The organism is Lapidilactobacillus bayanensis (assembly GCF_003946695.1).
In the GTDB taxonomy this organism is placed as follows: Bacteria; Bacillota; Bacilli; order Lactobacillales; family Lactobacillaceae; genus Lapidilactobacillus; species Lapidilactobacillus bayanensis.
On record NZ_RHOX01000003.1, the window covers coordinates 1 to 57671 of the forward strand.

Here is a 57671-nt window from a genome sequence, read left to right on the forward strand (position 1 = left end):
GACCGCGATTTTCCTCCGGCACTGACAAAAGAGATGTGAGGGTGTGATTTAACTTTAAATTTGTACTTTTCAAAATTTGGGGGTAATTCAACCACTCGTCAATTCAGCGCTTGTGCAAAGGTTGCTCTCTTATCAGATTAGTGGCGGCGAAAGAATACCGCTCAGTAGTGACATTATTGTTGGTGATTTATCACCTACAATAAGGTTCGTATTTGAGACGATTTGTACTTTAATCGGCTCAAATCGACGCCCACTACGTTCCAGCGCAAAGTATTATTTTGCCGCCACAGGCCCCCACTATTTCCATTTCCAACCTTTGCGTAAGCGCGAGGAAGCACAACATAACAGTTTTAGTTTCCACTGTTTTGATTAGTTCCAGCGAAAGTATTTATTTTCCCTCACGGAACGCGCAACATCCCATATGCAATCGTTGCGCAAGCGCGAAGAAGCGCAACACAGCAGCTTGAATCGTTAACGCATTTGTTACGACTACATCAAAAAAAGAACCGGGATTTTTGTCCCGGTTCTTAGTTGTTTTAAAGGTCATTATCTGACTTTTTTTACGCCAATGTTTGCGGCGAATGTAGTTAAACACTTCGCATGCAGTTTTTAACTATATTCCGCTCAAATTGTTGTTGAGATAAGATTTTGTGGCCGCTTATTCAACGAAATAGGCCATGGCATAATCATCAACCCATTGTCCGTTGAGATAAAATTCATCGTGACGCTGGCCCTCTTGAACGAAGCCGTTTTTTAGATAAAACTGGTATGCCTCCGGATTACTACTTAAAACGTTTAACGAGATTTTGTGGATACCGGCGGTTTGAGCTTCCTTTTTTAAAGCGGACATGAGCTGACTGCCAATTCCTTGATGCTGGTGATTCTGAGCAATACTAATCCCAATATCCCAAGTGAAACGCATCGACTCAAAAGGCGGCCGGGGATTAAACGAAATAATGCCCACGGGTTGTTCGTCCAATAAGGCAATGAATTGACTACCGGGTTTGAAATGCTTTTGATAGTCAGCAATGCTGATGTAGTGAACGGGACCGGGATTATTACGATCGTTCCAAACGGAATTTTCAATGGTGATTAAGCTGGGATAATCGCTTAATTGGGACCAGCGATAAGTGAGTTTTGTCATAAAATTCAGACCTTATTTCAAAATAGATTTGGTTAACTCAACGACTTTTTACCAGTATAAAGTTGGTAATATTCGCCTTGTTTAGCGATTAGTTGTTCGTGATTACCTTGCTCGATGATGCGGCCATGATCGATGACAAGAATTAAATCTGAGTTAGCAATTGTGGACAAACGGTGGGCGATGACAAAGGTTGTCCGCCCCTTCATTAAGTTATCCATCCCAGCTTGAACCATACGTTCAGTCCGCGTATCAATGCTTGATGTTGCTTCGTCTAAGATCATTAATGGTGTGTCAGCGACATTTGCCCGGGCAATGGCCAATAATTGGCGTTGTCCTTGAGATAAGTCAGAACCATCGCCATCGATTTTAGTATCATAGCCTTGACTTAATTCCTCAATGAATTCGTCAGCATGGGCTAACTTAGCCGCTTGCTCAACTTCATCATCGGTTGCAGATAAACGACCATAACGGATGTTCTCGCGCACTGTTGTCGAGAATAGATTCGTTGCTTGTAAAACGATTGCCATTGACCGCCGTAAATCATCTTTTTTAATGTTTTGAATGTTGATACCATCGTAAGTAATCGTGCCTGAGTTAATTTCGTAGAAACGATTTAACATGCTACTAATCGTCGTTTTGCCGGCACCGGTTGCACCAACCAGCGCGACTTTCTCCCCAGGTTCAACCGTAACGTTAATATCATGAAGAATTGTTTGCCCAGGTAAGTAGCCGAAGTTAACATGGTCAAAAATAATTCGACCGCGAACGGGTACTAATTGATCCGAACCGCCAGCTTGAGGAACACGCCAATTCCAATTGTTCTTGGTACCGTCTTGCGCCGTTTCGAGCGTGACGTGTCCAGCATCAACTTCGACAGGACTATCTTCCAATTGAAAAATCCGTTCAGCACCAGCTAACGCTAAGACAATCGAATTCAACTGCATTGAAATTTGTGAAATTGGTTGGCTAAACGACCGACTTAATTGTAAAAAGGCTGCAATAGCACCAAGCGTTAACGTTGACCAACCATTAATAGCGATAATGCCACCGAAAATAGCAATTAAAACATACAGAACGTTACCGATATTACCCATAATTGGGAATAGCATGGTGGCGTAAGCATTGGCCTTAGCGGAATCAGCCTGATATTCTTGATTAAAAACATCAAAGTCTGCCTTAGCTTCTGTTTCGTGAGAGAAGACCTTAATAACTTTTAAACCATTAAGCATTTCTTCAACGAAGCCGTTGACTTTACCTAATTGCTTCTGCTGTTCTTTAAAGTAGTGACTACTGCGTGTGGTCAAGACCCGGACAACGCCAATACTTAATAAGAAGATGAAGAGTGTGACTAAAGTTAGCAGTGGACTTAAGGCAATCATGCCGATCATCACAAAAGCTAACATGAAGACCGAGTTCAAAAATTGGGGGATACTTTGCGAGATCATTTGCATTAGTGTATCAACATCGTTTGTATAACGGCTCATAATGTCGCCATAATCGTTTTGATCGAAGTAAATAATCGGCAAACTCTGCATGTGGACAAACATGTCGTCCCGGATTTTTTTCTGCAACCGTTGGCCTAATACTGCCATGATTTGAGTGTAAAGTAAGGTGCCAATTACACCAACTAGATAGATACCGGCCATGATCAAAATTGCCCGGAATAACGGTGCAAAGTTAGGCGCGCTTTGCTTGAGCATTGGTGTGATGTAATCATCAATTAAGTTTTGTAGGAAAAGTGAACCACGCACGGCTGCCGCTGCACTGACAATAATACTCACGACACCGATAATAAAAGGAACAGGATAAGTGCCGACGACGAATTTTAATAGACGAATTAGCGTCGTACTGCGTTTAACCTTGGTTTGGTTTTGCATTTTAGCATCCATTAGTTTTCGTCACCTGCCTTTTGTTGGAACTCGTAAATTTCACGGTACATTTGATTGCGTTGCACTAATTCCTCATGGGTCCCGACATCTTGAATTTGACCATGATCCATGACAATAATCTGATCAGCATCCTGAATAGAGACAATTCGCTGTGAAATGATAATCTTAGTTGTTTCAGGTAGGTCTTCCCGCAATCCTTGGCGAATCTTCTGCTCAGTATGGGTATCAACGGCAGAAGTAGAATCGTCAAGAATTAGAATCTTAGGGTTCTTCAATAAAGCTCGGGCAATCGTCAAGCGTTGTTGTTGACCACCTGAAACGTTGTTACCACCTTGTTCAATATATGTGTGATAACCATCATCAAATTCGTTGATGAAATCGTCGGCCTGAGCAATTTTGGCTGCCCGAATTACTTGTTCATCCGTTGCGTTTTCATTACCCCAACGTAAGTTTTCGGCAATCGTCCCAGAGAATAGAATACTGGTTTGCAAAACCATCGCCACATTATCCCGTAATGCCTTGAGATCGTAATTACGAACGTTGTGACCACCAACGACAACCTTACCGTGAGTCGTGTCATAAAGTCGCGGAATTAATTGTACCAGCGTACTTTTACCAGAGCCGGTTTCACCAATAATACCGATGACTTGACCAGATTTAATTTGTAAGTTGATGTCTTTTAGAATTGACCGCTTGGCGTCCGCATAGTTGAAGTTAACGTTTTGGAAGTCAATGCTACCATCTTCAACGTCAGTCAGAGCGCCCTTTTGATCAGTGATGGTGGGTTGGTCGCGTAGGACCTCGACAATTCGATCACCGCTGGCTTGTGAGAGTGATAATTGTGTAAAAATCATTGCCAAGAAACTCATACTGAACAAAATCTGATTAGAATAAGAATACATACTGACTAATTGACCAGTTTGAAAAGTACCGCCGACAATCATCTTGGCACCAAACCAAGAAAGCAATAGCAATGAGGTGTTAACAACTAATTGCATTGCCGGACCATTCATGGACATGATCCGTTGTGCTTTCGTGAAGACTGTTGCGATGCCTTTAGAAGCAGACTTGAATTTCTCTTCCTCTTCATTTTTACGGACATAAGTTTTAACGACGCGAATACCACGCACGTTCTCACGAACAACGCGATTCAAGGTATCGTAACGCCGGAAGACAATGCGGAATAATGGCCGGCCAAAATGGAGAATCGTAACCAAAATAATGGCTAGAATAGGGACCAGAATAACAAAAATCAAAGCTAACTGGCTGTTAACGTTAAAAGCCATCACAATTGAGAAAATCAACATCAATGGTGCCCGCACTGCTTGACGAATTAACATTTGATAAGCGTTTTGCACATTGGTAATATCTGTGGTTAAACGTGTTACCAAACTTGAGCCGGAGAAGCGATCGATATTCGTAAAAGAAAAACCTTGGATATGATAAAACAAGTCGTGCCGCAGGTTAGTCGCAAAACCGGCGCCGGCGTGGGCAGAAGTCCAACTAGCACTAGCACCACAAACAAGAGAAACGATCGACATGGCTAGCAGAATTAAACCATAGTGGATCACATAGCTTTGATTACTCTTCATTAAACCGTTATCAATAATATTTCCCATTAAATAGGGAATAAAGATTTCGATACCAACTTCCGCCGTGACAAACAAGGGCGAAAGTAAGGATAACTTACGGTATTGACGAACAGAATGCAATAGGGTTCGGAACAAATGTAAAACCTCCAATACAAAAAAGTGTAACGCGATTTGCACTTAAGCGGAGTCCTTGCCGTGTTAAGAAGGACCCAGGATAAAATATCCCAGATCCTCCTGAATTATAAATTGAAAATATATGCACGGAAAAGTTATCGTTAAAAAACACGCTTATAAATAGCTTACTCTTTTTGTGCGTAAATGTGCTGTACCAAACTTATTAAAAAACACTTAAAAACAATCATTGTATTGGTCTAAACCAATTAATGACATTCAGTCCCATACTGTCATTAATTGATCACCTCAGCGCTGAATTGCCTTATTGACTGTATGATTATGCATTTTTAAGTTCTTCTAAAGCGGTACTGTCTTTAATCGTGATGGTATGCCGTTCTTGATTAATTAGCGCACGGTCACTGAAAATGTGCAACTTTCGGGAAATGGTTTCAGGTGTTGTGCCCAGAAAACTTGCGAGTTCTTTTAATTTCATCGGTAGGACAATTTGGTCATTATTCTTAATTTTGGCCAAATCTAATAAGTACGTGGCTAAACGCTGCTCAACAGAATCATGATTCAACAATTGATTTTGTTTTTCTAAGGCCGCAATTTTTTCGGCATTACTTTTTAGCAATTTCAAGGCGATACTCGGATAATTTTCCAATAGTTGTTGGAATTCACTGGTGGCAATCGTGCAGACAGCCGAGTTCTTGAGTGTTTCGACGTACAGTTCTTGATTCTGCACACCGAAAAGATTCTTTTCACCTTCGAAATCGCCGGCATCAAGTACGCTGAGCAGCTGTTCCTTACCGCTAGCTGACAATTGATAAGACTTGGCAGCACCTGCCGCGACAATCACGAGTTGACTTGGTGTGTTGGGACTAAGAATAACTTCACCCTTCTGGAAGTGATGATGGACAACCAGGCTTGATATCTTTAAGAGTTCGTCATGATCCAATTGTTCAAAGATTGGGACGATTTCTGCGCAAATATGTTCAGACATTGGATGGCTCCTTTACTATGCGACGTTAATTTAATGTTCCGTGGTACTAGAAATAATTTTATGACCGAGATCAGTAATCAATTGCTTCAACTCAGCTGCCGAAGTTTGGAATAGATTGAATTGAATGACTAACTTATTTGTTTTGAAGAAAGCAGCCACTTCACCAACACCATTATGGGCCTCAATTGTATCTTGAAGTTTTTCAAATTCAGTAATTGTAGCAATCGGTTCAAGTACAATTGTTAATTTCTCCATGAAAAACATCCTTTCCTTTTATAATTCTAGTCCAAAATTGTGATTATGAGAAATGATTAGTTTACCCACAAAAAAAGCCAAGGTGAAAGCCTTGGCTTGAGAAGGGTACTAAAACTGTTATGTCGTGGTTCTTCGCACTTGCGCAAAGGTTGCATATGAAACATGCGAGTGCCGTGGTGGAAAATAGATACTTGTCGCTGGAACGTGGTGGACACTGCTTGATTAAGATAGTGGAAACTAAAACTGTTATCTATCCCTTCTTCGCACTTGCGCAAAGGTTGCATACGAAACGTGCGAGGTGCCGTGGTGGAAAATAAATACTTGTCGCTGGAACGTAGTGGGCGTCGATTTGAGCCGATTGAAGGACAAATCGTCTCAAATGCGAGCCTTATTGTAGTCGATAAATCGTCAACAATAATGTCACTACTGAGCGGTATTTATTTTCCACCACTAAACAAGCGAGCGGGCAACCTTTGCGCAAGCGCTGAGTTGACGAGTGGTTGAAGTACCCCCCCTAAAATTTTGAGAAGTACAAACTTGATGTTAAATCATACCATCACATCTCTTTCATCAGTGCCGGAGGGAAATCGCGGTCAGCCGCGGAATTGTTGTTAGTGGTTTACCACTTACAACAAAGCTTGAGTTTGAGACGAATTGATTTTGATTCGGCTCAAACCAAGCTCGCAGCGTTCCACCAGCGTATTTTCCGTAGGCACGAAGAAGCTCAACATGACAGTTCTAGGACTAAATACTTATAACTAAGTTTGGATTTTATTTGGCTTAAAGTCGAGATCGCAGCGTTCCACCAGCGCATTTCCCGCAGGCACGGAGAACTGCGACGTGACAGTTATCGACTTAAATATTTCGAATTCGAAAGCAGTAACAATTTTAGAACCAGCTCTGAATTTGTTTGAAGAGACTGGTGAAGAAATTGCCAATAGCGGCACCGATCTTTTGGAGTAGATTACGATTTTCTTCAGTGTTGAGCTTGCTAAAAATATCTTTAGCGCCATTTTGAATATTATTGGCCACTTTTGCAGCCTGATTCTTAAAACTAGCAGAATCTAACGCACCAGAATCACGAATTTTAATCAACATATTGATGATTTCTGTTTTTTGATTATTAGTGATGACATTCGTTAAATTGTTATTTTCAATCTGATTGTTAACGATGGTGGTAATTTGGTTGTTGGTTACGTCACTGCCTTTGGCGGCCATTTCTTTTTTGGCCTCGGCAACGGCATTATTTAGTTGTGCGTCAGAATAACCACTTTTATCTTTATTGGCTTCAGTAATGTCACTTAAGGTGGACATTTCATTTTGCGCAGCAGTTACTTGACTTTGGTTCAAGGTACTGCCGTTCTCTGCAAAAGCAGCATAAACGCCGGCTAACGCGCCAGAGCCGTCGATTGGTGTGGCAGAAGTGACGTAAATGTTAGCGTCGGTTACGCCAGCAGTAACGGCGGCATTTTTGTATTGATCGGCAGTGATAGTGGTGACGTTATTTTGGCCATTGTAGTTGAGAATTTTGACATTAATTCCTGAACCAGAACTTGTCTTTTGGACCATGGCACTGGACCAAACGCCGGAATTCGTAGTGAAAGTTGTGCCAGAAGGATTTAAGTATTTAACGAGTGTCGAGCCGTCAACCGTGATGGTGCTGTAATCAGAGCCGTTCAAACTTGCTGTTAGCGTGTTGAGCGTACCTTGCTTTTGACTTGCTGTTAGTGATGTTCCTAGAGTAACGACCGGCTCTGACCAATCATCAGTTGCGGCGTGGGTTGTTTGTGAGTGACTCATGGAGAAGCTAACGACACCAATTGTTATCGCTGCTAATATTAAAAAAATTTTCTTCAAGCGCATCTTTTTACCTCATATTTCTATATTTATGGTCGCTTAATTAGGCTGAACGCCGCATAATCGGCCATGACTTTAACGCCATTATAACAAAGCTACGAAAATAGCGCGGCTGCTATGCACTATCTTTAAGCTCTGCTTAATAAAAATCAGTCTTAAGATTGAGAATGGGTCCAACTTTGGCACAACAAAACAAGTTGGTTAAAACTAGGGTGTGAAGTGAACCCAAATATTGGCCAAATTTTTAAGCAAACAAACTGAGCGTTAAAATATTTTCAATCTGATTTACTTAAATGACAACAAAAAACTCATTCAGCGGGCAACTGAATGAGTTTTTTTAGGAAGAATAGAATATAAGTTGGCTTAGAAATAAACGGGCATTTATTTCTAAATTTTTAATTGAATTGGGCAAATTCAATTAAGGGTTGAATCAACTTAGCACGCAGCTAGAGTTGATCTTGGTTAGTCTTAATTGCGGGCAACAATTAAGATTAATGGGTTTCATTTTAAGGGGAGGAATAAAATGAAGAAAATTAGCAATTATTTTTGGGGTGTTAGGCTACAAACCTAGCAAGAAACGTTGGCAATTGCCAACTTGGAATTATGATTCACTTGTAACAATCACCTCTGCTTTCTATGTTGTTAACTATACTCAGCAGGTGTGAAAGAATCATAATGAAAAAAAGTTCGTTCTAGGTTGAAACTGTGATGAAATTGTGAATGCGTTATTTGTTAGTAGCACCGTGCTATTTTGGCAGTGACGGTTTGATAAAACTATTATGCTACACTTCTTCGTACCTACGGGAAATGCGCTGGTGGAACGCTGCTTTTTTGACGTGCACAGTTGAGAATAGTAGACGTCTTTTTTTATCCGAACGTGACGCCGAAATTTGAAAGGGGTAATTGTAATGGCAGTTTATATTGAAAAAATAAAAGCACGGGAGATTTTTGATTCACGAGGGAACCCTACTGTTGAAGCAGATGTTATTCTTTCTGATGGTGCATTGGGACGCGCAGAGGTTCCTTCGGGTGCCTCAACTGGTGAGAACGAGGCCGTTGAATTGCGTGATGGTGGTACTCGTCTTCAAGGTAAAGGCGTTTCAAAAGCAGTCGCCAATGTCAATACAGAAATCAGTGACAAATTGCACGGTGAAGATCCCTTTAACCAAGCACATATTGATCAATTGATGATTGACTTAGATGGGACTGCTAACAAGGGACGTTTAGGTGCTAATGCGATTCTAGGCGTCTCTATGGCCGTTGCTCGAGCTGCAGCTAATGAATCGCACCAGCCACTTTATCGTTATTTGGGTGGTACAGATTTGGAGTTGCCACAAACATTCCATAATGTGATTAATGGCGGTGAACACGCTGATAATGGTATTGATATTCAGGAATTTATGATTACGCCAGTTGAGCGGACAAGTTTCCGTGATGGTTTTGAAAAGATTGTTAACACCTACCATACTTTGAAACAAGTTATTGACGATGCTGGCTATTCAACTGGTTTAGGTGACGAAGGTGGTTTCGCACCTGATTTGAAGTCTTCAGAAGAAGCCTTACAAATGTTACATGATGCCATTATTAAGGCTGGTTACACACCTGGTAAGGAAATTGCCATCGCTTTTGACGCTGCTTCATCATATTTCTTCAATCGTGAAACAAAGAATTACGATTTTGAAGGTAAGACTTACACGCCTGAAGAATTAGGTGCTTATTACATTAGTCTATTAGACAAATTCCCAGAGATCATTTCAATTGAAGATCCATTTAGCGAAGATGATTGGGGCAACTTTGTTAAGTTCACTCAACAGTATGGCAAGCGCGTGCAAATCGTTGCCGATGATCCTGTTTGCACGAATCCGGCTTTAATTCGTGATGCGGTTGAAAAAGGTATGGCCAACTCAATTTTAATTAAATTAAATCAAATTGGGACAGTCACCGAAACACTTGAAGCAATTCGAATGGCGCGTAAGAATGGTTATACAACGATGATTTCACATCGTTCTGGTGAAACTGGCGATACTTTTGTTGCCGATTTTACAGTTGCAACGAATTCTGCACAATTGAAATCCGGCGCACCTGCTCGTTCTGAGCGTGTTGAGAAATACAATCAATTATTGCGAATCGAAGAAGAATTAGGTGCAGATGGTACTCGCTTGGCCCATTTCCCAGATAACGTTAAATTCGACTAGTAATTAAGTTGAATCGTATTATTCGCCGCTGTTTTGTTGATGTCGGTAAATTAGAACTGCTGTGATTGCGGTTCTTCGTGCCTACGGAAAATACGCTGGTGGAACGCTGCGAGTTTGATTTGAGCCAAATCAAAAACCAATTTGTCTCAAATACAAACTTTCTTGTAAATGGTAAACCATTAACAAGAATACCGCGGCTGACCGCGATTTCCCTCCGGCACTGACGAAAGAGATGATATGGTGTGATTTAACCGCAAATTTGTGCTCCTGAAAATTAGAAGTACTTCAACCACACGTCAATTCAGCGCTTGCGCAAAGGTTGCCATCTTGCTGGCTTAGTGGCGGCGAAAGAATACCGCTCAGTAGTGACATTATTGTTGCAGACTTGGCTGTTACAATAAGGCTTGTCTTGGAGACAATTTTGCAAAAATTGGCTTCAAGCAACGCCCACTACGTTCCAGCGCTAAGTATTCTTTCGCCGCCACGACAACGCGCCACGTTCCGTATGCAACTTTTGCGTAAGCGCGAAGAATGTCAACAAAACAGTTTTAGTTTCTACTATGTTTGGTTTGCAATGCCCACGACATTCTAGCGCTTTGCCGTAACGACAACGTACCACGCTTCATGAGCAACCTTCGCACAAGTGTGAAGAACCGCAAAATTAAAACAAGTCCCGTTCAATTAATTTTGAACGGGACTTGTTTTATCATTAAGTTTAATTATAGTAGGCGTAAATGATCATGGTTTTTTGTTAAAAGTTGTTGGAACGGTTTTTGGTTAATGATTTGTTGACAATTACCCATGCGATCTTCAACGATTTGATCAAATAAATCGCGCTCGACGCGGCCTTCGATTAAAATACCATCACCGTCAATATTGTGCCGATAATCAACTAGGACTGTTGAAGGTGTGCTGCGAACATTTAGTTCACTTGCCAATTGCCGATCAGCCTCACAAAGATCTTTTACGAGTTTGCTTTGGCGATCCTCATTGAATGTATTGTTTTCGAGTTTGGCTTCAGATGCCGCTTGATTGATGAGTTCATCTGAATATTTCTCATGATCTTTATTAATGTATTTTTGAAGATTGAGTAAAAACTCACGCGCTTTTTTCTTACCTTGAAACGAGGCGGCCTTATAATCTAACAATGATTGATAGGTAATCGTGGCGATATGATTGCGGAGTTCCAAATCATGTAAGTCCAAATTCGAGCGTTTAAGATAATCAGTCACAATTTGCAAATTAGTCAGCGGTACGACGTTGATTCGCTCTTTCTGCTGATGGTTGTTAAGGCTCTGAATGATATTACGTTCTGTATCAAGACAGACACCACCAATCGGATTAACGAACATAAAAACTTCTAACAAAGTGTTTCCTCCAGTATAAAAAGAAAGCCAAATAATAAGTAATAAACCCGGCGAACAAAAATAACCCAATTAAATATCGATAAAAGCTATTCTAGCGTGAATGATAGAACATTTCAATTTATCTGTCTGGAATTAGAACAAAATCCCACTTCCGTTCAATTCGCGTTGCTATAGAACAAAAGTCTCAGTGCAAATACCTTAACAGCACACACTACGCAACCAAAATTTAATCAAAGAAAATCAGCAGATTGATTAGCGAATTCGATCCAGCTTTTATTCCGCTGTGATTCATAATTTTCTGAGTTCAACGTCTTTTAGTGATACTGGACGCTATTAACGATAGTTTTGCGCAGCACGTTCAACCTTATTGACGACAGGAGATTGAGGAATTTGTAGTTGCCGCAACAAATCGACAAAGAATTTTTGAGCCGCTGCTGGCGTTTTTGTCTCTAACTCAAGTTCATAATCCCGCTGACCATTAGGATAAGTCGTGCAATCAAGCGTCAGTTCACCAACCGGCAAAGTTGCGACGCGCCTTTGCGTAATTGCGGATGCAAAAATTGTTAAGTCATTCAACTTAATTTGACGTTTAGATAAGGCTTGAGCAACGTGTCCGGTTGTCAGCAATTTCTTTTTTAAAGCAACGTCACGGGTCAATGGGTCCGTGATTTCGAATAAATTATGATGGACGGCTGAGTTTTGTGACGCTGGAACTTTTAAAGTTTGCTCCGCACCAGCATCGAAAATTCGTAAGCGCAAGCCAGAGTGCTGCTGATATAATTGCTGATCCGCTGTGTCGAAATAATAATTTGTTTGCGTAAAAGCAGGAGCAAAGTTAAATAATTGCTGAATTTGAGCAAACTGATCAGCCGTTACTAAGTTTTTCAATTCAACTTCTAATTCCGCCATAACGAACCTCCAACCCGTATTCTAGCATGTTTGTGCTAATTTTAAAGAAATCTGATTTGCCGGACGAGTTAGAGGGGGTGAGGTGGGAATTTTGACCGGGTTCGTTTTGTACTTTGAAACGTGCTCATGCCAACTAGGTGTCGTGTATTTAAGCGTGAATCTTGTGGCGTTGACGCGCATCAATCTTTCCGTTTAAATACAAACACCCAATTCGTTGGCTTTCACACTCTGAATTGAAACGTGCTGCGAACAACTGATGGCAAATAATTTAAGTGAAAATCTTGCTGCATTAACATGCATCAATCTTTCCACTTAAATTAATGTCATCAATCCGTTGTTCTGCGCACTCTGATCTGAAACGTGCTCAAGGCAACTGGCGGCAGTGAATTTAAGCGTGAATCTCACTGTGTTGGCACGCAATGATCTTCCCGTTTAAATTCATGCCACCAACCCGTTGCCTTTCGCACTCTAAATTGAAACGTGCTGCGAAAGTCTGACAACTCCGCGCTCTGCTTGAAACGTGCTCAAGGCAACTGATTGCTATGCTTAAAGAGAAATCCCACCTGGGTTTGCACCCAGCTGTGCTTTCTCTTTAAGGCTACGCAATCAACCCGTTGCCTTTCGCACTCTGCTTTTCTCTTTAAATCTCTGTTGTGTTAAAATAAATGGTGAATGTCAAGAATGAGGAATTGAAATGGAAAAAAATTGGTCCGAATTTTTAATGCCTTATAATCAGGCAGTTGATGAGTTGAAATTGAAGTTTAGATCCGTGCGTAAACAATATCAAACGATGGGTGAACACTCACCGATTGAATTTGTTACCGGCCGGGTAAAGCCGGTTAATAGTATTATTGAGAAGATGCAACGCCGTTATATTCGTGAAGAATTATTGGAAACAGATATGCAAGATATTGCTGGAATTCGCATTATGGTGCAATTTGTCGACGATATTTATGAGGTGGCGGACTTGATTCGGCAGCGTTCAGACATGCAAGTGTTAGAAGAGCGCGACTATGTTTCTAACAGTAAACCTAGTGGCTACCGGTCCTATCATATTGTTGTTGAATATCCGATTCAGTTACTTGATCATGAGAAAAAAGTTTTAGCAGAAATTCAAGTGCGAACTTTGTCGATGAACTTTTGGGCGACGATTGAGCATTCGTTGAATTATAAATACCAGGGTGAATTCCCTGAAGATATTAGCGCGCGTCTGAAGCGGACAGCCGAGGCAAGTTTCATGCTTGATCAAGAAATGTCTGAGATTAGAGAAGAAGTTCAAGAGGCCCAGCGAATTTACGCAGCGGGTCAAGTTGAGAACAAACAGCTTAACAATGACCACACACCACATATTAATGACAGTCATGCAGCTGATCATTCGTCAACAGCACCTCACTTAAATGATGACAACCAAACAGATGGGGATAAATCATGAAAATTGCGATTATTGGTAATCCGGGCGCAAAGTCGCGCAGCGTCACTGCTGAGTTAACGAAAAAACTAATAGCATCAGGACACGAGCTTGTTCAAACGTCGCCAGAATTAGTGATTAGTGTTGGCGGTGATGGGACCTTACTCAATAGTTTTCACCGTTATTCGCATATTTTAGACCAGGTACGATTTGTCGGAATTCATACTGGGCACTTAGGTTTTTATACGGATTGGCGCGATTACGAGGTCGATCAATTAGTTGAGTGTATTAATAATGATAGTGGTCAAAGTGTCAGCTATCCGCTGCTAGACGTTCATGTTAAGTATGCTAATCAGCCTGATAGTAGTCACTTTTTATCTCTGAATGAATCGACGTTACGTCGTAATGCGCTAACAATTAAAACGGATATATATATTCGTGATTCGTTTTTTGAAAGTTTTCGCGGCGATGGTATTTGTGTAGCCACACCGACCGGCTCAACTGGGTATAGTAAGTCATTAGGCGGCGCCGTTTTGCATCCGCGGCTCGAGGCCATTCAAATGACTGAGATTGCTTCAATCAATAATCGCGTTTTTAGAACCTTATCTTCACCGATTGTTTTAGCACCAGATGAGTGGATCACTGTCAAAACACAGAATGCGGCAGATTATACGTTAACAGTTGATCAACTAAGTAGTCATAATCGCGCCATTACTGAAATTCGTTACCAGATTGCCCGTGAGCGAATTCGCTTTGCTAAGTATCGTCACATGCATTTCTGGTCGCGTGTCGAAGATTCCTTCATTGGTAGTTTACGGCAACAGGACGAAGCACAACATGATCATTAAGTGGCAATTTTTCGCAACTGATTTTCCAGAAACACGTCAAATGTCGCTGCAAGGTTTTCTAAAAAAACATGGCTTGTCGAAAACTCAAATTGCACGTTTAAAATTTTCTGGTGGGCAAGTTTTTGTTGGTCACCGCCGTCGCTATACTGATTATCCTTTACATGATGGCGACGTTGTTCGTGTGATTTTAGCACCGGAAAAAGTTGCGGCAACGATCAGCATTAGTTATTTACCGATCGAAGTGGTTTATGAAGACGATCTGTTTTTAGTTGTCAATAAACCGCCGCATTTGCCGTCGATCCCATCGCATAGCCATCCGACCGATACACTATCCAATCGGGTTAAAGGTTATTTAGAAGTGCACCAGGCTGAAAGTTTAGCAATTCATATTGTGACTCGTTTGGACATGGACACTTCTGGTTTAGTCATTTTTGCCAAGAACGCTTTTGCACACGCCTTACTTGATGAACAGAACGTTCAGCATTTGTTGAAAAAAACTTACTTGGCCTTAGCAACAGGGCAGATTCAACCGGCTGCAGGTTTAATTGACTTACCAATTAGGCGTCGGGAAACACATGGTATGGCGCGAATGGTGGCAGCAGATGGCAAACCTTCGCAGACGAAGTATCAAGTTGTCGAACAGTATTCCAGCGGCGCGCTAGTTAAGTTAAGTTTGTTGACTGGTCGAACCCATCAAATTCGCGTTCATTTGACTGCGCTAGGACATCCGTTATTTGGCGATGCTTTATATGGCGGTCCGGTTGATGCGATTGCGCAACGACAAGCGTTACATTGTGCGCAAGTCGAATTTATTCAGCCATTGACGCGCCGACCAATTAAATTAACAGCGCCATTACCCGCCGATTTTGTGGCAATTCAACATGAATTAACAGCATCAGCAAGTCGCTCTTGTGATCAAACGTAGCCGTTATACTGAGTTAATAGGTATTTGGCTAATTTTTTAAAAGAGGTGATTCCATGGAAAAAGATAATAACCGTGCTGAAGTTTCGCGCGTACAATTATTGCGAACATTGGAAAATGGAGAAACGAAGATTTTTCGAAAACGTTTCTTAGATATGCACTTCTATGATCAAGCACAATTTTATTTATCCTTGGATGAGCCGCAACGGCAGAAGTTATATCAGGTTTTGAATCCTCATGAAATGGGCGACTTCTTCGATACGATTGAGGACGATTTGCCTCAAATGGCAGACTTGCTCACGGAAATGGTGCCGCAATATGCCGCCAATTTATTGAATGATATGTTTGATGATAATGCCGCCGATATTTTGGAACATTTGCCCAAAGAAGATGTTAATCGTTATTTATCATTGATGCCTAAGCCAGATGCAATTGAGTTGCGTAAGTTATTACACTATGACACGGAAACCGCCGGTGGTATTATGACGACGGATTTCGTGAGCTTAAGTGCGGATTTAAGCGTCGGTCAAGCATTGGCAGAATTGAAACGTGAAGCAGCCGAGGCTGAAACGATTTATTACGTCTACTTAGTTAATTCAGATCAATTATTGGTCGGCGTTATAACGTTACGTGACTTGATTGTTAATGACAATCACACTAAGTTAACAGAAATTATGACCCCTAATGTCATCACGGCTAGCGTTCACGATGAGCAAGCCGAAGTTGCTCAAAAGATTCGTGATTATAATTTTATTGCTTTGCCAGTTATTGATGACGATGAGAAGTTGGTTGGTATTATCACGGTCGACGATGCGATCGAGGTCATTGATGATGAAGCATCATCTGATTACTCTGGTTTAGCCGGTGTCGATGTTGACGATGTTTCAGAAAATCCTTTCAAGTCGGCGTCTAAACGGTTGCCTTGGCTGATTACCTTGTTATTTCTAGGCATGTCCACAGCGACGTTGATTAATCACTACGAATCATTGTTAAGCGAAGCAAGCATTTTGGCCGTCTTTATCTCGCTTATTACGGGTACTGCCGGTAACGCGGGGACACAAAGTTTAGCCGTAGCAGTGCGGCGTCTTGCCTTAGGTAATGACAAAAAACCAAAACTATTTAAATTAGTTTTTGGTGAAATATTAACTGGTGTTGTGACTGGTGTCATCACTGGTTTAACGGTCATGGTGATTGTCGGTATTTGGAAGCACAACTTAATGTTAGGCTTAACGATTGGTTTAGCAATGACAGCGGCAATTACGGTTGCCAATTTGGCTGGTAGTTTGATTCCGATGTTAATGGATAAACTTGGTTTTGATCCAGCGGTTGCCAGTGGTCCGTTTATTACCACATTGAGCGATTTAACCAGTGTCTTAATTTATTTCAGCATTGCGCAATTATTTATTCGTGCGTTTGTCGGTGGTTGATGTCATTGCGTTAAGATTTTGCATCATTAAATGAGTTATTTAAATAATAATTTTAATTGAGGAGATGTCACAATGGTAGAGAAAATTGGTTTCATTGGTACAGGCGTAATGGGCACAAGCATGATTAAGAATTTAATTAAGGCTAAGTATCCAGTGACTGTTTATAATCGGACGCGAGCACACGCTCAGGAAGCGATTGATGCTGGTGCAACTTGGGCTTATACGCCTGCAGCCGTCACGCGTGTCAGTGATGTGATTATCACGATGGTTGGTTTTCCCCAAGATGTTGAAGAAGTTTATTTTGGGAAGCATGGTGTTTTTTCCGTCGCCAAAAGTGGTCAAACTTTAATTGACATGACCACAAGTAAACCGTCACTGGCTAAAAAAATATTTGCCAGTGCTGTTGCTAAGGGAATTAACAGTTTGGATGCACCGGTATCTGGTGGCGACATTGGGGCGCAAAAGGGTGAATTAACTATCATGGTAGGTGGCTCTGAAGGTGTTTTTGCTAAGATGCTGCCAATTTTTATGGCAATGGGTAAAGACGTTAATATTTTCGGTGGTGCCGGCAGTGGCCAATCCGCTAAAATGGCGAATCAGATTATGATTGCCGGAACGATGACTGGCCTAACTGAAATGTTGGTTTATGCTAAGCAAGCTAATCTCGATTTGAATAAAGTTCTAAAAACCGTTGGTGGCGGTTCAGCTGCTAATTGGTCGTTGAGTAACTATGGCCCAAGGATTTTGGCTGGGGATTACAGTGCCGGATTTTTTGCAAAACATTTCTTGAAAGATTTGCGCATTGCCTTAGATGAGGCGAAGGCGATGGATTTAGAATTGCCAGCAACACAACGCGCCGAAGAACTTTATCAGCAATTAGTAGAAGTTAACGATTTAGGCAACGATGGAACTCAGGCTTTGGTTAAATTATGGTGGCCAGAAGATTAACTAACAGTCTTATGGCAGTACTTTAAAATAAAATAGTGCACAAAATTAGGGGCTAAATTCTAAAAATGAATTTAACTCCTTTTATTGTTCTTCGCGTCGAAACATAATTGGGCGTTGTTATTCGAAATAGTTGAAACTAGAGTCGTTGTTTTGTACTTCTGCGCGCTTGCGCAAAAGTTGCATAAAAAACGTGTGAGGTACCGTGGTGGAAAATAAATACTTGTCGCTGGAACGTAGTGGGCGTTGCTTGAAGCCAATTTCTTCAAAATCGTCTCCAAGACAAGCCTTAATGTAGGCAATAAATTGCCAACATTAATGTCACTACTGAGCAGTATTTATTTTCCACCACTAAACAAGCAAGATAGCAACCTTTGCGCAAGCGCTGAATTGACGAGTGATTAGAACACTTCAAATTTTTAGAAGTATAAATTTGAAGTTTAGTTGCACTAACGCTTTCTCGTCAGTGCCGGAGGGAAATCGCGGTCAGCTGTGATATTGTCGTTGATGCTTTAGCATTTACGACAAGGCCGAGCTTTAAGACAAATTTATTTGGCTTAAAGTCGAGCCCACAGCGCTCCACCAGCGCATTTCCTGTAGGCACGAAGAAGCCAAGACAACAGTTCTAGAATTTAGTATTTAAAGTATTGAAGTCAAGCTAGTTTTTATTCAGCCTTACTAACCGTTTCGAAATATTCGGAAGCGGCGATCATAACCGTTTTAACGTCATTATCAACAAGATGCAAATGTTGACCGACTAATTGAACGACTGTGGCTTGATCGCGACGACGTAGGGCTTCAACGATGCCTTCATGCTGACGCAGAATTTCATCCCAGTTTAGGCCGCTAACTTCTAGGCGTAAATAGCGGAAGCGATTGAATTGAGCGTTAAGTAATTGTAGCCAATTCCAAACATAAGTCTTGCCAGTTACTTCGTAGAAATACTTATGGAATTGCTCATCTAATTCAAAAAAACGATCATAATTTTTAGCCTTTAAATAAATTTTTTGTAATTCAGTATTCTGCTCTAGTTCGGCAAGTTGCTGAAGGCTCATCTTGGCGGCCGCGTCAGAAAAAATAAGTGTTTCTAAGTCCTCACGAACGAAACGTGCCTGATAAACTTCATCCATATTAATTTTCGAAACGTAAGTACCGCTTTGCGGAATTACCCGAAAAAGTCCCTCACGTCGCAGTCGAATAATTGCTTCACGAATAGGTGTGGTGCCGATGCCCAATTGTTCTTTGAGAGAACTGATAGTGACGTGTTGACCGGGGCGTAACGTGAGAGTAATGATCATTTTTTTGATATAGGCATAAGCCTCATCTTGATAATTTTCAGGTGATTCCATAAGCTGACTCCAATCGAAATGTGATGAAAGAAGAATGAGATATTATATTTTAAGTAGTAATAGCTAAAAGTAGAACTGGGATAAACGACCAAGTTCTTTTGGTGTTACTGTGAGACGAGAACCTGAGTCAGAATGTTTTAACTTAGTTATTCTTTTCAGCCAAAAGCTCGGTTAGATAACACAGCTAGATTAATCATCAAACTTAGCCTAGCTTTTGTTTCGCACCCGCGGTGAATCTCACACGTGCATAAATTAACTTACTATAAATTTAGTGTACTCATGATTATCAGTAACTGCAAGCTGAAAATTATGTTTGAACAATTTTAAAATTGACTTTTTCACGAAATGGCTTACAATAATGATGAAACTAATATATTAATATTGCAGTAAAATGGAGATAATCATTTATGGTTAAACTTTTAGATAATTATTTGACAGACCTCGATCAATTTACCGAGGCTGGTATTGCGGTACCAAAGTATTCGCAGGCTGAAATGGTTGCGGCTACTACTCAAAATCCGCGTTGGGTTCACTTCGGTGGTGGTAATCTGTTTCGTTGTTTTCACGCTAAGGTTGCCCAAGACTTATTGAATAGCAGGGACTTGAAGTCAGGCATCGTTGTTGCGGAAACTTATGATGATGGTGTGATTGATCAAATTTATCATCCTTACAATAATCGAATGTTACAAGTTGTGATGAAACAAGATGGTTCATACGTTGAAACGCTAATTGCTAGTGTGGCCGAGTCGCTTTATTACAACAAACAAAATACAGCTGATTGGCAACGCTTGTGCGAAATTTTTGAACAGCCATCATTGCAAATGGTCACGATGTCAATCACTGAAAAAGGTTATCAATTAACAGATATTAATGGCGAATTAACAGCAGCTGCACGAGCAGATATTGCGAATCAGCCTGATGATGCTGTGACTAATATGGGAGCAATTGCGCGGTTATTATGGGCTCGGTTCAATGCTGGTCAATTACCAATCGCAATGGTTAGTACCGATAACTTCTCAGAGAACGGCCAACGTTTCCAGGATGCAATTCTAACGATTGCGCGTGGCTGGGTCGTAAACAATATTGTGCCTCAAGAATTCGTCGACTATTTGCAAGATACCACTAAGGTGACTTTCCCTTGGTCAATGATTGATCGCATTACGCCTAATCCCGCCGAAAATGTTGCGGAACAATTAGCTGCCTCTGGATTTGAAGACACTGAAATTGTTCATACTGCCAAACATACAAATATTGCACCTTTCGGTAATACTGAGGAGACTCATTATTTAGTAATTGAAGATGCATTTCCTAATGGTCGTCCGGCCTTGGAACAAGCTGGTGTCATTTTGACCGATCGAGAAACAGTTAATGATGCTGACCAAATGAAAGTAACAGCTTGTTTGAATCCGTTACACACCGCTTTAGCAATCTTTGGTTGTTTATTAGACTACCATTCAATCGCTGCTGAATTAGCAGATCAGCACTTATTAACTTTAATTAAACAACTTGGTTATCGCGAGGACTTGCCGGTTGTTAAAGATCCTAAGATTATTAACCCTAAGGAATTTATCGACCAATTAATTACGAAACGTCTTCCTAATAAGAATATTCCTGATACACCACAACGAATTGCTAGCGATACATCACAAAAAATTCCAGTTCGTTACGGCGTGACACTACAGCATTATTTAAACGCAGGTCGAAACGTTACTGAATTAAAAGCAATCCCGCTAATTTTTGCGGGTTGGTGTCGTTATTTGATGGCGCTTGATGATCAAGGTGAAGCATTTCAACCGAGTCCTGATCCACTATTGGCAACTTTACAATCATACGTTGCTGATATTAAGCTTGGTGCAGATGTTGATGTTCACCAACACCTCCAACCAATTCTAAGTAATAAGCAGATTTTTGGATTTAACCTTTATGAAATTGGTTTGGGTGAAAAAGTTGAACAATTGTTTGCACAAATGATTGCCGGTCAGGGCGCCGTTGTGGCAACTATCGTTAACACTTTGGAGGAGAAATAAATGGCAGATTTAAAAATGGGTTTTCGCTGGTACGGGCAAAATGATGATCCGATTAGTCTCGAAAACATTCGTCAAATTCCCGGCACTACTCAAGTAGTAGGGGCACTATTTGATGTACCGGTTGGTGAAGTTTGGCCTAAAGAAAAAATTGCCGCATTGAAGCAGCAAATTGAAGCAGCCGGATTGAAACTCGAAGTCATTGAGTCAGTTAATATTCATGATGATATTAAAATTGGCCTGCCAACACGGGATCAATATATTGAAAACTACAAACAAACCATTCGCAATTTAGCTGAGTATGGTATCAAGGTAATTTGCTACAATTTCATGCCAATTTTTGACTGGTTACGGACGGATTTGCATTATCAATTAGCGGATGGTTCTAATGATCTCGCCTTTGAAGCAGACAAGTTAGCTGACAACCCCCAAGATATTATTGATAAAGTTAAAAATAATTCTGAAGGTTATACCATGCCTGGTTGGGAGCCGGAACGTTTAGCAACCATTGAACGTCTATTTAAGGCTTATGCAGACGTTGACGAAAAGAAGCTTTCAGAGAATTTGAAGTATTTCTTGGATGCTATTATTCCGACTTGCGAAGAATGTGACGTCCGAATGGCGATGCATCCTGACGATCCACCACGTGCCTTATTTGGCCTGCCGCGGATTTATAAGAATCGTGAGGATATGTTAGCAATTGAAGAGATGCACGAATCGCGTTATAACGGTTTTACAATTTGTACCGGCAGCTTAGGCGAAAATCCGGATAACGACGTACCTGCCATTATTCGCGAATTTGTCGGCAAAGATCGGGCGCCATTTATTCATGCTCGCAATATTAAATTTATGAATGCTCAGCACGACTTCCACGAAGCCACACATTTATCATCATATGGTTCATTGGATATGTATGAAATTATGAAGGCACTTCACGATTGCGACTTCGACGGTTACATTCGGCCAGATCATGGCCGTAACATTTGGGGTGAAAACGGACGCCCAGGTTATGGTTTGTACGACCGCGCTTTAGGAATTGCTTATTTAAACGGCCTATGGGAAGCGTTAGAGAAAAATAAATAGATTGTTAAGGCCACTCATTAGCAAAGCTAATGAGTGGCCATTTCTTTTTCTATCGATTCATGAGGATGGAATTCTGTAACATTTTCTGAATAACTTACCGGAAATGATGGATATCATCGTAATCAACGGCTGACATCACATATCATATGTGTATTTACCGTAGAGCATAAGTTTAATAATTTTTTGTTGCGAGATTAGAGTGTGTCTTCAAAATCGATAAATCCGTTATATTGCTGAAATTCTTGTAACCATTGATCAGCTAATTCGCTAAAAATACGGTATTGGTCTTAAAAAGTAGCTGAATTTCTACAAATGACGAACGCTTTTTAACTTGAAGACACATCCTAGTTTATCCGAGGAAATAAGTTTAAGTTACATTATAGGGATAGTTAACTTAAAAATAATTGATTAATAATTGAGTATTGAGAATACTGAACTGTCAGAATCTAATTGAGGCATTCATAAAATTGTTGTTTAGATGTGGTGAATAGAGTATTTAGGCCGTCGAATTAAAAAATAATTGACATCCGAAACGTTTCGGATTATACTACTTTGTGTAGTAAGCGTTTACATTAACTTTAGGAGGGTTTCGGATGAAGGTAGGTATAAAGAAGCTTAGTGTGGCAGTATTATCTTTAGGTTTATTGTTGGGCTTAGTTGGATGTTCATCTGGGGAAAAGAAGGGCACTTCTTCCAGTGGAAACAAGAAAGATGTAACATTAACAGTCGGATTTTGGAAAGGGGATTCAACGACAGAAGATTCTGCACGTAAAAAAGCATTTACAAATTTTACGAAGAAAACGGGAATCAAAGTTAAGGAGAAGATTTATAACGATTACGAAACACAGTTAATGACAGATCTAGTTGGTGGAACCGCGCCTGATGTATTCTATGTTGATGTTTCTAACGTTCCCAGCCTAACTCAGCAAAAGGTTTTGGCACCGCTTGATGGATATATCAAAAAACAAAAAGATTTTGATAAAAAAGACTTCTATACTCCAATATATAATGCATTTAAGGGTACAGATGATAAACAATATGGTGTTCCAAAGGACTATTCTACTCTAGGATTTTATTATAACGAGGACCTATTAAAGAAAGCAGGAATGACAAAGAACGATATTCCAAAGAGCTTTGATGATCTTGAAGCCTTCTTAACTAAGTTGAAAGAAAAGCTTCCTGGAGTTCAACCAATGGTATTTTCCGCATTATTAGCTCGTCAGATGTATATCGCTCAATCTGATGGTGGTTCTATCGTAACTAAAGATGGTAAAGCTAATCTTGATGATCCAAAGGTCGTTAAAGCTCTTCAACCGTTAGTTGATCTTTACAAGAAAGGATTAATTAAAACGCCAAAGGATCTTGGTGATGGGTGGGCTGGTGACACATTTGGTCGTGGTGGTGCCGTGATAAGTGACGAAGGTGCATGGATGGTTTCGCATCTTAAGACTAATTTCCCAGATTTAAAATGGGGAGTAACTGAATTACCTGAACTAAACAGCAAAAAGCGTAATATGGTATTTACCGTAAGTTACTCAATGAATGCAGCAACTAAACATAAAGATGAATCTTGGAAACTAATTAACTATATGACTCATGATGCAATGAAGCCATATGCTAAGGAAGCCTCGGTTCTTCCATCAAGAAAATCAGTTGCTGAGGAATTAAAAATTAATGACGATAAAGTTATGAGTTCTTTCGCAAAAGCTGCTAATTATGCGACTCCATGGCAAGATGGACCAAACTTAACGTTGATTATGCAGAGATATGAGAATATGTTCCCATCAGCACTCAAGGGTGATATGAGTTTAGAACAAGCTATGAAGAAAGCAACTGAATCGGCAAATCAAGATATTGATAATCAATAATTTTGTGGGCAATGCAATCGATATAAATTGCATTGCCTTAACTATTTTAGGAGCGAACGAAATGAAAAAAAAAGGTGAAAAATTACAAGGTTTAATATTTTCGTTGCCTGCATTAATTATTCTGTTTATATTTACACTCTTACCGATTTTATATTCGTTTTATCTGTCATTTAATAAAGTCAATTTGGTTGGTGATATTTCATATAATTTTGTTGGCCTTGGAAACTATATTAAGGCTCTGAGGGATCCTCGGGTGATCGTTGCTATTCAAAATACTTTGAAATACGTTATTATTGTCGTTCCTGCTCAGACGTTATTGGCACTGTTGTTAGCATATATTTTAAATTCAGGAATTAAGTTTCAAACAGGTTTTAGAACGTTATTGTTTTTACCAACTTTGACTTCTAGTTCCGCGTTAACAATGATATTCATGTTTTTATTTAGTGTTAATGGGCCGATAAATAAGATGTTGGTTGGTGTGGGCATTTTAAACCAACCAGTTGGATTCTTATATGATAGCAAAACTGTTCTTTATGCGATTATTATCATGAATGTTTGGTCAACAGTTCCAATGTTTATGACAATTTATCTTGCTGGTTTGCAAGATATTCCAAAAACAATGTACGAGGCTGCTGAAATTGACGGTGCAAATGCGTTTCAAAGGTTAGTCAAAATTACTGTACCGCAATTAGTACCAGTAACTAACTACATTGTAATGGTGGGGTTGGCTTCAACCTTTCAGCTATTTGATCAAACGTATATTGTTTCTGGTGGATCAGGCGGGCCTAATAACGCGACTTTGACTTTATCATTAATTATTTACCAATATGCGTTCAAAACATTTGGAACAATTGGATATGCATCTGCAATTGCGGTTGTCCTAACATTATTCATCTTCATTTTGACGATGATTTTACGTAAGTTTAGCAACGAGAATGTAACTGGGGAGGGGCTGGACTAAAATGAAAAAAGTACATTTATCTAAAGTTATTTTATATGTGATATTAATAGTTTACGCAGTAATAACAGTATATCCCTTCCTTTGGGCACTGTTCGCATCAATAAAACCATATAGCGAAATAGTTGGTAGCGGCTTAAAACTATTACCGCATAACCCAACGTTAGAGAATTTTAAATATATTTTTACGCAAGATCCACTATTCCCCAAATGGGTAATAAACTCAATTGTTATTGCCGTAGTTGGTACGGTTCTTAACGTTATTTTCAATAGTATGTGTGGATATGCGTTAGCAAGATTACATTTTCCGGGCAGAAAGACGTTGTTTATGATTGTCATGATTTGCATTATGGTGCCCGCTCAAATTTTGCTGATTCCTAATTATTTGATAATGAAGCAATTGGGTTTATTAGATTCCTATGCTGCACTAATCATTCCATCAGCAATTAATTTCTCTTATATTTTTATGATGCGACAATTTTTTATTTCATTTCCTACAGAAATTGAAGAGGCAGCAGAATTAGACGGTCTGAGTAGATTAATGATCTTCTTTAGAATCGTAATACCGATGGCTCGCGCATCAGTTGGGACTCAGGCAATCTTTGTCTTTTTGGCTTTCTGGAATGATTTTATGAAGCCATTACTATATGTAACCTCGCAAGAAAAATACACATTAACGTTAGGCTTACAATCTTTTCAATCACAGCATGCGACACAGTGGAATTATATTATGGCTGCGGCAATTGTGACAATAATACCAATTGTTATTATGTATATCTTGTTAAATAAATACTTCATGAAAGGAATGAAGATTGGGGGGGACAAATAAGTGTATTTAACTGATAAACTTTCAATTATTGAACAAAAGAATTGTGAAATTGAAAAAAGTATAGTGAGTAAAAATGGAATTTTGTTTACTCTAATACCGAGTAATATTAATCCACTTTTAATTACATTTTCGATACCGTTAATTGAAATTTCGCGATTTTGGTATCCGACTGCACCCATCAACTGCCCGCTACCTAATCTTTGGTCTGAGCTTCTGAAAACGAAATCCAATTACTCAACGCCAATATTTTCTCTTTTTAATGAAAGCGGGAAAAACAAGGTGACAATTGCCCTTTCAGAAACAAAACGAGAAATTAATAGCTTAATTGGAGTTCATGAGGAGTCTGCAAGTATTTATTTCACGTTTCAAGTTTTCGAAGGATTATCCAATGGAACGCTAAAAATCCATTTTGATTTTTCTGATCAATTATTTTCTGATAGCATTATTCAGGCTCGCAAATGGCAATATGAGTGTGGTAATTATCAGATACTACCTAAAAATAGCTTTGCGTATAATCCCGTATATTCAACTTGGTATAGTTTTCATCAAAAGATAAATCAATATGAGGTAGAGCAACAACAAAAACACTTTGATAAATATCATTTAAAAGCGATTATTCTGGATGACGGTTGGCAGACTGATGATAGCAGTCGCCGTTATGCATTTGCTGGTGATTGGGAGATTTCAAAAAATAAATTTCCAAATATGAAGAAACATATCGCAAATATTCGGCAGCGCCAAACTAGATATTTGTTATGGGTCACTCTACCATATGTTGGTGAGAAAACGCAGGCATTTTTAAAGTTTAAAAATAAATTATTGTATTTTGATGAATTTCAGAAGGCTGGGATATTAGATCCACGTTATTCTGAGGTGAGGGAATATTTAACGTCAAGATTAATAACATTGGTAAAAGAATTGGATTTAGATGGATTAAAGATTGATTTTGTCGATACGTTTAAGGCCACTAACACTGATGCTAATTCGGGTATGGACATCAAAAATTTAGATGATGCGATAGACGCCTTATTGAGACGAATCACTTCAAACTGTCGTGATTATAAGCATGATTTCCTAATTGAATTTCGTGAGGACTATTTTGGCACTGTTATGAATCAATACGCTAATATTATGCGAGTTAAAGATTGTCCGTGTGACTATAACCAAAATCGAATTGGTATTACTAATTTACGTTTATTGTGTCCAACCGCAGCACCGCATTCAGATATGGTTATGTTTAATTCAAAGGATGAATTGTCTAATATAGCATTACAGATTCTGAACTGTCTTCATGGTGTAATACAGTTGTCCATCGATTTGAATGGCTTAACTGCAGAACAGGAAAAGTTATTGACATATTGGTTGAATTATCAATATAAAAATCGACATTTTATCTATGACCATTCATTTACAGCCTTAAATCCTCAGTTAGGATACAACATTCTTGCTTCAGGTAGTGATATTAAAAGAATAATTACTAGCCATCAGGGAAATCAATGTGTTGTTATCAATGACTCCTTTTTTGCTCAAACTATTGATGTTATCAATGTTACTCTAACACCGCAGTTACTGATTAAAAATGCAACACGAACATTAATGATTTCTAAAGTCAAAATTTTTGATGTGTTTGGTGAATTAATTGATAATTCAGAGATTAATTTACAAATAGGTGAAGTAGTTTCACTAGATATTCCAAGCGGTGGATTTATTCGTATCAAGAATTAATACGAGGGAGGATGGTTATGAATAATATTAATTATCTAGACGAGTGGCGTATTGAAGAACCGGTATTCTCTGATCAGTTTTTTAGTAAATATGAGTCAATCATGGCAATGGGAAATGGTTATCTGGGATTAAGAAATTGTCATGAGGAAAGTTACTCCAACGAAACTCGAAATATGTTTGTTGCTGGAATATTCAATAAATTTTCTGAGAGCGAAGTCACTGAGTTGGCTAATTTTCCTGATATCAGTAAGATCATGCTATGGATTAATGGCAAACGATTTTCATTGCTATCTGGCAAGCTAACAGCATATGAACGGATATTCAATTATAAAACAGGTGAGTCCGTTCGTAATTTCAAATGGCAAGACGAATATGGTCATAAGCTGAGATTTCAGATTAAAAAATTTGTTTCAATGGATAATAAACATTTAATAATTACAGAATTGAAACTAGCTAATTTTGGTAATGCGTTATCGTTGACAATTGAATCTGGGATTGATGGCACTACTACTAATTCAGGAAGTCAACATTTTGAAGAGGGTAACAGGCGATTATTCGAGGATCAATATCTTTATCTACAAACACAAACGACTCAATCTAATGTGAAAATTGCAATTGCATCTTACAACAAACTTGATGCAGAGTACGCAGGTCGTATTGTTATGAGGCGACGACAATTAGTTGACGTGAAAAAAGTTGAGTTAGGCTTGAATCAAGAAATTAATTTAACAAAATATTCTATTATTAAAACGTCACGTGATTTAGACTATACGAATGAAGAATATTTGGAGAAAAATTTAATAACGGAATTGGCCGAAGTCACTCAGTGTTCCTATCAACAACTTGCTAAGGAATCTGAACATGCTTGGAATATTATTTGGCATGAGGGTGAAACACTTATTGAGTCAGATAGTTTTAAAGATGCTTTAATGCTGAATTTTGCACGTTATCATATGCATATTATGTCACCAATCCATGATTCACGCCTTAATATTGGTGCTAAAGGGATGAGTGGCGAAGGATATAAGGGCCATACTTTTTGGGATACAGAAATTTTCGTGTTGCCATATTTCACTTACGTATTTCCTGAGTTTGCGAAGAGTTTAATCACTTATCGAATTAAGGGATTGGATGCCGCAAAAATCAATGCCAAAAAGAATGGTTATGGCGGTGCACAGTATCCATGGGAATCTGCATGGCTCTCAGATGGAGAGGTCACGCCTGAACTTGGTGATATAGACATTGTGACTGGTAAACCAACACCTATATTGTCCGGAAAACTGGAGCAACACGTAACAGGCGATGTTGTTTTTGGTGTATTGGAATATTTGAAAGCTACAAACGACGTAGAAATTAGTAAACAAATTTTCGATGTGTTAATGGAGACCGCTTATTTTTGGGCAACGCGATCATCATATAATAAAGACGAGGATCGTTACGAAATCCTTGATGTTATGGGCCCAGATGAATATAAAGAACATGTTAACAACAACGCGTATACTAATTATTTGGCCAAATTTACACTTGAGAGCGCAATTTCGGCATATGATCGCAGCACGGATAGTATAAAACAGGTAGATTTTGCAGTAAAAATTGAAAGGGTCAAGGAAGTAAGTGCCAAACTATATTTACCTATCCCTAATGGAAAAAATATCTTGCCTCAAGATGACACGTATTTACAAAAGAAACTTATTGATCTGACCAAATATTTAAATGCAAAAGAAGTAAATACGCTATTTTTAGATTATAATTTAAGTCAAGTCAATGATATTCAGGTTTCCAAACAAGCTGATGTCATTTTACTGATGTTATTATTTCCAACACTATTTGATCAGCAAACCTTAATTGATAATTGGAATTACTATTTTCCAAAAACGTTACATGATTCATCGCTTTCTTTATGTAGTCATTGTAACTTTGCCTTAATGCTCGGTATGAATGATTTAGCTTACGAACTTTTTAAGAGAGAGTTTAACATTGATTTAGGCGATTATAATATGAAGTCTTCTGATGCAGGAGTTCATGCTGCTTCAATGGGGGGGATCTGGCAAAACGTAGTTCGTGGTTTTGGCGGGTTCTGTATGGAAAAATCCAAGGCCATAATAAATGCTAAGCTACCAAAGCAATGGCACCGCTTAGTTTATACGGTTGTAATAAGAGGAAATAAACTAAGTGTTGAAATTACTCATAAATTTATAAAACTTAAGCTTATTCATGGAAATCAAGTTAGTGTGGTAGTAAATGGGCAAAATCAGGAACTGTCGGAAGATAACAGGGAAATTACAATCTAACAAAAGAACGGGAATTTTAGATGATTACGTTAAAGGATATCGCCCGATTATCCGGCTATTCTGTTACAACTGTATCACGAGCGTTAAATGGACACAGCGATGTTAATGATGATACCAAGAAACATATTAAAAGAATAGCTGAAAAGTATGGGTACTCACCTAATATTCTAGCTCAGGGTTTGGTAAGTAAAGATTCGAAAACTTTCGGCTTTATTACTTCGAACTTTGGTCAAACGTCACCTATGGAGAACTTTACTTTTCCACTTTTTATGAAATCAATTGAAGAGGCAAATCTGCTTGGTTATGAGATTGTTATGATTCACTATAATAGCCAAGTTCATCGCACGAAAACTTATCAACAATTAATTTCTGAGCGAAATCTTTCAGGTGCGATAGTACAAGGGTTTGATAAAGATGATGAGCTTTGTCAACAGGCGCTTAAATCTGATATTCCCACAGTTTTTATCGATATTGGTTTATCAAATGAAACAACTGGGTATGTCGTTTCTGATATTGCCCACGCTGCTGATCTTGGAATGAGGTTTCTCCTACAATGTAGTTATCAAAACTTGTTATTTATTTACGGTTCAAATGAATCTTGGGTTACTGGTCAGTGGAAAAAAGGTGTGAATCAGGCGCTTGAAAAGTATCGAGACTCTTTTGCTTCTGTCGAATTAATGAGTAGCGATTATACAATGAGCACTACACAGATGATGGTTCAAGATCAGTACAGTAAGTTAAAAAAAGATCGTTTAGCAGTTTTTGCAGCCAGTGATGTTATGGCAATTGGTGCGATGCGTACACTTCAGGAGAAAGGGTTGAATATACCTGAGGACGTGGGAATATTAGGCTATGATGGTATGACCGTAGCACAATACGTTTCGCCAGCACTAACTACTATTGCTCAAAGTCCTCAAAAGCTTGGTGCACAAGCAATTCGACTATTAATTGAATTAGCTAGTCATAAAACGACGGCGTTCCCGCATTCTTACCATAATGTGGATGTGGAATTGATAGTTAGAGATTCGACGAGGTTGTTATCACATGATTGAACTATTTACAAACGGAATGCAACTAAAAGTTAGTGAAATCAAGAAGTATGATGGTCAAAATCTTGCACGAGTATATTTATATTTGATACTTATGTTTATTTGTATAAGTATGGTCTTGTTACTACATGATTTTAATCAAATTAAATTGAGTAATTTTTCAAAAAATATTACAAATGAACAGTTAGTCATAAAGAACTATCAGCTTAACAAAACGGATGGTGAATTTACTGAACTTAATCGAGATCTGAAAAAAACTGGGATCACTCTTTCAGGAGAAAATTTAAAGATTCAAAATATTGGAAATATGACCTATCATATGCTTGCAGATACGGTTCAGATTAAGGGTGATTTTCAATTAATAGATGCTATAAAAGTTGGTAAAGGGCGATTGTTGAGCCTTTGGTTCTTAACGTTATATTTAAAAACATTTCCATTTATTATTACCGGTATAATTACATTCATATTAACTAGCTTAATATTGACGCGAGACCCAGCACTTCAAAATCGACGTAAAGCAATTGAAATGAATGCATCGTTGATCTCTCTACCTGCGTTTATTTATCTAATTTTGAAGGCCACTGGTTTAAGAAATACAATGGCGTTGTTTATTTTTGTAACTGTTTATGTTTTGATTGCGTTTTACTATACTAGAATGTTACATGTTACACCAATAAAAGAGGATAAGGATGAGTGAGATATGTCAGAGTGTTGGTGGAAAGACACAGTAGTATATCAGATTTATCCAAGAAGTTTTAAGGATACAACAGGTGATGGGATCGGAGATATTAACGGAATAATCGAGAAACTTGATTATTTATCATACTTGGGAATATCTGCCATTTGGTTATGCCCTGTTTATCAGTCTCCTAATAAAGATAATGGCTATGACATTAGTGATTATGAGTCTATTACTAGCAGTTTCGGCACAATGGAGGATATGGATAGACTGATTAACGAGTCTAATAAACGTGGAATTAAATTAATCATGGATCTAGTGGTGAATCATACATCTGATCAGCATTCCTGGTTTATTGAGTCAAAAAAAGGGTTAGATAATTCATACCGTGACTATTACGTATGGCGAGATGGATGTTCTAGTGAACAACCGCCTAATGAATTAACGTCTGTCTTTAGTGGATCGGCTTGGAAGTTTGACAAGACGTCTGGACAGTATTATTTGCACTTATTTACGGAAAATCAACCGGATTTAAATTGGGAATATCCAAATATGCGGAAAGATATTTATCATATGATGAATTTTTGGTTGAATAAGGGTATCGGTGGCTTTCGGTTAGATGTAATTGATTTAATTGGGAAAGAACCTGATAATTTGGTAACCGCTAACGGTAATAAACTTCATGACTATATTCAAGAGATGAATCAGGAAACGTTTGGGAAATATCCTAATGCTATGACTGTTGGAGAAACATGGGGTGCCACACCTGAAATTGCTAAATTATTTTCGGATCCGCTGCGAAAAGAGTTGTCCATGGTATTTCAATTTGAGCATATGATGCTTGATCAAAAGAACAAAGGTGATAGCTCGGGCAAGTGGGATTTAGTTCCCCTTTATGTTCCAGATCTGAAAGCAGTAATGTCTAAATGGCAAGTTGTGTTGGGAGGTCAAGGCTGGAATAGCCTTTTTTGGAATAATCATGATCTACCTCGAATTGTGTCACGTTGGGGGAATGATAAACAATACTGGAAAGAAAGTGCTAAACTTTTTGCAATTTTGCTACATTTCATGAAGGGCACTCCATATGTTTATCAAGGTGAAGAAATTGGAATGACCAATGTTGAAATAGATTCTATTGATCAAGTGAATGATATTGAAGCACGAAACATGTATTTTGATCGATTAGGGAAAGGATATCCTCAAAATGAATTAATACATGCGATTAATGTTAAAGGTCGCGATAATGCGAGAACACCAATGCAATGGGATTCTAGTAAAAATGCTGGATTCAGTTCTGGTACGCCCTGGTTACCGGTAAACGCAAATTATAAGAAAATCAATGTTGCCAGTCAAATTAAAGATGCTGATTCTATTCTAAACACTTATAAAAAGGTTATTGAATTCCGAAAAGATAATATACTTGTTAAGTATGGCGATTATAAACTTTTAGAAACGAATGAGAATATATTCGCATATTTACGATCTAATAGAGAAAGTCAATTATTAGTTGTAGCCAATATTTCTTCGAGAGAAGATGTGTTTGATAAAAATGGAATGAAGTTTGGTGGAAGGGCATTGGTCTGTAATTATCAATTAGATCTTGAAAAAGAAAAGATTTCTTTACCACCGTATGCCGCATTTGCAGTAATGATAGATAATAGAAACTAAAGTAAAAGGACAGACTGAAGATAGATTTGCTTTTCTATCTTCAGTCTGTTTTGCATAAAGATTCTAATTATCTGTTATTTTTCTTTCTCATCAACTTGCGAAGGTGAAACGCCATAATATTTCTTGAACAGCTTGCTGAAATGATAAGCATCATCGTAGCCGACGGCGGAGGCAACTTGTTTAACGGTTGTGGAGGGTGCTTCGTCTTTCAACATTTCGTGGGCGTTTTTTAAACGCAGCTGAATTAAATAATTAATCGGGCTCATATTAGTCGTTTCTTTAAACGTCTTGGACAAATAAGCCGTGCTGACGTAGTTTTCGCGGGCCAGTTGATCGAGGCTAATGTCTTCCGTGTAGTGGTTTTCCAAATAATAAATGACGTTGGTGACCAATTGGGTCTGCTTTTTTTCGGTCCTAGAAATAAACGGCTTAGTGGAAGTGGCTTGCTGCTGCTCTAACCCGCGCAAAATATAGACGATCATTTCAATGATGATTCCTTTACTGAGTAGGTGAAAGTCACTCTCTTCATGATCTAACTCAGTGACTAGCTGCCAAGCCTTATCGATGACTTTATATTGATATTCGCCAATCGCTAGCTGTGTATTTTTATTGGGCAAAAAGTTGCGGGCCAAACCGTGTAAGGCAATATTCTTAATGCCAATGTGTAATTGATGGGAAAAAGTATCCGGCAGTTGCTGTTCGGCATGACGCACGCCGGGGTTGAAAACTAAAATTTGCCCAGCTTGAATATCACGCCACTGTTCATCAATGAAATAATGTGCTTGACCCTCTAATAAAATACTGATTTCTAAAAAATCGTGTGTGTGCATTTGATGTTCACTGACATTTTTGTTCCAGGGATCAAAGGCATAGAGGATTTCGGGATTAAAAGTTTTAGCGTCGGTATAGCTCATGAGTAATTCCTTCCTTGAAAAAGTAAAACGGTTTCCTTTAAATAACATTGTACATGAATTTAAAGAGAAATCACCATTCAATTCCTAAATAAAACACTGATAATAAGTCTTTGTAGATTGGAGGAGTCATTAATGAACAACTATCAATGGATTTGGCAATATGTCAAAGTTAATCGCAGAAAATTAGTCGTTGCAACAGTTTTTTTCATCGTGAGTACTGCACTTATTCTTGTCAATCCATATGTGACAGGGCAAATTGTCGATCGCGTTATTGATGGGCATCAGGATAGTTTATTGGTGCCATTATTATTGTTGATGATTGGGATCACTTTCGTTCGAACTGTCACACGCTATATTTATCAAATTTTGTTTGAACAAACGGGCCAAAATACGTTGTTTGATTTGCGTGAAGATATGTATCGCAAATTACAGGAATTAGACTTTAATTTCTTTAACCACACGCGGGTTGGTGATATTATGACGCGAATGACAGGGGATACTGATGCAATTCGTCATTTTATTTCGTGGGTGAGTTATCAAGTTTTAGAGTGTGTCTTTTATTTTATTGTGTCGATTATTGTGATGATGACAATTAATTGGCAGTTAACCTTGGCGCTGGTTGTCATGACGCCGGTGATTTTCGTATTGACGCAGCAAATGGCTAAGGCACAGCATCCAATGTTCTTCGCCATTCGTCAGAGCTTTTCACGTTTGAATTCGATGGTCGAAGAAAATATTAGTGGTAATCGCGTTGTTAAGGCGTTTGTGCGGGAAAATTTTGAAATTGATAAATTTAATGAACACAACGAGGATTATAAGCAACGCAACATGGACGCCGCCAATATTTCCAAAACGTATTTACCTTGGCAAGACGGTGTCGCCAATAGTTTAAATGTGATTGCCCTGATTTTCGGTGGTTATTTAGTCATTAAAGATCAGATGACATTAGGCGATTTAGTTGTCTTCAACGGTTATTTATGGATGTTGAACCAACCAATGCGGATGAGTGGTTGGTTAATCAATGATATTGAACGTTTCTCTGCTTCTTGTGTCAAAATTCGCCAGATGTTGGCGACTAAGCCGGAAATTGAAGTTAACGTCAATGATAAACCATTACGAATTCAAGGTAAGGTTGTCTTTGATCATGTTAGTTTCCACTTCTCTGACGATCCAACCCATCCGATCCTTGATGACATTTCTTTTGCGGCAGAGCCGGGGCAAACCATTGGTATTATTGGTGAAACCGGTGCTGGCAAAACCACACTGGTCAATTTAATCGGTCGCTTTTATGATCCATCTGCTGGTGAAGTTTTGATTGATGATCATGACGCCAAAACTTATCCGATTCGGCAATTGCGGGACAATATTTCGATGGTCATGCAAGATGTCTTTTTATTTTCGAACTCGATTGCCGATAATATTTCCTTTGGCCGTCCTGACGTGGACAATAGTTATGTCGAATCAGTGGCGCGGATTGCGGACGCTGACAGTTTCATTATGCGAATGCCAGATGGTTATGACACGATTGTCGGCGAGCGTGGTGTCGGCCTTTCTGGTGGTCAGAAGCAGCGAATTTCCTTAGCTCGTGCTTTGGCGAAGGATCCGGCTATTTTGATTCTGGATGATACAACTTCGGCAGTTGATATGGAAACTGAAACCAAGATTCAGCACGAATTATCGCAATTAACGACTAAGAAGACCACCTTTATTATTGCCAATCGTATCTCTTCGGTACGCGATGCGGATCTGATCATGTTAATGGAGAAAGGTCGCGTCGTTGAAAAGGGCACACATGAATCGCTAATGGCCAAACGCGGTAAGTATTATAGTGTCTTCCAGAAACAACTTGGGTTAGAAAAGGGGGAGCAAAGTGGCACAACGGAATAAATCTAACGTTGATGAAGAGCTGACTGAACAATTTAATTGGCACGACTATGCCCGATTAGCTCAATACATCAAACCCTATATGAAACGCATTTATGTGATTCTGACCGTGATTATTCTCGCCAACGTCGCAGGAATGTTGGGACCATATTTCACGAAGATTACCATCGATACCATTATTCCCCATCAAGATTTAAGACAGTTGGCGTTAGTGGGTGTTCTTTATACCGCATCGTTATTCTTTATTGGCTGGTGTTTGCGCTATCGAATTTATCACATCACTGAATTAGGTCAAGACGTCTTAAAAGATATGCGACTAGATATCTTCCAACACTTACAGAAATTATCGTTCTCATATTTTGATAGTCGCCCGCACGGTAAAATCTTGATTCGCGTGGTTAACTATATCAATACTTTGAGTGATTTGTTAAGTAATGGTTTGGTTAATCTGATCTCTGATGTTTTTAACGTCATCATCACCTTGATCTTCATGTTTGCAATTAACGCGCGCTTAACTTGGTATAGCTTGGCTTTGATTCCCTTATTAATTGTGATGGTCATGGTGATTCAGAGTAAACAACGCAAGGCGTACCAAATCTTGAGTAATAAGCAATCCAACTTGAATGCCTACATTCACGAAAGTATTGCCGGAATTAAAGTAACACAGTCATTTGCGCGGGAAAAAGAAAACTTCCGAATTTTTGATGAAACGAACGAGGATAATCGGCGGACTTGGATGCACGCCGTTAAAATTCAATTCCTACTGTGGCCAGGTGTACAAAATATTTCCGTCATCACCATGTGTTTGATTTATTTCGTTGGTATTCGTCAAATTGGTGTGGAAGTAAGTACTGGTACGCTAATTGCCTTTATTGGTTATATTAATAACTTTTGGAACCCAGTTATTAATATTGGTAACTTCTATAATTCGTTAATTACAGCAACTGCTTATTTGGAACGGATCTTTGAAACACTAGATGAAGAGCCAGAGATTGAGGATTTACTAGGTGCACAACCACTCCCACAGATTGCCGGTAATGTTACTTTTGAAGACGTTACTTTTCGCTATGAACCAGGTAAAGATATTTTAAAGAATGTCAGCTTCCATGTTGATCAAGGTCAATCAGTTGCGCTGGTTGGACCGACTGGTGCAGGTAAAACGACCGTAATCAATCTTCTAAGCCGCTTCTATGACGTTAGCGAAGGTCGCGTGTTGATTGATGGCCATGACGTTCACAACGTCACCTTGGCCTCACTACGTCGCCAAATGGGTGTCATGCTTCAAGACACATTTATTTTCTCCGGTACGATTATGGATAATATTCGTTATGGCAAGTTAGACGCAACCGACGAAGAAGTTATGGCCGCCGCCAAAGTCGTGCGGGCAGATGATTTCATTAAAGATTTGAAACATGGTTATCAAACGCAAGTTGAAGAGCGGGGTAGCACATTATCTGCCGGTCAACGCCAATTAATTGCTTTTGCGCGGGTATTGTTAGCAGATCCACGAATTCTAATCCTTGATGAAGCAACCTCCAGCATTGACACGAAGACCGAGGAATTATTGCAGTCAGGCTTGTTGGCCTTGTTAGAAGGCCGTACTTCATTCATCATCGCTCACAGATTATCCACCATTAAAAATTGCGACCAAATCTTCTACGTCGACAAAGGCACCATCGCCGAACACGGCACCCACGCCGAATTGATGGCCGCGCGTGGCTTGTATTACCGATTGTATCAGTCGCAGTATGATATGTTGCGGATGGAACGAGAAGAATGAGCTGTAGGTTTTACTTAAATGCTAGGTTTTAAAACTACGCTGATTGCAGTTCTTCGTGCTGGAAGGAAAGCGCTGGGGGAACGCTGCGAGCGTCGATTTAGGCAGAATAAAAAGTAATTCATCCTGAATACGAGCTTTCTTGTAAAATGGTAAATCATTAGTAACGAGAAGGCTCGGATTCAGCTACCCACAGAAAAGCAAGGCTATCGAGTAGACAAGCTGGAATAGTGTTGAGTTGTTATAATCAATACTATACCGCTTGTTTTTTTGTGCTAAACTATGCATGAGTAAATAATCGTGATGAAACAAAGTTAACTTTATTAGGAGAAAGTAATAGGATGAAGCACAATCTATTGTATCGAGTAAAAGAACGAACAAAAACACTTTCTTTTCAAGATAAAATGAAAACGCTATTTTATTCTTTTTTTGTTGTTATCGCCATCTTGTTAATAACCGTTAGTGTTGTGTTTATTAAATTGGTAACAAATGAAACTTATAAAAGAAGTCGAGAACAACTCTCTGTTTTATCGATGCACATTCAAGACAGTCTTTCGGAAATAGAGAATTTGATTAGCGACTTTCATCAAAATGATCAATTGCAAAAACAACTGGAAATTATTGATTCTCCTAAAACAAGTTCGATGGATCGAGATCAGACAAGAATAAGATTTGAACGAGAATTTGGTTGGTTTTCATCACAATCGCGTGTCACATCTTGGCTGGTTTATGATCAAAATGGCAAAAGGATTGTTGGTTATCGCTTTGATTTGGATCGCTATCTTCCTGACTACACTACCAAAGATTATATGAAATCAGTTAGCGGAAATTCTTCAGAGGGTCAGTGGTTCCTTGATAAAAATAGCAATCGCGCAGTATATGTTCATAACATATTCGATACTAGAACTAATATTATGAAAAAGCTTGGTACGGTTATTTTCACAGTAGATTTATCGTTCATTGGAGATTTTATGGAAAATTCTAATATTTTCCAACACGGTGACTTTCTAGTGTTATCACGCGGCAATCAATACTATTCAAATAATCCTAAATTAGCAAAAAAAATTTACGTTTCAGAAAAATCAAATGAAGAAAATACCAGGCAGTATATGGTAACAACTGATTTACGTCGTTATTATGCACTCACGGAACCGATTTCTTTTGTAAACTCTAATTTTCGTGTCAATTATTACATCGTAAATCAACAAATTATTAGTAAGATAATTATTGTTGCCGTCATCTTATTTCTGATAATTATTATCGTTCTTATTGCTAGTATCATAGGTATTAATTTCTTTCTAAACAGATTGATAATGCCAATTAATTTATTGGCATTAAGTATGCGTGAGTTTAGTGACCTAGAAGATTTACAAAGATTAAAGGAGCATATTGAACAACTTCAGTATATTCACCAAAAGGATGAGATTGGAAGTTTGTATGCAAGTTTTCAACGGCTAATAAAGGAAATTGATCGTTTAGTTATTAAAGATTATAAATCACAGATATTGACGCAGGAAATGGAAACGAAGTATTTAATGGCTCAGATAGATCCGCATTTTTTATATAACACTCTGAATACAATTAATTGGATTGCGTTAAGTAACAGTGATGATGAAGTTTCGGAATTGGTTATGTCATTAGCATTATTATTACAAGAAAAGGCTGATTCTAGAAAAAAGTTTAATAGTTTAGCTGATGAATTAAAGATTGTTCATGCTTATGTTCGGATACAGGAGGTCCGCTTTAGTGAACGCCTACGATTCAGTTTGATACTATCCGAACAAATTAATCCGGAACGAATTATAATTCCAAAGTTAATTATTCAACCGATTGTGGAAAACGCAGTTAAGTATGGTGTTGAAAAAGTTGATTATCAAGTAACTGTCCGTGTAACAATTGGTATTGTTAACAATAAATTAGTCATAGTAATTTTTAATGATGCTAAGGGATTTGATCCAGAGAGAATAAATAGTAAATCAACAGGTGTTGGATTGCACAATATTAAGGCACGCTTACAGTTACTTTACGGAGATAATGCTGGTATTAAAATTGATTCAGCACCGGATATGATGACAATAGTATCAATCTGGCTACCTTTATCAGAGGATAGCAAACAAGACGGATTGGAGTAAAGAAAATGATCATACCTAAACTTGTTATTATTGACGATGAACACCTAAATGCTGATGGAATAAAAATGCTGATTGAGAAAAGTGACTTGAATGTCGAAATCAGCGGGGTTTTTTATTCGAGCGTAAAAGCATTACAGTTTATTAAAGGGCATCCTGCAGATATTGTTTTAACCGATATAAAAATGCCACAAATAAGTGGGTTAGACTTGATAGCACGAATAAAGGAAGCAAATATAGATGCAGAAACTATCATTTTTACGGGTTTTGGCAGCTTAGTGTACGCGCAAGAAGCAATGAAATATGGTGTGAAGTATTTTTTGGAAAAACCTATATCTACAGATAAATTAAAAGATAGTATATCTGATTGTGTTGATGATTGGTTAACTAAACGACGTGAGAAACGACTAAGAATAAAACAATTAATTGAAAATACAATTTTAGGTGAAGTTAATAACGTTGAGTTAACATCATCATTTGATGTTGTTATGATGAAAGAGCGTGACTACAGAGAAGTGATGAAGACAGGGCTTGAGTTACCAGATGATAAATACATTCGAATACTGATTGAAGACTGTGTTTTATATTGTTGTTTTGATAATGGGCAAATTGATTGGTTAATTGCACAGATAAAGCAGTTAGTAAGGGGACGGGCTTGTGTGGTTTGTTATCAACGCAAGCTATTTATTAATACGATTCCAATAAGTTTTTCATGTGGTAAACAGCTTTTAAACTTAGATTTTTATTGTGAACAGCCTACGTTAATTGAGATTAACAGTTCGAATAACAAAAAAGGTACCGGTGAAACGGAGCAGCTTTTATCTGAACTGGAAGTATCTTTAGTGAATGATAATTATGTGGCAGCGGAGAGTTTACTTAAGGAAGTCATCAAAACTGGGTTTAAGACTCAATACGGTTCGAAACAATTTAAAAATCGTTTGGAGCAATTGAGTGAGAAAGTTTTACAAATGCATGAAGTTAACTCATCAGTAATTGATAAATTTCAGATGGAAATCGAAAAGGCGGATTTTGCTTTTGAGTTAGCAAATTTGATTAATAAGTTTACTAAAGTTATTGAAAAGCATGGTGTGCCTAATGATAAAAGAAACGATATCACGGTACAACTTAACAAGATTATTAATACAAGGTATCACGAAAATACGTTGTCATTGAAGTGGATCTCCAATAATATTTTGTATTTAAATCCAGAATATATGGGTAAGAAATATCTTAAAGAGACTGGTAAAAAATTTACAACCGTCTTACTTGAGATACGAATGAATAAAGCAGCACAGTTATTAAAAAAAGGTCATTCAATTAGTGAGACCGCCGATGCAGTTGGATACACAACTAATCAAGATTACTTTAGTCAGCAATTTAAGCACTATTGGGATATAACACCACGCCAATATCAAAAAGATTTTACTAAAAAAGCCGATTAACTAATAATCGGTTTTTTTAGTAAAACCAACTCTACTTTTTAAGGTTTTTTGTCTGTTATTTATATATTAAAAATAGAAAAAATGTTTTAAGCTAATAATGTAAGCGCTCACGATGAAAGCCAATACATTAACTCGAGTGAATGTAGCGGTAAATTTATTTCGTAAATAGGTGGAGGAGTGTCAGTGACAATCCAAATGACAGATGGACAAAGAGTCTTAGTTAAAGAGAAGACTGAAACAATGTTGAATTATTTAACGAATCTGCAAGATACAACGGGAGAATTTACATATCAAACTTCTGTTGGATTAGTGGATGATAAAAGTTGGAATTCTTGGAACTGGCCACAAGGTGTTGCGTTATATGGTTTAGCGAGGATTTATTTACGCACTCAGGATCAAGCACTATTACAAATCATCAAGGATTGGTTTAAGCAGAATCTAAGTTATCCGATTCCTAAACGCGAACTGAACGTTAATGGCATGATTCCTATTTTAACCCTAGCGACATTGAAGGTAGAGTTTATTCAAGATTATCCTCAGCTTGATGATTATCTTGAAGAGTGGGCTAATTGGGCATTAAATTCGTTAAATAAGACCAAATTTGGTGGTTTTGAACACGATACATTCGGCTCAATCAATACGGCGCAACTTTGGGATGACACATTAGTTATGGCAGTTTTACCATTAGCCAAAATTGGTGTTGTGCTCGATAAACCAGAATATATTGATGAATGTATGCATCAATTCACCATCCACAGTAAATTCTTGATGGAACGCAACAATGGTCTTTGGTATCATGGCTGGAGTTTTGAAACAAAAGATAAATTTTCAAGAGTATTCTGGGGACGTGGTAATGCCTGGGTTTCGATATTCATTCCAGAATTTTTAGAAATCGCAGGTTCATATCTAAATAAAACGCAACAAAAGTATTTAGAGGATGTTTTGCATTATCAAATTGAGGCTTTACTGCCGTTGCAAGCAGCAAGTGGTTTGTGGCGAACAGTTCTAGACGATTCTGAGTCTTACGAAGAATCGTCAGCAACCGCCGGATTCCTTTATGGGATGGAGAAGGCACGACAATTAGGAATTACTCAAGATGTTAACGTTGATCTTAGCATTAACAAGGCAATTGATGGTTTGTTGGAACAAATCGATAATATTGGGCATGTAGCTAACGTCTCGTCAGGAACGCCTGTTGGTGATTCAGCAAAATTTTATAAAGATATCGCAATCACTGATATGCCATATGGACAGGCTTTAGCAATCTTAGCACTTTCTCAATGGCAGTAATGAATAGTGTTAATTATTATCTGCAATTGTTTAATTGATTTTTATTCTGGAGGGTTAATCAATGATAAGTAAAGTAAAAAAGATCTTAATAGTTGCGACAACAGCTCTTGCTCTTCTTGGCTTGACTGCATGTGGGAAGAATAGCAGTAATTCAGCTAGTGGTGATAATGGAAAAGTGACAATTAGGTTCTCATGGTGGGGCAATGATGATCGTCATAAAGATACGTTAAAGGCAATTAAAAAATTTGAAAAGAAATACCCGAATATCAAAGTTAAAGCAGAATATAGTGGCTGGGATGGAATTGAGCAGAAGATGGCCACACAGATTTCTGGCGGTACTGAGGCAGATTTAATGCAAACTAACTATGATTGGTATCTTAACTATTCTCCTAAAGGCGATGGATTCGTCGATTTAAACAAGTATAAAAATATTATTGACATGTCTGGCTACTCTAAAGATATTCTCAAAGCCGGGACTATTGATGGTAAATTAAATGGTATTCCGCATGGCTCGAACACACGGGTGGTGGCAGTGAATAAGAATATTTTAAATAAGTATGGTGTTAAAACGTATCCAACAACTTGGGATGGTTGGAAAAAGGTTACGAAAACTCTTCCTAAAGGCTATTACCCCGTAGAATTTCACACATTTTTGGATATCATTTGCTACATTACGCAGAAAACCGGTAAGAGCTTCTTAGATGACAACGGTAAAATAAATTACTCACAACAAGAAATTAAAGATGGTTTTGATTGGTATCAAGATATGGTTGATTCAGGTGTTACGCCTTCAAGAAAGTGGGTTATGGATACGGTTGGAAGCAATTCAATGGCTACAACTAAGGAATTTCTTAATGGTAAAATTACAGGATTTTTTGATTGGACGGCAGTACTAAATAGTTTTAGTACAAATCTGGATCAAGTTAATATGACCTTGGATATTCCTTCGTTCCCAACGACTGAAAATCCGAAGAATGACGGTGCAATTGAAAAAGCAACAATGTTATTCTCAATCTCTAAACATTCTAAACACCCTAAGGAAGCAGCAAAATTACTCAACTTTATTCTGAATGATCCTGACGGTGTCAAGGCAATGGGAATTTCTCGTGGTATGCCGGTTAATACTAAGGCTCAAAAGATTCTTGAAAAGGCTGGCGAGGTTGATGCAACCACTAAGAAAGCTGTTGAGTATAGCAATAAAACAAACGGTGTTCTTGAGAGTCGTTATCTCGAATTAAGTCAAGTGTCCACTGCATATAACGACGTTACGGATAGATTTGGCGTTGGCGAGATCAACTCTACTCAAGCGGCAAAACAGATTATTACAAAGGTCAATGCCGCGGTTAAACAATTTAAGAGTAAGAATTGATTTCAGTTAACTCTCTAATGCTGTAAACGTCACAATATGAGCGTCAGTATCTTGTTTGCTCAAGAGAGACGCTCATTTATTTTGATATAAGTTCGGTACAAATAAAATCTTTTAAAAGAGGGAGAATCCCGTGAAAAGTAAAAAGAAGTATATTGGCCTAATATTTCTAATCCCGTGGATGATTGGTACCTTAATATTTACAATCTATCCGTTTATTAGTTCATTAATCTACAGTTTTACTAACTATGATTTAATATCAAAACCAAAGTTTGTTGGGTTTGCAAATTACATTGAAATGTTTACGACTGATCCAGATTTTGTACGCTCCTTAAAAGTAACGATTGAGTATACAATCTTAACTGTACCAATCCAATTGATTTTTGCACTATTCTTGGCATTTATTTTGAACTTTAAACTAAAAGGAATTAACTTTTTTAGAACTGCATATTATGTACCATCTATTCTTGGCGGTAACGTCGCAGTCGCTATTTTATGGAAATTCCTATTTAACAAGACTGGTTTAGTTAACCAGGTTATTCAAACTTTTGGCGGTAAACCAGTTGGTTGGCTGTCATCAAGTAGTAATGCGATGTTTGTTCTGGTTATTTTAGGCGTTTGGCAATTTGGTTCTGCAATGGTTATTTTCTTATCAGCACTCCAGCAAATTCCAACAGATTTATATGAGGCAGCAAGAGTTGATGGCGCAAAAAAGTGGACGATCTTCTTCAAAATAACGATTCCACTAATTACACCAACTGTCTTCTTTAACTTGGTTATGCAGTTAAACAATAAATTACAAGAATTTAATAGCCCATACTTGATTACAAATGGTGGACCAACCAAGTCGACCTATTTAACATCATTGCTGATTTATGATAATGCCTTTAAGAATTTCCGAATGGGCTATGCGTGTGCAATGTCCTGGGTATTATTTATCATTATTGCGGTACTCGCATTAGCATTATTTAAATCATCAAATCGTTGGGTTTATTATTCTGATGGGGGGCAAAATTAAATGGATGCAGATTCAATTAATCGAAAGGTTCGTCGTCAACATGCAATAGAATCAACTTGGCGGTATGTGTTGTTAATCATTACAGCGTTTATTATGATTTATCCAATTATTTGGTTATTTGGTGCATCATTCAAAACCAATGCAGAGATATTTGGCTCAATCAATTTTTGGCCGCAGCACTTTGACTGGACATCATATGTTAAAGGTTGGAAGACTGGCACACAATATTCCTTCACAACTTATTTTATTAATTCTTTTAAGATTGTTATTCCTAAGGTTATCTTCACATTAATCAGTTGTACGCTAACAGCTTACGCCTTTACACGTTTCGACTTCCCCGGCAAAAATATTTTGTTCAGTATTGTTATTGCCACGTTATTTTTACCCGCGGTTGTTACACGTATTCCTCTTTATATTATGTGGCGTAATCTTCATTTACTAGATTCGTATGTACCATTGATTGCCGGAAGTGTTTTCGCGCAGGAACCGTTCTTTGTTTTCATGCTTGTTCAATTCATGCGTGGAATTCCTAAGGAGTACGATGAGGCCGCAGTTATGGATGGCGCTAATCCTTTACAAATTTTAGGTAGAGTATTAGTGCCCATGATGAAACCTGCATTGTTAACCGTTGTGTTGTTTCAATTTATCTGGTCAATGAATGATTTCTTGACACCATTAATTTATTTATCAAGTGTTTCTAAGTTTCCGGTTGCAATTGCATTGAAACTTGCTACAGATGCGACTTCTGGCTTTGTTCCGTGGAATCAAACAATTGCAATGTCGTTAATTGCCTTGGTACCATCCCTGATTTTATTCTTCTCGGCATCTCGTAATTTCGTAGAAGGTATGTCTGCTGGTGGATTGAAAGGATAATCATATGCAAGTGATGAAGAATTTATTGCGTCCCTTTGGCTCTGATGCCATACATCGTGATGTCAATTATGTTTATGAGATATATAAGTTATCTTTGATCTTTTCGATCGCATGTTTGCCGTGGATATTGGTTAATATGCTGGTCAAATTAGATATTGCAACGTGTTGGCTATACGGACTAGCATTCTTAATATTGTATCCAAATCTAAAAGTTTTATTCAATGAAATGATCAATATCAACAAAAATCAAGTAAATGTTCGTGGTAAAAGTTATTTTATTAAATTTATAACTGAGCTGAAACATTATGCTGTTCATAATGTTCTTTATGGATTACTTGTCAGTACAGCAGGGATTGTTTACTTTATTGAATTTAAGTTAATCGTGGCACAGAAAGAATTACGATTTATGATTATTCCATTTCTAATAATCGGGGCATTTTTGCTAACCAGCGTTATTACGATGATGTTTGTTGTAGATGACACCTTAACGTTGAAGGAACGATTAAGAGTCGCTATGTTTCTGAGCTGGCGTAATGTAGTTCGTACATTTGCAATTGCATTATTGTTTATGCTCTGGTTAAGTGTTGGTTATAATTCACCGTTCTTAAATATTTTAATCGGTAATGCACTTTTATTATGGTTAATTTATAAATTGAGGTTTAAGTCAGTTCAACGAACTTTAAAGCAACTTAATTCGTGACGAAGTGGTATGTGTTTTAAGTAACTAGTTTAGCTTTTTGAGATAGAAGGAAAAGATAATGGATAAAGTAAAGTTTGCGATTATTGGTGTTGGCAATATTGGTTCAATGCATACGGAATATTTCAGTAAAAACCTAGTTGAGGGTGCAGAATTAATCGCAGTTTGTGATACGGATCCCAGTAAACTACAGCGTGTCAAAGATAAATATGGCGATCGTTTTAAGCTGTACGACAACGATGAAGCTGTTATGAATGATCAGAATATCGATGCTGTGCTGATTGCGACACCACATTATTCTCATCCCACTTTGGGTATTGAAGCGCTGAATCATGGGAAGCATGTATTGAGTGAAAAGCCAATTGGCGTCTATACAAAAGATGTTGCAGAAATGAACGCCGTTGCGGCTGCTCATCCTGAACTAACTTTTGGCATTGATTACAATCAGAGAACGAATCCGCTGTATCGTAAAATGCGTGAGTTAATTCAGTCAGGAGAAATTGGTGAGTTCCGTCGTGTTAATTGGATTATCACAAATTGGTATCGCTCGCAAAGCTATTATGATTCAGGAACATGGCGTGCAACTTGGAAAGGTGAGGGTGGTGGTGTTTTATTGAATCAAGATCCTCATCAACTCGACTTGTTGCAATGGCTGTGTGGTATGCCTAAGCGAATTATGAGTTTTGCTTACTTTGGGAAACGTCGGAATATCGAAGTTGAAGATGAAGTAACAGCATACTTTGAGTATCCTAACGGTGCAACTGGTGTTTTTGTAACATCAGTGTCTGAGACACCAGGAACTAATCGTCTAGAGATCGTTGGTTCAGCCGGAAAATTAGTTGTTGAGAATAATAAATTATCATTTTGGAAGGTTAGAACAGACGAACGTGAATTTAACAAAAATTATCAAGGCGGTTTTGGTGAACCAGAAGTTTGGCAAGTTGAGATTCCGGTTAAATTTGATGATCATGATCAACATATGAAAATCACGCAGAACTTCACAAATCACATTCGTAATGGTGAGAAATTGCTTGCACCAGGTATTGAGGGAATTAATGGCTTAACAATTTCCAATGCTATTCATCTTTCTACTTGGGAAAAGCGGTGGGTTGAATTACCAATTGATGCAGATTTGTTTTTGAAAGATTTGAACGAGCATATAACACACTCGCAGGATAAAAAGACCAAAAGTGTTGTTTTAGATACTGATGCCACTTATTAAGATAAAATTAGAGGGAATTTTCTAATGTTGAAGATTGGTATTATTGGTTGCGGTGTCATTGCTAATACACATGCAAAAATTTATCAAATGCTCGAAAAGGACATGGATATTAAGTTGGTCGCATGCTGTGATATTGACATTGATCGTGGACAGGAATTTGCGCGTCGGTATCAGTTGTGTTACTACCAAGATTATCATGAGTTACTGGATTCCAATATTGATTTGGTTTCAATATGCACGCCGCATTATCTGCATAAAGAGATGAGCGTGGCGGCATTAAAGAGAAATATCAATGTCTTATGTGAAAAGCCAATGGCGCTCAACTCGACCGAGGCCGAAGAAGTGATTCAGGCAATTAAGGCTAGTAATGCAAGATACACTGTCTGTTTTCAAAATAGATTTAACGCGTCTTCAATGGCATTAAAATCACTGATCGACGAACAAAAATTTGGTCAGTTAAAAGGAATAAAAGGTGTTGTGACCTGGCATCGTGATGCACATTATTATAGTCAGGATACTTGGCGCGGTACCGTAGATCAAGAGGGTGGCGGGGTTTTAATCAATCAAGCTATTCATACAATTGATCTCATTACTTGGCTGACTGGTCTACCACAAAGGTTGAGTGGCAAAGTGATGACTAGCTTGTTAAAAAACGTTATCAGCGTTGAAGATAGTGCCATGGTTGTTGCAACTAACAAAGATGTCGTGATCGATTTCTTTGCTACCAATTGCTTCTCGGAAGACAGTGAGCCGGAGATTGACTTCGATTTTGAAAAAGCACAAGTTCGCCTTTTGACTGATAAGTTGTTAATCAATAATCAAGAAGTAGCTAAATCTGCGGGATCAAATCAATATGGAAAAGATTATTACGGCAACGGTCATCCCGCATTAATTAAAGCCTTTATTGAATCAATTATTAACGAAAAAGATAACAAGTATTTACCAATTGAAGATGGTATTAATTCTTTAAGATTGATCGATAGTGTTTATCGATCTAATAAAACGAATGATTGGGTCGATCTATAAATTAGATTAATAGAATAGCGTCATGTTTTAACTAGGCGCATTTCACCTTGACTGCGGAGTAGCGGTTGAAAGGACACCGCCATGAACATCAAAAGTTTTTCGGTTGGTTTTACTAAAAAACTAACATTTAGAAGTGAGATAGAGAGAGGGTTTTATAAAATGACTGCTGATTTTACAATTTCGGCCTTTGCAGATGAAATTTCGCCAGATTTAATGACGCAAATTAAATCGTTAAAGGCTAATGGTATTAGCCACATCGAATTACGGGGGATTGATGGGAAAAACGTCAGTGATTTTACGGTTGAAGAAGCAAATAATTATCAACAAATCATCAGTGCTAATGATATGAGTATTTCATCGATTGGTTCACCAATTGGTAAGATTGGAATTAATGACGATTTTTCTGATCATTTAGATAAATTCAAACACGTTCTGAAGATTGCTCGTATTTTTAAGGCGCCATATGTACGGATGTTCAGTTTCTTTATCCCCAAAGGTGAAGATCCTGATCAATATACCGACGAAGTCATTAATCGTTGGCAACAATTTTTAGAGGTTGCGAAGGATTATCCTGAAATTACGCTATTGCATGAGAATGAAAAAGAAATTTATGGTGATACACCAGAGCGCTGCTTAAAACTACTACAAGCATTAGATAGTGAGCAGGTTAAAACAGCCTTTGATCCGGCAAACTTCGTTCAATGCGAGGTTGAAACATACCCATATGCATATAACTTATTGAAAGATAAAATTGTTTACATGCATATCAAAGATGCCAAATATGCTGATCATGAAGTCTACCCTGCAGGTTTAGGTGATGGGCAAGTTGCGTTAATTTTACAGCAATTGGTTGAAACAAATTACAGCGGATTTTTATCAATTGAACCACATCTGTCAAACTTTGTCGGCTTCGAAAAATTAGAAAAGCAACATGAGATAACCAAGAAATCGACTGATGGTGAACGGTTATTTGATATTGCAGCTAATTCTCTCAAACAAATATTAGTTGCTGATTTGGGTCAAGACTGGAAATAAACGTTATCAGGTAAATAATTCAAATTTTTGTTAAAGAGGAAAATAAATGGATTTATCGCGAGCAGAATATCCCCAACCGCAATTTAAGCGTGAGGGCGTTTGGAAAAATTTAAATGGTCAATGGCGTTTCAAATTTGATGATTCTGATGTGGGACGAAAAGAGAAGTGGCAGAGTAAGACGTTACCTGATCCACGAAAAATAACTGTTCCTTTCGTCTATCAAGCACCGGCTAGTGGCGTTAATGATCAATCACAACACGACACTGTTTGGTACGAACGGGAGTTTGAGGCTGGAACATTGGCGACTGATGAACGGCTGATCTTGCATTTTGGTGCAGTTGATTATTTTGCAGATGTTTATGTCAATGGCGAATATATTGGTCATCATGAAGGTGGCGATGGGTCCTTTGCCTTTGATGTGACTGATGCTTTAACTCAAAATCAAACGCAGCAGGTAACTGTTCGTGCTGCAGATTTAACATTTGATGAAACGATTCCTCGCGGCAAACAATCTTGGACTGGCAAGTCTGAAGGAATTTGGTACACCAATTCAACTGGTATTTGGCAAACTGTTTGGCTGGAAACTGTTAACGTCAAACATATCCGTGATATTAAGCTGACACCGGACTTAGACCATACGTCAGTACAAATCAACGCGCAATTATCGAACCAAGCGCTTGGAAGCCGCCTTCATTACAAGATTACTTTTGCTGGTGAAGTGGTTGCAGATGATCAGATTGTTATTCAAACAACCAATATCATTCGTTCAGTTGAGCTTATTCAACAACATATTTTTCGAACAGGATTCCATCATGCTGGCTGGACCTGGACGCCGGAAAATCCTAATTTATTTGATGTTGAGTTTGAATTAATTACTGAAGATGATCAATGTGTCGATCATGTTGACACTTATTTCGGATTGCGTAAAGTGAGCACTGAAAATGGTATGATTATGCTCAATAATCGACCGTATTATCAACGGCTAGTTCTGGATCAAGGTTATTGGTCAGAGGGTTTACTCACTGCACCAACAGATGACGCATTGAAGTTAGACATTGAACTATCCAAAGAAATGGGCTTCAATGGTTGCCGTAAACATCAGAAGATTGAAGATCCACGTTTCTTATATTGGGCAGATAAATTAGGCTATCTGGTATGGGAAGAAGTTGCATCAGTTCCCTACTACTCAGAAAAGTCTGCATCAAGGTTAATTGATGCTTGGAAAGAAGCAATTGAGCGCGATTATAATCATCCTTCGATTATCATGTGGGTGCCACTAAATGAGAGCTGGGGTGTTGATCAAATTCATAATTCTCAGCAACAACAACATTTTTCTGAATCTTTGTATCATATGGTTCACGCGTTGGACACAACACGTTTAGTTCAGTCCAATGATGGCTGGGATATTACAACAACGGATGTAGTTGCGATTCATAATTACAGTCATGGTGTTAATAAGGAATCACGAGAATATCAAGATTACGTTGAGACACTGAGCACCAGAGAGGCCCTTATTTCACACGCACCAGGTTCGTGGGATATCTTTGCTAAAGGTTTCAGTTATCAAGGACAGCCTATTGTTTTAAGCGAGTTTGGCGGCATTGGCTTTGATTCCAGTAGAGAAGATGGTTGGGGTTATACAACAGCGAATAATGCACAAGAATATTTATCCGAATTACAGCGGATTTTAAAAGCAGTTGCCAAATCAAAGGGTCTCTGGGGTTATTGTTATACGCAGCTAACTGACGTCGAACAAGAAGTAAATGGTTTGTTAACATATTCCCGGGAGCCAAAAGCAGATTTAAAGGAAATCAATAAGATCTTTTCAATGCCAAGTAGTGCGCGACTGACAAATATTGAATGAAATACCTGTGATAGTGGTTGATGATTCGTTAAATTAATTCCAGATAGAGATGTTGATTCAGGCATTTCTATCTGGAATTTTATTGTCTATGAAGAATGATTAGTCTAGTAATAAATGATTATCAAGAACGGTCTGCTACGGTATTTCCCTCAATAAATTTCGCAGCTAGGTTAATCTTCTTGAAAAAGTGATGGTCAGCATGCTCTTTTAATAGAAGATCTACCGCAATTTCACCCATTTCTTTTTCGTTTTGTTCAATATGAGTGAACATAAACGAATTAGGAATAAAGGAACTGTTAGCTGATTCATCAAAACAAATAATAGAAATATCCTCTGGGATTCTTTTGTGTAGTATCTTTAAAGATTGCTGAATTAACAATGCAATATTATATTCCGAAGCGATAACTGCTGTTAGGTCAGAATTGTTAATGAAAAAATTGATGATCTGATTAATGTCATTCGCTGGCGATTGCGTAGAGCTGGGAACAACTGAATCGATCGTTGTCATAATTTGTTGCCGAGATAGTGTAATAGCGTTTTCGGTATGTGCTGCGACAAACCCGGAAATCCGTTCGTCAATTGCTGTAACTTGATTATCTGAAGCAATTAAACCAATTTTTGTGTGGCCTTTAGTTATTAAATAGTTAGTTGCAAATTTGGCCGCATCTGAATTGTTTGTTTTAATACTTGAAATAGGAAGATCAGCCATAGATCGATCAATAATAACAATAGGAAAATTCTTAGTAACTAATTCTAATAATTTAGTGGAAGCATATTTTGAAGAAATAGGCAATAAAATAATACCTTGAGCACCAGAACCTTCTAGTTCAGAAAGTGCCTGGTCTTCAAGTTCTGGACGTCCCGAACTAATTTTTACAATAAAGTTTACCCTATCAGTAGTCGTTGTGAGTATTCTTTTGATGATAACAGAACCGAATGCATCGGAAAAACTAGGCAAAATAAGGCCAAACAGAATATGAGAGTTATTTATTGTTGATGGTGTAATTGGATTCTCGCTTATAACCGTAGTTCCTTTTCGAGGTTTTCTTGATATATAACCATTTTGAGAAAGTAGATCCATTGCTTTTTTAATTGTTATTTGACTGACATTAAACAGTTCTACTAGATTTTTATCAGTTGGTAGATTAGTGCCAATTGGATATTTACCTGATTGGATATCTAACACTAAAGTTTTATATATTGAATAATATAATGGTGTTTTTGCCATGAGCTTCCCTCCTCTAGCTAATCTGTTGTAAGACACATTTAATATATTAAATAAAAAATACAATGTCAAATTGGCAAGTATATTCGTTGTAAGCATTTACATAACCGGTGTCTGATGCTATATTTACTCTGTCATTAAATAGTATATGAATATATCTTTTAATTTTGGAGGTTCTTATGTTTTCAACACAAAAAGTTAAACAGCAACTTAATTACCTTAAGGGTTATGTTTATGCGAATTTTGAAACTGTTCCTGGTTTGCAGTTGTGGCATGATACTCGGGAATCACGTTTGACTGTGCCCAACGCGAATGTGGATTGGCAAGCTATTGCTATTGGCGATGCTTGGGAAGGCCGCGATCAATATTATTGGTTACAATTTCAGCTGACTGTGCCTGCGCTGCAACCTGAACAGAGATATGTCTTGCATCTTAATTTGGGTCGCACTGGTGGTGGTAATAATTCCGGCTTTGAAGGCTTGGTTTATTTAGATGGAGAAACGCGGCAAGCTGTTGATAGCAATCATCAAGATTTATACTTGGATCAATCAGATCAAAATAAAACCATTAAAGTTCAAATTATGATGTGGACAGGTCTTGAAGGTGGTGGCCCGCAACAAATACAACACTATACGTTAAAAACAGTAAGTGCCGGTATTTTGAACGAGACGATTCGTGACACCTACCGCTACTTGAAATTAATCAATGAAACAATGACTGAATTAAGTGAGGATGAACCATTATTATATGACTATCAAAAATTATTGAACCATAGTTTATGCCAATTATTCTGGGGTAGTCAATCTTATGATGAAATTACAGGAGTTTGTCACAAAGTAATGCTTGACATTAAGGCCTTTATTTCAGAGCATGCTAACGAGAAGAAGGGCTTCAATATTGCGGCAATTGGCCATACTCATATTGATGTTGCTTGGCTTTGGCGATTACGACATACTCGTGAAAAAACGGCCCGTTCGTTTTCAACCGTATTAGAATTGATGAAGGAATATCCGGAATATAAATTCTTTCACAGCACGCCACAAGTCTATCAGTTTATTAAGCAAGATCACCCTGAACTTTATACACAAATAAAGAAACGTGTGGCAGAGGGACGTTGGGAGGCAGACGGGGGGACTTGGTTGGAACTAGATGCCAATATTCCGTCAGGTGAATCTTTCACACGCCAATTCCTATATGGATCCCAATATTTTGCTAAGGAATTTGGGGCTAAACAAACGGTTTTATGGTTGCCAGATGTCTTTGGATATTCGTGGGCTTTACCGCAAATTATGAAAGGTTTTGGCGTTGAGAATTTCATGACGACTAAGATAAGTTGGAATGATACTAATCGGATGCCTCATGATACTTTTGTTTGGGAAGGGATTGATGGTAGCAAGGTACTGACCCATTTTGTAACCACTACTGAAAGCGAAAGTGATTTTCACGATCTTAATAATTGGATGTACACATATAATGGCCTGATCACACCGCATACAGTCATGGGAACCTATCATGTTTATGCTGATAAGGCGTTAAATAATGATTTACTCTTATCCTATGGCTTTGGTGACGGTGGTGGCGGTCCACAACGTGAAATGATTGAGAATATTGAGATGATCAATGAATTGCCAGGCTTGCCGACCATCAAAAATACCCGGGTTGATGATTACTTCGTCCAACTGCGTCAGAACCTGAAAGACAGTGAATTACCAATTCCAACTTGGAATGGCGAACTTTATCTAGAATTCCACCGTGGTACTTACACCTCCCAAGCACGGGTCAAGAAGCAAAACCGTGAGCTTGAGTTCCAACTGCGTAATTTGGAAATGCGTTATACACAGGCGCTGCTTGAACAAGGCATCGACTATCCGCAAGAACAAATCAATGAACTTTGGGAAATGGTGCTCCGCAATCAATTCCACGATATTTTGCCGGGGTCTGCAATTCATGAGGTCTATCAAGACAATCAGAAAGAATATCAGGATGGCTTCACCGAAATTGCCCAATTAAACGCCAAGCTAGATATTAAGCAATTAACGATTGATCCCCAGTATCAAATCGTCCGTAATTATAATGCTTGGTCCACAACCCAATTAGTACACATCGACAATACAAATACTGGTCAATATGTGGATGCTGAAGGGATAGCCTTAGTTACTGAAAGAACTGCGACTGGTTACGACATTTTAGTTACTGTACCTGCTTTACAAGCGTACCAATTATGTTTCGTGCCTAGTGAGCATGAGGAAGTAACTTCTACAGAAGCGCATCAGGATGATCACATCGAAAATAACCGCTATCGCATTAAGTGGAATGATGCCGGTCAATTAACAGAAGTTTTTGATAAGGTTCATCAACGTCAAGTATTAGCTAAAGCCGACTTAGGTAATGTGCTATCTGTTTATGAAGATCGACCGGTAGAGTATGATAACTGGAATATTGACGAAGATTATACTGAGAAACAAACAGTTTTAGCAGCTAGCAATATTACGATTACACAAGCAACAGCACTGCAAATTAAAGTTGTTTTTCAATATCAGTATTTAGCGTCAACTATTAAACAAACATTAACGATTGATGCACACTCACCGAAGATCGATTTTGTGACTGAAGTTGATTGGCATGAACATCAACAATTACTACGAACGGCGTTTGACATGTCGGTCTTGGCCAACGAAGCAACTTTTGATGTTCAGTATGGTAACGTTAAGCGACCAACTAATTCGAATACGTCATGGGATGAAGCCAAATTTGAAACAGTTGCACACAAGTGGGCTGATTTGTCACAACGCGATTATGGTGTGGCCTTGTTAAACGACAGTAAATATGGCTACTCAGTTAAAGAAAATGTGATGTCCCTGTCCTTGATTAAATCTGGAATCAATCCTGATACTGAAGCCGATCAAGGCCACCATAGCTTCACGTATAGCTTATTGCCACATGAAGGTGATTTTGTCACTGGTCACGTTGAACAGGTTGCTCAAGAGATGAATAATCCGTTGATTGTCACTGCTGGCAAAATTGCCCAAGATTTGACCGCACTCTTTGATTTTCAAGCAGCGAATGTTGTCGATATTGATGCAATCAAGCTCAGTGAGGATCAGAAGTCTGTCATTCTTCGTTTCCACGAATACACAGGCCAAAATGGGGTAGTGACAGTTAAACCTAATTTTGCTTATCAAAGTGTCGCTGAAGTTCGACTCGATGAAGTTACCGAAGTTGAATCGCTAGCTAAAGCGACCGACTATCAAATTAATGTTCGACCGTATCAAGTTGTAACATTGGCGTTTACGCGGTAATACAATAGCGTAACTTAAACCTAATCTTAAATAGTGTTGATGTCGTGCTACCGAGCATGGCAAGCAAAAAGGTAACCCAGTTAGTCTAACGACCAAATGCGTTACCTTTTTTAATGCTAACTTTTCCGCCAAATACTCGGTGCAATACCAATTTTTTGTTTAAATAAATTTGAAAAATAATGTTCGTCGGCAAAATTTAATTGTATGGCAATCGACTGACTGCTCAGATTAGTGTTACGTAATAACAACTTTGCTAGTTCGATTTTTTGACTTAGGTAATAATCGTAAGGCGTTTGATTGAGGTAGGTTTTAAATTGACGAGTTAGCTGCGAAGCGGAAAGATTAACGGTATTTGCAACTTCCTGAATAGATAGAGCTTGGTTTAAATGGTTGTCAAAAATTGCCTGTGCTTTAATTAGCGTTTCTGGAAGTAACACCGATTGTTTCTGAAGAGCAGGTTGCAAAGCAATTAGTAGCTGATGAAAGAGTAGGGCACTTCTGTTTGAGCGTTGTTGATTGCTTAAGTTTCGCTGCTCTAGCATTTGTAACAGATCATTGAATAATGAAAAAGTATCGGTCTGCTTAAAAATAAATTGCTGCTGTAAATGGTAGACTTGCAATAATTGTGCGCAGAGTGTACCGGCAACATTAATCCAAATTTTATGTAAGGGATCCTTCTTGTCCGACCAATAATGATGATCATGACCGGCCGGCAATAAATAACAATCACCAGTATGAACAGTCTGTTGCATTTGATCAATAATAATGGTGCCTTGACCAGAAATGACATATTCAAAACAATAGATTTGTGATTGCGGTCGGTTAACTTGATAACTAGCATAGGGAAAGGTAATGCCAGCTAGTTCGACTCGAAAAATATCAGGTGTAGTAAATTGTGTTGGTAAAAAGCTAAGTAAATATTCTTTCATCATGCATGTATTCCTCACGTTGATGGCGTTTTCTCGTACGAATTATTTCATTGCTGATTGTATACTAAACGTATTAATTCTAATAGTCAATGGAGGATCATAACATGACAATAATTCCACGTCCAGAACATCCGCAACCACAATTTCAACGACAAAATTGGCGTAATCTTAATGGTCAATGGCAGTTTGAGTTCGACTTTGGTAAAAGTGGTCGTGCTCGTAAGTGGTATCAAAAACATGACTTCAGTCAAGAAATTACGGTGCCGTTTTGTCCAGAGAGTGA

Annotated in this window: 45 protein-coding genes (1 of these 45 running past the window's edge); 33 read left to right on the top strand and 12 right to left on the bottom strand. The window is 38.3% G+C overall.

The genetic code is table 11. The annotated features are described in order from the left end of the window. Positions 1–658: 658 nt before the first annotated feature. The 5 genes from EKM65_RS01685 to EKM65_RS01705 form a co-directional block, all read right to left on the bottom strand. A complete protein-coding gene (locus tag EKM65_RS01685) occupies positions 659–1144 on the bottom strand; it encodes a GNAT family N-acetyltransferase (protein ID WP_125604858.1) in 486 nt (161 codons plus the stop codon). 32 nt (positions 1145–1176) lie between these two features. After that, positions 1177–3033, bottom strand: a complete 1857-nt coding sequence (locus EKM65_RS01690; RefSeq protein WP_125604860.1) for an ABC transporter ATP-binding protein — start codon at positions 3031–3033, stop codon at positions 1177–1179. Then, complete coding sequence (locus EKM65_RS01695; protein WP_125604862.1) at positions 3033–4760, bottom strand: ABC transporter ATP-binding protein; 1728 nt, start codon at positions 4758–4760, stop codon at positions 3033–3035. Before EKM65_RS01695 ends, EKM65_RS01690 begins: the two co-directional genes overlap by 1 nt. Positions 4761–5076: 316 nt before the next feature. Next, the gene (locus tag EKM65_RS01700; protein WP_125604864.1) at positions 5077–5742 is read right to left on the bottom strand and encodes a Crp/Fnr family transcriptional regulator; all 666 of its coding nucleotides are present in this window, start codon (positions 5740–5742) and stop codon (positions 5077–5079) included. 30 nt (positions 5743–5772) lie between these two features. Then, positions 5773–5997 carry a hypothetical protein gene (locus tag EKM65_RS01705; protein ID WP_125604866.1) on the bottom strand — a complete coding sequence of 75 codons (225 nt, stop codon included), beginning with the start codon at positions 5995–5997 and terminating at the stop codon, positions 5773–5775. 306 nt (positions 5998–6303) lie between these two features. Between EKM65_RS01705 and EKM65_RS01710 the strand changes: the two genes are divergently transcribed. After that, positions 6304–6501, top strand: coding sequence for a hypothetical protein (locus EKM65_RS01710; protein WP_125604868.1), 198 nt, complete (start codon positions 6304–6306; stop codon positions 6499–6501). A gap of 384 nt (positions 6502–6885) precedes the next feature. On the opposite strand, the gene EKM65_RS01715 is transcribed toward EKM65_RS01710, so the two are convergent. Further along, positions 6886–7797 carry a DUF1002 domain-containing protein gene (locus tag EKM65_RS01715; RefSeq protein ID WP_225420373.1) on the bottom strand — a complete coding sequence of 304 codons (912 nt, stop codon included), beginning with the start codon at positions 7795–7797 and terminating at the stop codon, positions 6886–6888. Between the two features lie 965 nt (positions 7798–8762). On the opposite strand from EKM65_RS01715, the gene eno reads away from it, so the two are divergent. Next, a complete protein-coding gene (eno, locus tag EKM65_RS01720; RefSeq protein ID WP_125604872.1) occupies positions 8763–10049 on the top strand; it encodes a phosphopyruvate hydratase in 1287 nt (428 codons plus the stop codon). Positions 10050–10768: 719 nt separating this feature from the next. Here the strand turns inward: eno and EKM65_RS01725 are convergent. Continuing rightward, positions 10769–11416: a DsbA family protein gene (locus EKM65_RS01725; RefSeq protein ID WP_125604874.1), complete on the bottom strand. Its 648-nt coding sequence runs from the start codon at positions 11414–11416 to the stop codon at positions 10769–10771. A 333-nt stretch (positions 11417–11749) separates the two neighbouring features. Further along, positions 11750–12325, bottom strand: a complete 576-nt coding sequence (locus tag EKM65_RS01730) for a CYTH domain-containing protein (RefSeq protein ID WP_125604876.1) — start codon at positions 12323–12325, stop codon at positions 11750–11752. Positions 12326–13019: 694 nt separating this feature from the next. On the opposite strand from EKM65_RS01730, the gene EKM65_RS01735 reads away from it, so the two are divergent. The 6 genes from EKM65_RS01735 (at position 13020) to EKM65_RS11125 (ending at position 18280) form a co-directional block, all read left to right on the top strand. Next, a complete protein-coding gene (locus tag EKM65_RS01735) occupies positions 13020–13757 on the top strand; it encodes a GTP pyrophosphokinase (RefSeq protein ID WP_125604878.1) in 738 nt (245 codons plus the stop codon). Then, entirely contained in the window at positions 13754–14581 is an 828-nt protein-coding gene (locus tag EKM65_RS01740) for an NAD kinase (protein ID WP_125604880.1), read from the top strand. Before EKM65_RS01735 ends, EKM65_RS01740 begins: the two co-directional genes overlap by 4 nt. Further along, entirely contained in the window at positions 14571–15506 is a 936-nt protein-coding gene (locus EKM65_RS01745) for an RluA family pseudouridine synthase (protein ID WP_125604882.1), read from the top strand. Before EKM65_RS01740 ends, EKM65_RS01745 begins: the two co-directional genes overlap by 11 nt. Before the next feature lie 53 nt (positions 15507–15559). Continuing rightward, the gene (gene mgtE, locus EKM65_RS01750; protein WP_125604884.1) at positions 15560–16930 is read left to right on the top strand and encodes a magnesium transporter; all 1371 of its coding nucleotides are present in this window, start codon (positions 15560–15562) and stop codon (positions 16928–16930) included. 72 nt (positions 16931–17002) lie between these two features. After that, positions 17003–17878: an NAD(P)-dependent oxidoreductase gene (locus EKM65_RS01755; RefSeq protein ID WP_125604886.1), complete on the top strand. Its 876-nt coding sequence runs from the start codon at positions 17003–17005 to the stop codon at positions 17876–17878. A gap of 243 nt (positions 17879–18121) precedes the next feature. Then, positions 18122–18280, top strand: a complete 159-nt coding sequence (locus tag EKM65_RS11125) for a hypothetical protein (protein WP_164506770.1) — start codon at positions 18122–18124, stop codon at positions 18278–18280. A gap of 260 nt (positions 18281–18540) precedes the next feature. Here the strand turns inward: EKM65_RS11125 and EKM65_RS01760 are convergent, their stop codons facing one another. Then, the gene (locus EKM65_RS01760; protein ID WP_125604888.1) at positions 18541–19224 is read right to left on the bottom strand and encodes a GntR family transcriptional regulator; all 684 of its coding nucleotides are present in this window, start codon (positions 19222–19224) and stop codon (positions 18541–18543) included. A 407-nt stretch (positions 19225–19631) separates the two neighbouring features. Between EKM65_RS01760 and EKM65_RS01765 the strand changes: the two genes are divergently transcribed. The 10 genes from EKM65_RS01765 to EKM65_RS01810 all read left to right on the top strand — a co-directional run bounded on the left by EKM65_RS01765 (position 19632) and on the right by EKM65_RS01810 (position 33398). Continuing rightward, positions 19632–21251, top strand: coding sequence for a mannitol dehydrogenase family protein (locus EKM65_RS01765; RefSeq protein WP_125604890.1), 1620 nt, complete (start codon positions 19632–19634; stop codon positions 21249–21251). Further along, positions 21252–22331: a mannonate dehydratase gene (gene uxuA, locus EKM65_RS01770; protein ID WP_125604892.1), complete on the top strand. Its 1080-nt coding sequence runs from the start codon at positions 21252–21254 to the stop codon at positions 22329–22331. Positions 22332–22924: 593 nt separating this feature from the next. Further along, positions 22925–24199: an ABC transporter substrate-binding protein gene (locus EKM65_RS01775; protein ID WP_125604894.1), complete on the top strand. Its 1275-nt coding sequence runs from the start codon at positions 22925–22927 to the stop codon at positions 24197–24199. 61 nt (positions 24200–24260) lie between these two features. Beyond that, on the top strand, positions 24261–25160 hold the full coding sequence (locus tag EKM65_RS01780) for a carbohydrate ABC transporter permease (RefSeq protein ID WP_125604896.1): 900 nt from the start codon (positions 24261–24263) through the stop codon (positions 25158–25160). Between the two features lies 1 nt (position 25161). Then, positions 25162–25986, top strand: coding sequence for a carbohydrate ABC transporter permease (locus EKM65_RS01785; RefSeq protein WP_125604898.1), 825 nt, complete (start codon positions 25162–25164; stop codon positions 25984–25986). Then, positions 25987–27711: a glycoside hydrolase family 36 protein gene (locus tag EKM65_RS01790; protein ID WP_125604900.1), complete on the top strand. Its 1725-nt coding sequence runs from the start codon at positions 25987–25989 to the stop codon at positions 27709–27711. A gap of 17 nt (positions 27712–27728) precedes the next feature. After that, positions 27729–30002, top strand: coding sequence for a glycoside hydrolase family 65 protein (locus tag EKM65_RS01795; protein WP_164506771.1), 2274 nt, complete (start codon positions 27729–27731; stop codon positions 30000–30002). Positions 30003–30022: 20 nt separating this feature from the next. Continuing rightward, the gene (locus EKM65_RS01800; RefSeq protein WP_125604904.1) at positions 30023–31054 is read left to right on the top strand and encodes a LacI family DNA-binding transcriptional regulator; all 1032 of its coding nucleotides are present in this window, start codon (positions 30023–30025) and stop codon (positions 31052–31054) included. Next, positions 31047–31748, top strand: coding sequence for a hypothetical protein (locus EKM65_RS01805; protein ID WP_125604906.1), 702 nt, complete (start codon positions 31047–31049; stop codon positions 31746–31748). Before EKM65_RS01800 ends, EKM65_RS01805 begins: the two co-directional genes overlap by 8 nt. Positions 31749–31751: 3 nt before the next feature. Continuing rightward, the gene (locus EKM65_RS01810; protein WP_125604908.1) at positions 31752–33398 is read left to right on the top strand and encodes a glycoside hydrolase family 13 protein; all 1647 of its coding nucleotides are present in this window, start codon (positions 31752–31754) and stop codon (positions 33396–33398) included. 74 nt (positions 33399–33472) lie between these two features. On the opposite strand, the gene EKM65_RS01815 is transcribed toward EKM65_RS01810, so the two are convergent. After that, the gene (locus EKM65_RS01815; RefSeq protein WP_125604910.1) at positions 33473–34312 is read right to left on the bottom strand and encodes an AraC family transcriptional regulator; all 840 of its coding nucleotides are present in this window, start codon (positions 34310–34312) and stop codon (positions 33473–33475) included. Positions 34313–34444: 132 nt separating this feature from the next. On the opposite strand from EKM65_RS01815, the gene EKM65_RS01820 reads away from it, so the two are divergent. The 13 genes from EKM65_RS01820 to EKM65_RS01880 all read left to right on the top strand — a co-directional run bounded on the left by EKM65_RS01820 (position 34445) and on the right by EKM65_RS01880 (position 51935). Then, positions 34445–36199, top strand: coding sequence for an ABC transporter ATP-binding protein (locus tag EKM65_RS01820; protein ID WP_125604912.1), 1755 nt, complete (start codon positions 34445–34447; stop codon positions 36197–36199). After that, positions 36183–37976: an ABC transporter ATP-binding protein gene (locus EKM65_RS01825; protein WP_225420365.1), complete on the top strand. Its 1794-nt coding sequence runs from the start codon at positions 36183–36185 to the stop codon at positions 37974–37976. Before EKM65_RS01820 ends, EKM65_RS01825 begins: the two co-directional genes overlap by 17 nt. Positions 37977–38314: 338 nt before the next feature. Then, positions 38315–40105 (top strand): sensor histidine kinase, encoded by a 1791-nt coding sequence (locus EKM65_RS01830; protein WP_125604913.1) that lies wholly within the window; start codon positions 38315–38317, stop codon positions 40103–40105. 5 nt (positions 40106–40110) lie between these two features. Next, entirely contained in the window at positions 40111–41544 is a 1434-nt protein-coding gene (locus EKM65_RS01835; RefSeq protein ID WP_125604915.1) for a response regulator transcription factor, read from the top strand. Positions 41545–41727: 183 nt separating this feature from the next. Further along, complete coding sequence (locus EKM65_RS01840; RefSeq protein ID WP_125604917.1) at positions 41728–42834, top strand: glycoside hydrolase family 88/105 protein; 1107 nt, start codon at positions 41728–41730, stop codon at positions 42832–42834. A 61-nt stretch (positions 42835–42895) separates the two neighbouring features. Then, positions 42896–44203: an ABC transporter substrate-binding protein gene (locus EKM65_RS01845; protein ID WP_125604919.1), complete on the top strand. Its 1308-nt coding sequence runs from the start codon at positions 42896–42898 to the stop codon at positions 44201–44203. Between the two features lie 178 nt (positions 44204–44381). Continuing rightward, positions 44382–45218 carry a carbohydrate ABC transporter permease gene (locus EKM65_RS01850; RefSeq protein ID WP_125605057.1) on the top strand — a complete coding sequence of 279 codons (837 nt, stop codon included), beginning with the start codon at positions 44382–44384 and terminating at the stop codon, positions 45216–45218. Then, positions 45219–46091: a carbohydrate ABC transporter permease gene (locus EKM65_RS01855; RefSeq protein ID WP_125604921.1), complete on the top strand. Its 873-nt coding sequence runs from the start codon at positions 45219–45221 to the stop codon at positions 46089–46091. A 4-nt stretch (positions 46092–46095) separates the two neighbouring features. Beyond that, the gene (locus EKM65_RS01860; protein WP_164506772.1) at positions 46096–46791 is read left to right on the top strand and encodes a hypothetical protein; all 696 of its coding nucleotides are present in this window, start codon (positions 46096–46098) and stop codon (positions 46789–46791) included. A 58-nt stretch (positions 46792–46849) separates the two neighbouring features. Continuing rightward, complete coding sequence (locus tag EKM65_RS01865) at positions 46850–48010, top strand: Gfo/Idh/MocA family protein (protein ID WP_125604925.1); 1161 nt, start codon at positions 46850–46852, stop codon at positions 48008–48010. A gap of 24 nt (positions 48011–48034) precedes the next feature. Beyond that, complete coding sequence (locus EKM65_RS01870; RefSeq protein WP_125604928.1) at positions 48035–49036, top strand: Gfo/Idh/MocA family protein; 1002 nt, start codon at positions 48035–48037, stop codon at positions 49034–49036. A 159-nt stretch (positions 49037–49195) separates the two neighbouring features. After that, complete coding sequence (locus tag EKM65_RS01875; protein ID WP_125604930.1) at positions 49196–50071, top strand: sugar phosphate isomerase/epimerase family protein; 876 nt, start codon at positions 49196–49198, stop codon at positions 50069–50071. A gap of 46 nt (positions 50072–50117) precedes the next feature. Beyond that, the gene (locus tag EKM65_RS01880; protein WP_125604932.1) at positions 50118–51935 is read left to right on the top strand and encodes a glycoside hydrolase family 2 protein; all 1818 of its coding nucleotides are present in this window, start codon (positions 50118–50120) and stop codon (positions 51933–51935) included. A gap of 121 nt (positions 51936–52056) precedes the next feature. On the opposite strand, the gene EKM65_RS01885 is transcribed toward EKM65_RS01880, so the two are convergent. Then, on the bottom strand, positions 52057–53163 hold the full coding sequence (locus tag EKM65_RS01885) for a GntR family transcriptional regulator (RefSeq protein ID WP_164506773.1): 1107 nt from the start codon (positions 53161–53163) through the stop codon (positions 52057–52059). A gap of 176 nt (positions 53164–53339) precedes the next feature. On the opposite strand from EKM65_RS01885, the gene EKM65_RS01890 reads away from it, so the two are divergent. Continuing rightward, the gene (locus EKM65_RS01890; RefSeq protein ID WP_125604938.1) at positions 53340–56459 is read left to right on the top strand and encodes an alpha-mannosidase; all 3120 of its coding nucleotides are present in this window, start codon (positions 53340–53342) and stop codon (positions 56457–56459) included. A 116-nt stretch (positions 56460–56575) separates the two neighbouring features. Here EKM65_RS01890 and EKM65_RS01895 read toward each other — a convergent pair whose 3' ends face one another. Next, complete coding sequence (locus EKM65_RS01895) at positions 56576–57391, bottom strand: AraC family transcriptional regulator (RefSeq protein ID WP_125604940.1); 816 nt, start codon at positions 57389–57391, stop codon at positions 56576–56578. 101 nt (positions 57392–57492) lie between these two features. On the opposite strand from EKM65_RS01895, the gene EKM65_RS01900 reads away from it, so the two are divergent. Then, positions 57493–57671, top strand: partial view of a glycoside hydrolase family 2 protein gene (locus EKM65_RS01900; protein WP_125604942.1) — the 5' portion only. It continues 1561 nt past the right edge of the window; the window shows 179 of its 1740 coding nt (coding positions 1–179); the start codon lies at positions 57493–57495; its stop codon lies off the right edge, out of view.

Excerpts from the sequence above, each read along its gene's own strand:
- EKM65_RS01860 (WP_164506772.1), top strand. The coding sequence starts at position 46,096 with ATGCAAGTGATGAAGAATTTATTGCGTCCCTTTGGCTCTGATGCCATA.
- EKM65_RS01765 (WP_125604890.1), top strand. The coding sequence starts at position 19,632 with ATGGTTAAACTTTTAGATAATTATTTGACAGACCTCGATCAATTTACC.
- eno (WP_125604872.1), top strand. The coding sequence starts at position 8,763 with ATGGCAGTTTATATTGAAAAAATAAAAGCACGGGAGATTTTTGATTCA.
- EKM65_RS01740 (WP_125604880.1), top strand. The coding sequence starts at position 13,754 with ATGAAAATTGCGATTATTGGTAATCCGGGCGCAAAGTCGCGCAGCGTC.
- EKM65_RS01890 (WP_125604938.1), top strand. The coding sequence starts at position 53,340 with ATGTTTTCAACACAAAAAGTTAAACAGCAACTTAATTACCTTAAGGGT.
- EKM65_RS01705 (WP_125604866.1), bottom strand. The coding sequence starts at position 5,997 with ATGGAGAAATTAACAATTGTACTTGAACCGATTGCTACAATTACTGAA.
- EKM65_RS01735 (WP_125604878.1), top strand. The coding sequence starts at position 13,020 with ATGGAAAAAAATTGGTCCGAATTTTTAATGCCTTATAATCAGGCAGTT.
- EKM65_RS01815 (WP_125604910.1), bottom strand. The coding sequence starts at position 34,312 with ATGAGCTATACCGACGCTAAAACTTTTAATCCCGAAATCCTCTATGCC.
- mgtE (WP_125604884.1), top strand. The coding sequence starts at position 15,560 with ATGGAAAAAGATAATAACCGTGCTGAAGTTTCGCGCGTACAATTATTG.
- EKM65_RS01780 (WP_125604896.1), top strand. The coding sequence starts at position 24,261 with ATGAAAAAAAAAGGTGAAAAATTACAAGGTTTAATATTTTCGTTGCCT.
- EKM65_RS01690 (WP_125604860.1), bottom strand. The coding sequence starts at position 3,033 with ATGGATGCTAAAATGCAAAACCAAACCAAGGTTAAACGCAGTACGACG.
- EKM65_RS01880 (WP_125604932.1), top strand. The coding sequence starts at position 50,118 with ATGGATTTATCGCGAGCAGAATATCCCCAACCGCAATTTAAGCGTGAG.
- EKM65_RS01845 (WP_125604919.1), top strand. The coding sequence starts at position 42,896 with ATGATAAGTAAAGTAAAAAAGATCTTAATAGTTGCGACAACAGCTCTT.
- EKM65_RS01805 (WP_125604906.1), top strand. The coding sequence starts at position 31,047 with ATGATTGAACTATTTACAAACGGAATGCAACTAAAAGTTAGTGAAATC.
- EKM65_RS01760 (WP_125604888.1), bottom strand. The coding sequence starts at position 19,224 with ATGGAATCACCTGAAAATTATCAAGATGAGGCTTATGCCTATATCAAA.
- EKM65_RS01745 (WP_125604882.1), top strand. The coding sequence starts at position 14,571 with ATGATCATTAAGTGGCAATTTTTCGCAACTGATTTTCCAGAAACACGT.
- EKM65_RS01685 (WP_125604858.1), bottom strand. The coding sequence starts at position 1,144 with ATGACAAAACTCACTTATCGCTGGTCCCAATTAAGCGATTATCCCAGC.
- EKM65_RS01775 (WP_125604894.1), top strand. The coding sequence starts at position 22,925 with ATGAAGGTAGGTATAAAGAAGCTTAGTGTGGCAGTATTATCTTTAGGT.
- EKM65_RS01850 (WP_125605057.1), top strand. The coding sequence starts at position 44,382 with ATGATTGGTACCTTAATATTTACAATCTATCCGTTTATTAGTTCATTA.
- EKM65_RS01700 (WP_125604864.1), bottom strand. The coding sequence starts at position 5,742 with ATGTCTGAACATATTTGCGCAGAAATCGTCCCAATCTTTGAACAATTG.
- EKM65_RS01885 (WP_164506773.1), bottom strand. The coding sequence starts at position 53,163 with ATGGCAAAAACACCATTATATTATTCAATATATAAAACTTTAGTGTTA.
- uxuA (WP_125604892.1), top strand. The coding sequence starts at position 21,252 with ATGGCAGATTTAAAAATGGGTTTTCGCTGGTACGGGCAAAATGATGAT.
- EKM65_RS01715 (WP_225420373.1), bottom strand. The coding sequence starts at position 7,797 with ATGAGTCACTCACAAACAACCCACGCCGCAACTGATGATTGGTCAGAG.
- EKM65_RS01785 (WP_125604898.1), top strand. The coding sequence starts at position 25,162 with ATGAAAAAAGTACATTTATCTAAAGTTATTTTATATGTGATATTAATA.
- EKM65_RS01730 (WP_125604876.1), bottom strand. The coding sequence starts at position 12,325 with ATGGCGGAATTAGAAGTTGAATTGAAAAACTTAGTAACGGCTGATCAG.
- EKM65_RS01875 (WP_125604930.1), top strand. The coding sequence starts at position 49,196 with ATGACTGCTGATTTTACAATTTCGGCCTTTGCAGATGAAATTTCGCCA.
- EKM65_RS01810 (WP_125604908.1), top strand. The coding sequence starts at position 31,752 with ATGTCAGAGTGTTGGTGGAAAGACACAGTAGTATATCAGATTTATCCA.
- EKM65_RS01865 (WP_125604925.1), top strand. The coding sequence starts at position 46,850 with ATGGATAAAGTAAAGTTTGCGATTATTGGTGTTGGCAATATTGGTTCA.
- EKM65_RS01820 (WP_125604912.1), top strand. The coding sequence starts at position 34,445 with ATGAACAACTATCAATGGATTTGGCAATATGTCAAAGTTAATCGCAGA.
- EKM65_RS01835 (WP_125604915.1), top strand. The coding sequence starts at position 40,111 with ATGATCATACCTAAACTTGTTATTATTGACGATGAACACCTAAATGCT.
- EKM65_RS01870 (WP_125604928.1), top strand. The coding sequence starts at position 48,035 with ATGTTGAAGATTGGTATTATTGGTTGCGGTGTCATTGCTAATACACAT.
- EKM65_RS01800 (WP_125604904.1), top strand. The coding sequence starts at position 30,023 with ATGATTACGTTAAAGGATATCGCCCGATTATCCGGCTATTCTGTTACA.
- EKM65_RS01895 (WP_125604940.1), bottom strand. The coding sequence starts at position 57,391 with ATGATGAAAGAATATTTACTTAGCTTTTTACCAACACAATTTACTACA.
- EKM65_RS01795 (WP_164506771.1), top strand. The coding sequence starts at position 27,729 with ATGAATAATATTAATTATCTAGACGAGTGGCGTATTGAAGAACCGGTA.
- EKM65_RS01855 (WP_125604921.1), top strand. The coding sequence starts at position 45,219 with ATGGATGCAGATTCAATTAATCGAAAGGTTCGTCGTCAACATGCAATA.
- EKM65_RS01755 (WP_125604886.1), top strand. The coding sequence starts at position 17,003 with ATGGTAGAGAAAATTGGTTTCATTGGTACAGGCGTAATGGGCACAAGC.
- EKM65_RS01830 (WP_125604913.1), top strand. The coding sequence starts at position 38,315 with ATGAAGCACAATCTATTGTATCGAGTAAAAGAACGAACAAAAACACTT.